Source organism: Micromonospora sp. NPDC051141 (assembly GCF_044455765.1).
In the GTDB taxonomy this organism is placed as follows: Bacteria; Actinomycetota; Actinomycetes; order Mycobacteriales; family Micromonosporaceae; genus Micromonospora.
Window position 1 is genome coordinate 568,164 of record NZ_JBITFD010000001.1, and the last position, 53,591, is coordinate 621,754.

General features: G+C 73.9%; 63 protein-coding genes (2 of these 63 cut by a window edge). 31 read left to right on the top strand and 32 right to left on the bottom strand.

The features are described 5' to 3' along the window. The 3 genes in view from ACIA6B_RS02010 to ACIA6B_RS02020 are tightly spaced (at most 41 nt apart) and all read left to right on the top strand, a layout consistent with a single transcriptional unit that may run on beyond the window. Positions 1 to 145, top strand: the final stretch of a protein-coding gene (locus ACIA6B_RS02010) for a histidine kinase (RefSeq protein WP_396770010.1). 1,097 nt of this gene lie to the left of the window's left edge; only the last 145 of its 1,242 coding nucleotides appear in the window; its start codon lies off the left edge, out of view; the stop codon is at positions 143 to 145. 41 nt (positions 146 to 186) lie between these two features. After that, positions 187 to 783, top strand: a complete 597-nt coding sequence (locus ACIA6B_RS02015; protein ID WP_396770217.1) for a LuxR C-terminal-related transcriptional regulator — start codon at positions 187 to 189, stop codon at positions 781 to 783. Between the two features lie 8 nt (positions 784 to 791). Beyond that, positions 792 to 1,481 (top strand): hypothetical protein, encoded by a 690-nt coding sequence (locus ACIA6B_RS02020; RefSeq protein ID WP_396770012.1) that lies wholly within the window; start codon positions 792 to 794, stop codon positions 1,479 to 1,481. Between the two features lie 12 nt (positions 1,482 to 1,493). Here ACIA6B_RS02020 and ACIA6B_RS02025 read toward each other — a convergent pair whose 3' ends face one another. From ACIA6B_RS02025 to ACIA6B_RS02040, 4 genes are all read right to left on the bottom strand, one after another. Beyond that, positions 1,494 to 2,507, bottom strand: a complete 1,014-nt coding sequence (locus tag ACIA6B_RS02025; protein ID WP_396770014.1) for a LacI family DNA-binding transcriptional regulator — start codon at positions 2,505 to 2,507, stop codon at positions 1,494 to 1,496. After that, positions 2,504 to 4,924, bottom strand: a complete 2,421-nt coding sequence (locus ACIA6B_RS02030; RefSeq protein WP_396770016.1) for a beta-glucosidase — start codon at positions 4,922 to 4,924, stop codon at positions 2,504 to 2,506. The genes ACIA6B_RS02025 and ACIA6B_RS02030 overlap by 4 nt, the downstream gene beginning before the upstream one ends. A 237-nt stretch (positions 4,925 to 5,161) precedes the next feature. After that, positions 5,162 to 6,397, bottom strand: a complete 1,236-nt coding sequence (locus ACIA6B_RS02035; protein WP_396770018.1) for an ROK family protein — start codon at positions 6,395 to 6,397, stop codon at positions 5,162 to 5,164. Positions 6,398 to 6,477: 80 nt separating this feature from the next. Continuing rightward, complete coding sequence (locus tag ACIA6B_RS02040) at positions 6,478 to 8,811, bottom strand: TIM-barrel domain-containing protein (RefSeq protein WP_396770020.1); 2,334 nt, start codon at positions 8,809 to 8,811, stop codon at positions 6,478 to 6,480. 114 nt (positions 8,812 to 8,925) lie between these two features. Here ACIA6B_RS02040 and ACIA6B_RS02045 point away from each other — a divergent pair, with 114 nt between their 5' ends. Continuing rightward, a complete protein-coding gene (locus ACIA6B_RS02045) occupies positions 8,926 to 10,932 on the top strand; it encodes a beta-galactosidase (protein WP_396770024.1) in 2,007 nt (668 codons plus the stop codon). Between the two features lie 50 nt (positions 10,933 to 10,982). Further along, positions 10,983 to 11,531 carry a GNAT family N-acetyltransferase gene (locus ACIA6B_RS02050; RefSeq protein WP_396770026.1) on the top strand — a complete coding sequence of 183 codons (549 nt, stop codon included), beginning with the start codon at positions 10,983 to 10,985 and terminating at the stop codon, positions 11,529 to 11,531. Positions 11,532 to 11,535: 4 nt separating this feature from the next. On the opposite strand, the gene ACIA6B_RS02055 is transcribed toward ACIA6B_RS02050, so the two are convergent. After that, positions 11,536 to 11,931: a DUF1232 domain-containing protein gene (locus ACIA6B_RS02055; protein ID WP_357301856.1), complete on the bottom strand. Its 396-nt coding sequence runs from the start codon at positions 11,929 to 11,931 to the stop codon at positions 11,536 to 11,538. Positions 11,932 to 12,043: 112 nt separating this feature from the next. Between ACIA6B_RS02055 and ACIA6B_RS02060 the strand changes: the two genes are divergently transcribed. Then, positions 12,044 to 12,520 (top strand): DUF1992 domain-containing protein, encoded by a 477-nt coding sequence (locus ACIA6B_RS02060; RefSeq protein ID WP_396770027.1) that lies wholly within the window; start codon positions 12,044 to 12,046, stop codon positions 12,518 to 12,520. Between the two features lie 30 nt (positions 12,521 to 12,550). Here the strand turns inward: ACIA6B_RS02060 and ACIA6B_RS02065 are convergent, their stop codons facing one another. After that, positions 12,551 to 13,165 (bottom strand): TetR/AcrR family transcriptional regulator, encoded by a 615-nt coding sequence (locus ACIA6B_RS02065; RefSeq protein WP_396770029.1) that lies wholly within the window; start codon positions 13,163 to 13,165, stop codon positions 12,551 to 12,553. A gap of 62 nt (positions 13,166 to 13,227) precedes the next feature. Between ACIA6B_RS02065 and ACIA6B_RS02070 the strand changes: the two genes are divergently transcribed. Continuing rightward, complete coding sequence (locus ACIA6B_RS02070) at positions 13,228 to 14,109, top strand: NAD(P)H-binding protein (RefSeq protein ID WP_396770031.1); 882 nt, start codon at positions 13,228 to 13,230, stop codon at positions 14,107 to 14,109. An 11-nt stretch (positions 14,110 to 14,120) separates the two neighbouring features. Here ACIA6B_RS02070 and ACIA6B_RS02075 read toward each other — a convergent pair whose 3' ends face one another. From ACIA6B_RS02075 to ACIA6B_RS02085, 3 genes are read right to left on the bottom strand one after another with little or no spacing between them, the layout of a single operon-like run. Next, positions 14,121 to 14,687 (bottom strand): hypothetical protein, encoded by a 567-nt coding sequence (locus ACIA6B_RS02075; RefSeq protein ID WP_396770033.1) that lies wholly within the window; start codon positions 14,685 to 14,687, stop codon positions 14,121 to 14,123. Between the two features lie 32 nt (positions 14,688 to 14,719). Then, positions 14,720 to 15,499: a class I SAM-dependent methyltransferase gene (locus ACIA6B_RS02080; RefSeq protein ID WP_396770035.1), complete on the bottom strand. Its 780-nt coding sequence runs from the start codon at positions 15,497 to 15,499 to the stop codon at positions 14,720 to 14,722. Positions 15,500 to 15,521: 22 nt separating this feature from the next. Beyond that, positions 15,522 to 15,941 (bottom strand): nuclear transport factor 2 family protein, encoded by a 420-nt coding sequence (locus ACIA6B_RS02085; RefSeq protein WP_396770037.1) that lies wholly within the window; start codon positions 15,939 to 15,941, stop codon positions 15,522 to 15,524. Positions 15,942 to 16,271: 330 nt separating this feature from the next. On the opposite strand from ACIA6B_RS02085, the gene ACIA6B_RS02090 reads away from it, so the two are divergent. Continuing rightward, entirely contained in the window at positions 16,272 to 17,312 is a 1,041-nt protein-coding gene (locus ACIA6B_RS02090) for a trypsin-like serine peptidase (protein ID WP_396770039.1), read from the top strand. Between the two features lie 255 nt (positions 17,313 to 17,567). Next, positions 17,568 to 17,966 carry an NUDIX domain-containing protein gene (locus ACIA6B_RS02095; protein WP_396770041.1) on the top strand — a complete coding sequence of 133 codons (399 nt, stop codon included), beginning with the start codon at positions 17,568 to 17,570 and terminating at the stop codon, positions 17,964 to 17,966. A 15-nt stretch (positions 17,967 to 17,981) separates the two neighbouring features. On the opposite strand, the gene ACIA6B_RS02100 is transcribed toward ACIA6B_RS02095, so the two are convergent. The 4 genes from ACIA6B_RS02100 to ACIA6B_RS02115 form a co-directional block, all read right to left on the bottom strand. Next, positions 17,982 to 18,440, bottom strand: a complete 459-nt coding sequence (locus ACIA6B_RS02100; protein WP_396770043.1) for an HNH endonuclease — start codon at positions 18,438 to 18,440, stop codon at positions 17,982 to 17,984. Positions 18,441 to 18,536: 96 nt separating this feature from the next. After that, positions 18,537 to 18,845, bottom strand: a complete 309-nt coding sequence (locus tag ACIA6B_RS02105) for a hypothetical protein (protein ID WP_396770045.1) — start codon at positions 18,843 to 18,845, stop codon at positions 18,537 to 18,539. Between the two features lie 39 nt (positions 18,846 to 18,884). Beyond that, positions 18,885 to 20,345, bottom strand: a complete 1,461-nt coding sequence (locus ACIA6B_RS02110) for a hypothetical protein (RefSeq protein ID WP_396770047.1) — start codon at positions 20,343 to 20,345, stop codon at positions 18,885 to 18,887. Positions 20,346 to 20,418: 73 nt separating this feature from the next. After that, the gene (locus tag ACIA6B_RS02115) at positions 20,419 to 21,237 is read right to left on the bottom strand and encodes a TIGR04222 domain-containing membrane protein (protein WP_396770049.1); all 819 of its coding nucleotides are present in this window, start codon (positions 21,235 to 21,237) and stop codon (positions 20,419 to 20,421) included. A gap of 88 nt (positions 21,238 to 21,325) precedes the next feature. On the opposite strand from ACIA6B_RS02115, the gene ACIA6B_RS02120 reads away from it, so the two are divergent. From ACIA6B_RS02120 to ACIA6B_RS02135, 4 genes are all read left to right on the top strand, one after another. Then, positions 21,326 to 21,814: a GNAT family N-acetyltransferase gene (locus ACIA6B_RS02120; RefSeq protein WP_396770051.1), complete on the top strand. Its 489-nt coding sequence runs from the start codon at positions 21,326 to 21,328 to the stop codon at positions 21,812 to 21,814. 77 nt (positions 21,815 to 21,891) lie between these two features. After that, a complete protein-coding gene (locus tag ACIA6B_RS02125; RefSeq protein WP_396770053.1) occupies positions 21,892 to 22,458 on the top strand; it encodes a cysteine hydrolase family protein in 567 nt (188 codons plus the stop codon). Between the two features lie 161 nt (positions 22,459 to 22,619). Beyond that, complete coding sequence (locus tag ACIA6B_RS02130; RefSeq protein WP_396770055.1) at positions 22,620 to 23,144, top strand: DUF2087 domain-containing protein; 525 nt, start codon at positions 22,620 to 22,622, stop codon at positions 23,142 to 23,144. Between the two features lie 138 nt (positions 23,145 to 23,282). After that, positions 23,283 to 23,717, top strand: coding sequence for an Hsp20/alpha crystallin family protein (locus ACIA6B_RS02135; protein ID WP_396770057.1), 435 nt, complete (start codon positions 23,283 to 23,285; stop codon positions 23,715 to 23,717). A gap of 7 nt (positions 23,718 to 23,724) precedes the next feature. Here ACIA6B_RS02135 and ACIA6B_RS02140 read toward each other — a convergent pair whose 3' ends face one another. Further along, entirely contained in the window at positions 23,725 to 24,747 is a 1,023-nt protein-coding gene (locus tag ACIA6B_RS02140; RefSeq protein ID WP_396770059.1) for a helix-turn-helix transcriptional regulator, read from the bottom strand. 82 nt (positions 24,748 to 24,829) lie between these two features. Here ACIA6B_RS02140 and ACIA6B_RS02145 point away from each other — a divergent pair, with 82 nt between their 5' ends. Then, a complete protein-coding gene (locus ACIA6B_RS02145; RefSeq protein ID WP_396770061.1) occupies positions 24,830 to 25,816 on the top strand; it encodes a tyrosine-type recombinase/integrase in 987 nt (328 codons plus the stop codon). Positions 25,817 to 25,845: 29 nt separating this feature from the next. Further along, on the top strand, positions 25,846 to 26,691 hold the full coding sequence (locus ACIA6B_RS02150; RefSeq protein WP_396770063.1) for an LLM class flavin-dependent oxidoreductase: 846 nt from the start codon (positions 25,846 to 25,848) through the stop codon (positions 26,689 to 26,691). Positions 26,692 to 26,698: 7 nt separating this feature from the next. Here ACIA6B_RS02150 and ACIA6B_RS02155 read toward each other — a convergent pair whose 3' ends face one another. Further along, positions 26,699 to 27,073 carry a VOC family protein gene (locus tag ACIA6B_RS02155; RefSeq protein ID WP_396770065.1) on the bottom strand — a complete coding sequence of 125 codons (375 nt, stop codon included), beginning with the start codon at positions 27,071 to 27,073 and terminating at the stop codon, positions 26,699 to 26,701. Between the two features lie 168 nt (positions 27,074 to 27,241). On the opposite strand from ACIA6B_RS02155, the gene ACIA6B_RS02160 reads away from it, so the two are divergent. Next, positions 27,242 to 27,700, top strand: coding sequence for a hypothetical protein (locus tag ACIA6B_RS02160; RefSeq protein WP_396770067.1), 459 nt, complete (start codon positions 27,242 to 27,244; stop codon positions 27,698 to 27,700). Between the two features lie 3 nt (positions 27,701 to 27,703). On the opposite strand, the gene ACIA6B_RS02165 is transcribed toward ACIA6B_RS02160, so the two are convergent. From ACIA6B_RS02165 to ACIA6B_RS02175, 3 genes are all read right to left on the bottom strand, one after another. Continuing rightward, positions 27,704 to 28,423: a thymidine kinase gene (locus ACIA6B_RS02165; RefSeq protein WP_396770069.1), complete on the bottom strand. Its 720-nt coding sequence runs from the start codon at positions 28,421 to 28,423 to the stop codon at positions 27,704 to 27,706. 62 nt (positions 28,424 to 28,485) lie between these two features. Continuing rightward, complete coding sequence (locus ACIA6B_RS02170; RefSeq protein ID WP_396770071.1) at positions 28,486 to 29,877, bottom strand: MFS transporter; 1,392 nt, start codon at positions 29,875 to 29,877, stop codon at positions 28,486 to 28,488. An 18-nt stretch (positions 29,878 to 29,895) separates the two neighbouring features. After that, positions 29,896 to 30,663, bottom strand: a complete 768-nt coding sequence (locus tag ACIA6B_RS02175; RefSeq protein WP_396770073.1) for a glycerophosphodiester phosphodiesterase — start codon at positions 30,661 to 30,663, stop codon at positions 29,896 to 29,898. An 88-nt stretch (positions 30,664 to 30,751) separates the two neighbouring features. On the opposite strand from ACIA6B_RS02175, the gene ACIA6B_RS02180 reads away from it, so the two are divergent. Beyond that, positions 30,752 to 31,201 carry a helix-turn-helix domain-containing protein gene (locus ACIA6B_RS02180; RefSeq protein WP_396770075.1) on the top strand — a complete coding sequence of 150 codons (450 nt, stop codon included), beginning with the start codon at positions 30,752 to 30,754 and terminating at the stop codon, positions 31,199 to 31,201. Continuing rightward, positions 31,194 to 31,562, top strand: coding sequence for a DUF4180 domain-containing protein (locus ACIA6B_RS02185; RefSeq protein WP_396770077.1), 369 nt, complete (start codon positions 31,194 to 31,196; stop codon positions 31,560 to 31,562). The genes ACIA6B_RS02180 and ACIA6B_RS02185 overlap by 8 nt, the downstream gene beginning before the upstream one ends. Positions 31,563 to 31,658: 96 nt before the next feature. Here ACIA6B_RS02185 and ACIA6B_RS02190 read toward each other — a convergent pair whose 3' ends face one another. Both ACIA6B_RS02190 and ACIA6B_RS02195 read right to left on the bottom strand, forming a co-directional pair. After that, positions 31,659 to 32,501, bottom strand: coding sequence for an SDR family NAD(P)-dependent oxidoreductase (locus ACIA6B_RS02190; protein ID WP_396770079.1), 843 nt, complete (start codon positions 32,499 to 32,501; stop codon positions 31,659 to 31,661). Positions 32,502 to 32,543: 42 nt separating this feature from the next. Next, a complete protein-coding gene (locus tag ACIA6B_RS02195; RefSeq protein WP_396770081.1) occupies positions 32,544 to 33,314 on the bottom strand; it encodes a lysophospholipid acyltransferase family protein in 771 nt (256 codons plus the stop codon). 148 nt (positions 33,315 to 33,462) lie between these two features. On the opposite strand from ACIA6B_RS02195, the gene ACIA6B_RS02200 reads away from it, so the two are divergent. Further along, positions 33,463 to 34,875, top strand: coding sequence for a cytochrome ubiquinol oxidase subunit I (locus ACIA6B_RS02200; protein WP_396770083.1), 1,413 nt, complete (start codon positions 33,463 to 33,465; stop codon positions 34,873 to 34,875). A 15-nt stretch (positions 34,876 to 34,890) separates the two neighbouring features. Beyond that, a complete protein-coding gene (cydB, locus tag ACIA6B_RS02205) occupies positions 34,891 to 35,889 on the top strand; it encodes a cytochrome d ubiquinol oxidase subunit II (protein ID WP_396770085.1) in 999 nt (332 codons plus the stop codon). A 77-nt stretch (positions 35,890 to 35,966) separates the two neighbouring features. On the opposite strand, the gene ACIA6B_RS02210 is transcribed toward cydB, so the two are convergent. From ACIA6B_RS02210 to ACIA6B_RS02220, 3 genes are all read right to left on the bottom strand, one after another. After that, positions 35,967 to 36,656, bottom strand: coding sequence for a hypothetical protein (locus ACIA6B_RS02210; RefSeq protein WP_396770219.1), 690 nt, complete (start codon positions 36,654 to 36,656; stop codon positions 35,967 to 35,969). Positions 36,657 to 36,723: 67 nt separating this feature from the next. Then, positions 36,724 to 37,182: a peroxiredoxin gene (locus ACIA6B_RS02215; protein WP_281941255.1), complete on the bottom strand. Its 459-nt coding sequence runs from the start codon at positions 37,180 to 37,182 to the stop codon at positions 36,724 to 36,726. Positions 37,183 to 37,262: 80 nt separating this feature from the next. Then, a complete protein-coding gene (locus tag ACIA6B_RS02220) occupies positions 37,263 to 37,412 on the bottom strand; it encodes a hypothetical protein (RefSeq protein WP_396770088.1) in 150 nt (49 codons plus the stop codon). A gap of 75 nt (positions 37,413 to 37,487) precedes the next feature. On the opposite strand from ACIA6B_RS02220, the gene ACIA6B_RS02225 reads away from it, so the two are divergent. After that, complete coding sequence (locus ACIA6B_RS02225) at positions 37,488 to 38,216, top strand: SDR family oxidoreductase (protein WP_396770090.1); 729 nt, start codon at positions 37,488 to 37,490, stop codon at positions 38,214 to 38,216. Between the two features lie 44 nt (positions 38,217 to 38,260). Here ACIA6B_RS02225 and ACIA6B_RS02230 read toward each other — a convergent pair whose 3' ends face one another. Continuing rightward, positions 38,261 to 38,386 carry a hypothetical protein gene (locus tag ACIA6B_RS02230; RefSeq protein ID WP_396770092.1) on the bottom strand — a complete coding sequence of 42 codons (126 nt, stop codon included), beginning with the start codon at positions 38,384 to 38,386 and terminating at the stop codon, positions 38,261 to 38,263. Further along, positions 38,383 to 39,801, bottom strand: coding sequence for an OFA family MFS transporter (locus ACIA6B_RS02235; RefSeq protein WP_281941264.1), 1,419 nt, complete (start codon positions 39,799 to 39,801; stop codon positions 38,383 to 38,385). Before ACIA6B_RS02235 ends, ACIA6B_RS02230 begins: the two co-directional genes overlap by 4 nt. Before the next feature lie 178 nt (positions 39,802 to 39,979). Between ACIA6B_RS02235 and pdxY the strand changes: the two genes are divergently transcribed. The 4 genes from pdxY (at position 39,980) to ACIA6B_RS02255 (ending at position 44,203) form a co-directional block, all read left to right on the top strand. After that, positions 39,980 to 40,831, top strand: coding sequence for a pyridoxal kinase PdxY (gene pdxY, locus ACIA6B_RS02240; protein WP_396770094.1), 852 nt, complete (start codon positions 39,980 to 39,982; stop codon positions 40,829 to 40,831). 32 nt (positions 40,832 to 40,863) lie between these two features. After that, positions 40,864 to 41,325 carry a helix-turn-helix transcriptional regulator gene (locus ACIA6B_RS02245; RefSeq protein ID WP_396770096.1) on the top strand — a complete coding sequence of 154 codons (462 nt, stop codon included), beginning with the start codon at positions 40,864 to 40,866 and terminating at the stop codon, positions 41,323 to 41,325. A 19-nt stretch (positions 41,326 to 41,344) separates the two neighbouring features. Continuing rightward, positions 41,345 to 41,758, top strand: coding sequence for a VOC family protein (locus ACIA6B_RS02250; RefSeq protein WP_396770098.1), 414 nt, complete (start codon positions 41,345 to 41,347; stop codon positions 41,756 to 41,758). An 84-nt stretch (positions 41,759 to 41,842) separates the two neighbouring features. After that, entirely contained in the window at positions 41,843 to 44,203 is a 2,361-nt protein-coding gene (locus ACIA6B_RS02255; RefSeq protein ID WP_396770100.1) for an excinuclease ABC subunit UvrA, read from the top strand. Between the two features lie 104 nt (positions 44,204 to 44,307). Here ACIA6B_RS02255 and ACIA6B_RS02260 read toward each other — a convergent pair whose 3' ends face one another. Further along, positions 44,308 to 44,676: a phosphotransferase gene (locus tag ACIA6B_RS02260; RefSeq protein WP_396770102.1), complete on the bottom strand. Its 369-nt coding sequence runs from the start codon at positions 44,674 to 44,676 to the stop codon at positions 44,308 to 44,310. Next, complete coding sequence (locus tag ACIA6B_RS02265) at positions 44,594 to 45,172, bottom strand: phosphotransferase (RefSeq protein WP_396770104.1); 579 nt, start codon at positions 45,170 to 45,172, stop codon at positions 44,594 to 44,596. The genes ACIA6B_RS02260 and ACIA6B_RS02265 overlap by 83 nt, the downstream gene beginning before the upstream one ends. A gap of 98 nt (positions 45,173 to 45,270) precedes the next feature. On the opposite strand from ACIA6B_RS02265, the gene ACIA6B_RS02270 reads away from it, so the two are divergent. Beyond that, positions 45,271 to 46,266, top strand: coding sequence for a tyrosine-type recombinase/integrase (locus ACIA6B_RS02270; protein WP_396770106.1), 996 nt, complete (start codon positions 45,271 to 45,273; stop codon positions 46,264 to 46,266). Here ACIA6B_RS02270 and ACIA6B_RS02275 read toward each other — a convergent pair. Together ACIA6B_RS02275 and ACIA6B_RS02280 are read right to left on the bottom strand one after the other, a co-directional pair. Continuing rightward, positions 46,263 to 47,129: an SDR family NAD(P)-dependent oxidoreductase gene (locus tag ACIA6B_RS02275; protein ID WP_396770108.1), complete on the bottom strand. Its 867-nt coding sequence runs from the start codon at positions 47,127 to 47,129 to the stop codon at positions 46,263 to 46,265. The genes ACIA6B_RS02270 and ACIA6B_RS02275 overlap by 4 nt on opposite strands. Beyond that, positions 47,126 to 47,494, bottom strand: a complete 369-nt coding sequence (locus tag ACIA6B_RS02280) for a nuclear transport factor 2 family protein (protein ID WP_396770110.1) — start codon at positions 47,492 to 47,494, stop codon at positions 47,126 to 47,128. The genes ACIA6B_RS02275 and ACIA6B_RS02280 overlap by 4 nt, the downstream gene beginning before the upstream one ends. 79 nt (positions 47,495 to 47,573) lie before the next feature. On the opposite strand from ACIA6B_RS02280, the gene ACIA6B_RS02285 reads away from it, so the two are divergent. The 3 genes from ACIA6B_RS02285 (at position 47,574) to ACIA6B_RS02295 (ending at position 50,434) form a co-directional block, all read left to right on the top strand. Beyond that, positions 47,574 to 48,386 (top strand): MerR family transcriptional regulator, encoded by an 813-nt coding sequence (locus ACIA6B_RS02285; RefSeq protein WP_396770112.1) that lies wholly within the window; start codon positions 47,574 to 47,576, stop codon positions 48,384 to 48,386. Between the two features lie 39 nt (positions 48,387 to 48,425). After that, complete coding sequence (locus tag ACIA6B_RS02290; RefSeq protein WP_396770114.1) at positions 48,426 to 49,451, top strand: hypothetical protein; 1,026 nt, start codon at positions 48,426 to 48,428, stop codon at positions 49,449 to 49,451. 92 nt (positions 49,452 to 49,543) lie between these two features. After that, entirely contained in the window at positions 49,544 to 50,434 is an 891-nt protein-coding gene (locus tag ACIA6B_RS02295) for a bifunctional 5,10-methylenetetrahydrofolate dehydrogenase/5,10-methenyltetrahydrofolate cyclohydrolase (RefSeq protein WP_396770116.1), read from the top strand. A gap of 3 nt (positions 50,435 to 50,437) precedes the next feature. Here ACIA6B_RS02295 and ACIA6B_RS02300 read toward each other — a convergent pair whose 3' ends face one another. After that, the gene (locus ACIA6B_RS02300) at positions 50,438 to 51,217 is read right to left on the bottom strand and encodes an endonuclease/exonuclease/phosphatase family protein (protein WP_396770118.1); all 780 of its coding nucleotides are present in this window, start codon (positions 51,215 to 51,217) and stop codon (positions 50,438 to 50,440) included. A 174-nt stretch (positions 51,218 to 51,391) separates the two neighbouring features. On the opposite strand from ACIA6B_RS02300, the gene ACIA6B_RS02305 reads away from it, so the two are divergent. Together ACIA6B_RS02305 and ACIA6B_RS02310 are read left to right on the top strand one after the other, a co-directional pair. Then, entirely contained in the window at positions 51,392 to 52,168 is a 777-nt protein-coding gene (locus ACIA6B_RS02305; protein WP_396770120.1) for a sulfite exporter TauE/SafE family protein, read from the top strand. Beyond that, a complete protein-coding gene (locus tag ACIA6B_RS02310; RefSeq protein ID WP_396770122.1) occupies positions 52,168 to 52,944 on the top strand; it encodes a GNAT family N-acetyltransferase in 777 nt (258 codons plus the stop codon). The genes ACIA6B_RS02305 and ACIA6B_RS02310 overlap by 1 nt, the downstream gene beginning before the upstream one ends. Before the next feature lie 15 nt (positions 52,945 to 52,959). Here ACIA6B_RS02310 and def read toward each other — a convergent pair whose 3' ends face one another. Next, the gene (def, locus tag ACIA6B_RS02315; protein WP_396770124.1) at positions 52,960 to 53,469 is read right to left on the bottom strand and encodes a peptide deformylase; all 510 of its coding nucleotides are present in this window, start codon (positions 53,467 to 53,469) and stop codon (positions 52,960 to 52,962) included. A 10-nt stretch (positions 53,470 to 53,479) separates the two neighbouring features. Continuing rightward, positions 53,480 to 53,591 carry the end of a MarR family winged helix-turn-helix transcriptional regulator gene (locus ACIA6B_RS02320; RefSeq protein ID WP_396770126.1) on the bottom strand. It continues 398 nt past the right edge of the window, so 112 of the gene's 510 nt are visible here — the last part of the coding sequence; its start codon lies off the right edge, out of view; it ends in the stop codon at positions 53,480 to 53,482.

Genomic DNA, 53,591 nt, shown 5'->3' on the forward strand with positions numbered 1-53,591 from the left:
GGGCGGCGGCGGCGCCGACCCCGGACGCGGGTCCGGGCTGACCGGGCTCGCCGACCGGGCCGCCGCGGCCGGCGGCCGGCTGCTGATGTCGAGCCCGCCCGGCGGCCCGACGGTCCTGCGGGTGGAGCTGCCGTGCGCGTCGTGATCGCGGAGGACTCGGTGCTGCTGCGGGAGGGGCTGAGCGCGATGCTGCCCCGGTTCGGCATCGAGGTCGCCGCCGCGGTCGGGGACGCCCCCGCGCTGCTGGCCGCCGTCCACGCGCACCGCCCGGACCTCGTCGTCACCGACGTCCGGATGCCGCCGAACCACACCGACGAGGGGTTACGGGCCGCCGTCTCGCTGCGCGCCGAGGACCCCCGGCTCCCGGTGGTCGCCCTCAGCCAGTACGTGCAGCACAGCTACGCCGGGGAACTGCTCGCCTCGGGTTCCGGCCGGTCCATCGGCTACCTGCTCAAGGACCGCATCGGCGACGTGGCCGAGTTCGCCGGGCACCTGCGCCGGGTGGCCGACGGCGCCACCGTGATCGACCCCGAGGTCGTCCGGCAACTGATGCAACGCCGCCGCGACCCGCTCAGACAGCTCACGGCCCGCGAACGCGAGGTCCTCAGCCTGATCGCGCAGGGGCACTCGAACGCGGCCACCGCCCGGATCCTGTCCCTGACCGAGGCCGGTGTCGCCAAGCACATCGGCAACCTCCTCACCAAGCTGAACCTGCCGCTCAACGACGACACCAACCGGCGGGTCCTCGCCGTGCTCGCCTACCTGCGCAGCCGATCCGACTAGGAGTTCCCTTGCCCACCCCCGCCGCCCGGCGTCGCGACGTCGGGCTCCGCGCCATGGCCGTCGTCCTGGCCGCCGCGTTCTTCCTCGCCCCGCTCGCGCTGGGCCCCGACCGGCTCGACGACGTCCCGCGCGCCCTGCTCGCCTACTGGTCCGCGGGCGGCACGGACTTCCCGCCCGAGCTCCGGCACGCCGTCGACCACCAGTTCCGGTACCACCTGATCCGGGTGCTGATCGCGGTGCCGCTGCTCGCGGTGCTGGTGGCGCTGGCCTACCGGGCCCGACGGTTCCGGCTGCCGCTCGGGGCGCTCGCGCTCGCCGCGGCGGTGCTGCTGATCGCCGACGTCCAGGGGGCCGTGTCGCCGTTCGGCACGCTCCTGCCGCATCTGGCGGCCGGCCCCGCCGACACCCGGCTGGTCGTGCTGGCCCAGGTCCGCGACCAGCTCGACCACGGCCCGGTGTCGCCCGCGCTGGGCGTGATGCTCGACGAGTACGTGCGCTGGCACGTGGTGAAGGGCACGCTGGTCGGCCTGCTGGCCGCCGCCCTGACCGGCCTCGCGGTGCGGTCGTGGCGGCCACGCCGGTGGCTCAGCCTGCTGCTGGCCGTGCTGGCCGTGGCCGCGCTGGTGGTCGTGGCGGCCAACGTGTCCACGGTGGTGAACCCCGGCCCGCCGTTGCTGCTCCTGCTGGAGGGCGGCTGACCAGGGGCGGGCTCAGGGGCTGGTGTCGCGCACGGTCAGCGTCGGTTCCAGCAGCGTCACCTCCGGCACCGGCTCGTCACCCAGCCGCCGCATCAGCAGCGTCACCGCCTGCCGGCCCACCTCCTCGGCCGGCACCGGCACGCAGGTCAACCCGGCCGGCTCGGCCAGCTCGTCGGGGCAGATCGCGACCACCGCGACGTCCTGCGGCACCCGCCGGCCCAGCGTCGGCAGCGCGGCCAGCACCGGCCCGACCGCCGACTCGTTCTGCACCACCAGGCCGGTGACGTCGGGGTGGTCGGCGAGCAACGCCGCCAGGTCCCGGCGCACCGCCGCCGGGCCCTCCTCACAGGGCCGGGTCACCGCGTCGACGCCGAGCCGCCCGGCCGCGGCCGTCACGCCGGCCCGGGTCCGGTGGGCGAAGCCGGTGCCCCGGTCGTAGACGGCGGCCGGGGCGCCGAGCAGCGCGATCCGCCGGTGCCCTGCGGCGGCCAGGTGCTCCACGCACAGCTCCCCGGCCCGCCGGAAGTCCAGGTCCACGCAGGCCAGGCCGGTGCTGTCGGCCGGGTGCCCGATCAGCACGCCGGGCAACGCCAGCTCCCGCAGCAACGGCACCCGGGAGTCCTCCAGCTCCACGTCCATCAGCAGCACGCCGTCGACGAGCGCGCTGCCGGCGATGCGGTGCAGCCCGGCCGGCCCCTCGTCGGCGGTGACCAGCAACACGTCGTGGTCGTGGCGGCGGGCGGTGGTGACCACCGCGGTGGCGAACCGCATCACCACCGGCACCTGCATGCCGGTACGCAGCGGCAGCACCAACGCGATCACGTTGGCCTTGCGGCTGGCCAGGGCACGCGCCCCGGCGTTCGGGTGGTAGCCCAGCGCGCGGACGCTGGCCAGCACCCGCCCCCGGGTGGCCGCCGAGATGGTCCGCTTGCCGCTGAGCACGTACGACACGGTGCTCGCCGCCACCCCGGCGTGGCGGGCCACGTCGGCGATGGTGACCTGCTCGCCCGCGGCGCGGCCGCTCACCGGGCCGTCCCGCAACGCTCCGCCGCCGACGTGGCCGCCCCGTCCGCGCCGTGCACGGCGAGCGCGCCCACCAGCCGGATGTCCCGGGCCGAGCGGCCCACCAGCAGCGAGTGGGTGGCGTCCTCCACCACCATGGCCCCGCGGTTCTCGTCCCACCAGGCCAGCTCGGCGGTACGCAGCCGCAGCGTCACCCGGGCCGCGCACCCCGGCTCCAGGGTGACCCGGGCGAAGTCGCGGAGCTGCCGCAGCGGCTGTTTGACCCGGGAGCGTCGCTGCCGGGTGTAGAGCTGCACCACCTCGGTGCCCGGGCGGCGGCCCGTGTTGGTGACCTCGACGCTCACCTGCACCTCCTCGTCGGTGTGCGCCGTGGCGGTGCTCAACCGGAGGTCAGCGTAGTCGAACTCGGCGTAGCTGAGCCCGTGGCCGAACGGGTACAGCGGTTCGCCCCGGTGGTAGAGGTAGGTGGCGTCGGCGCCGATCACGTCGTAGTCGAGCAGGTCGGGCAGTTCGGCGGTGTCGGCGTACCAGGTCTGGGTCAGCCGCCCGCCCGGGTCGGCGTCGCCGAGCAGCACGTCGGCCAGCCCGTGGCCGTGCTCCTGACCGCCGTGGGCGCTCCACAGCACCGCCGGCAGGTGCTGCCGGGCCCAGCCCACCGCGTACGGGTAGCTGCTGGTCAGCACCAGCACGGTACGCGGGTTCGCGGCGTGCACGGCGCGCAGCAGGTCGAGCTGGCCGGTCGGCAGGTCCAGGTCGACCCGGTCCTCGGTCTCGCGGCCGTTGACCATCGGGTGGTTGCCGAGCACCACCACCGCCACGTCGGCGGCGGCGGCCAGCGCGGCGGCCTCGGCCGCGCCGTCGACGCGCAGCTCCACGGTGAACGCGGCGGGTTCGCCGACCGCGACGCTCAGCCGGCCGGCCGGGTCGACGCCGACGTCCCGGCCGGTGGCGAGGTGGTGCAGCAGCACGGCGCCGTCGGGCCGGTGCCGTGGGCGGAACGTCTCGCGGACCACCCAGCCGCCGGGGCCGGGACGGTCGTCGACGAGCGCGCCGGTGTCGTCCGCGCCGACGTACCGGCCGTGGTGGGCCGCGCGCAGCGCCACCACGCCCTGCCCCCAGTCGACCACGTCGAACTCGGTGGGCGCCGCGTCGGCGAGCGTCAGCGGCCCGCCGTCGACGCACCGGACGGCCCGGTCACCGAGCCGCAGCGTGATCCGGTCGACGCCCGGGTGGGTGGTGACCTCGGGCAGCCGCCCGAGCAGCCCCTCGAACGCGCTGACCGCGTACGGCAGGGTGCCGCTGTACCAGTCGGTGAGCACCGTGTCGGCGAGCGGGCCGAGCACCGCGACCCGCCGGTCGGGCGCGAGCGGGAGCAGCCCGTCGTTGGACAGCAGCACGACCGACTGGCGGGCCGACTCGCGGGCCAGTTCCCGGTGCGCCGGGCAGTTCACCACGTCGGCCGGCACGTCGCCGTACGGGTCGTGGCCGGGCGGGTCCAGGTCGCCCAGGCGCAGCCGGACCGACAGGATCCGCCGGACCGCGCGGTCCACGTCGGACTCGGCGACCAGCCCGCGCGCCAGCGCCTCGGTGAGCCGGTCCACGGTGGGTCGGGGGTCGTCGTCGTCCTCGGTGAAGCTGTCCACGCCGGCGCGCAGCGCGGCGGCGAAGCCGGCCACGTGGTCGGGCAGGTACTTCTGCATGCCGGCGATGTTCCCGACCGCGCCGGCGTCACCGACCACCATCACCTCGTCGTCGGCCCAGCCGCGCAGCTCGCCGTCGAGGAGCGGGCTCAGGTGCGCCGGCACGCCGTCGACCAGGTTGTACGACGCCATCACGGCGACCGCCGCGCCGGCGGCCAGTGGCGCGCGGAAGGCCGGCAGCTCGTACTCGTGCAGCACGCGTGGCGGCAGGTCGTTGGAGGTGAGCGCCCGGTCGGTCTCGTTGTTGTAGCCGAGGAAGTGCTTGAGCGTCGGCGCGGTCCGTAGCCGGGTGGGGTGCGCGCCGCGCAGCCCGGACGCGTAGGCGGTGGCGAGCCGGCCGGTGAGCCAGGGGTCCTCGGACCAGCCTTCCTCGTTGCGTCCCCACCGTGGGTCGCGCAGCGGGTTGACCACCGGCGCCCACACGTTGAGGCCGACCCGGTTCGGGTCGGCGCGGTGCTTGGCTCGGACCTCGTCGCCGACGGCGGCGCCGACGGCGGCGATCAGGTCCGGGTTCCAGCTCGCGGCCAGGCCGAGCGCCTGCGGGAAGACGGTGGCCTCGCCGAGCCAGGCGACGCCGTGCAACGCCTCCGTGCCGGTGCGGAACCCGGGCAGGCCGAGCCGGGGGACGGGCGCCTGCCACTGGTGCAGCAGGCCGAGCTTCTCCGCGACGGTGAGGCGGGCGAGCAGGTCGTCGACGCGGTGGGGGACGGGGTCGGTCATGGCGGGCGCCTCCGGTGGGCGTGCGGGTCACACTCCCGGTGATCGAAGCGCTTCGATTGCCGGGTGGTGAGGACGGCGGCACGCACGCAAAAAAAGGGGTGGGGTGGTCGGCCGGCGGGTCGGCCCGGAGCTGCGGTGAAGCGCTTCGACAACCGCCGGAAAACAGGCCGCCCACGGATTGCCCGGTCCGGAAGCGGCGCTACCGAGGTTGGCATCCGGGGCCGGTGCGGTCAAGGGTCAGACGGCGGGTAGTTGCCCGGCCTCCACGGTGGCCAGTGCGGCGGTGGCGCCGCCCAACGCGCTGACGGCGGAACCGAGCGTGCTGGCCTCCAGCCGGACCCCGGCCGGCGGTGCGAGCGCGCGGGCGGCGAGTTCGGTGCGGGCGGCCGGCAGCAGCCACGGCGCGAGCGTCGCCAGGTGGCCGCCCACCAGGACCACCTCCGGGTCGAGCAGGTCGACCAGGACGGACACCGCGCAGCCGAGGTGCCGGCCGATCTCGGTGAGCCCGGTGCGCACCGGCTCGTCGCCGGCGCGGGCGAGCGCCTGGATCCGGTCGATCTCCGGCAGGTAGTCGGTGACCGGCGCGTCCGGCGCGGCGTCGGGCAGCAGGCGGCGCACCACGGCGTCCACGCCGGCCAGCGACGCGAGGCAGCCCCGGCGCCCGCACCGGCACGCCGGCGCGCCGGGTGTGCGAGGCCCGTCGGTCAGGACCGGCAGGTGGCCGATCTCGCCGGCGAAGCCCCGGCCGCCGCGCAGCAGCCGGCCGCCGCTGACCAGGCCGGCGCCGACCGTCAGGCCGCCGGTGAGGTGGATCAGGTCGGCGGTGCCGGCGTACGGGCCGTGCCGCAGCTCCGCCGAGACGGCGAGGTTGGCGTCGGTGTCCACGCCGATCGGGAAACCCGGGTCGCGCAGCGCGCGGCGCAGCTCGGCGGCGAGCGGCACGCCGCGCCAGCCCAACGCGGGGGCCAGCGGGACAGCGCCGTCGGCGTCCACCAGGCCGGGCACGCCCACGGTGAGGCCGAGCACCGAGCGCCCGGCGCCGGTGACCCGGGTGACCGCCCGTCGGGTGAGCGCGGCGAGCGCGCGTACCGTCTCCTCGGGGCCGGCGGGCGCGGCGGCGAAGGCGCGTCGCCAGGTGAGCAGCCGCTCGCCGCTCAGGTCGGCGGCGACCACGACCAGTTCGTCGGCGCCGATCTGCAGGCCGAGCCCGACGTGGCGGGCGCCGTCGAGCACGAGCATGGTGGCCGGGCGGCCCACCCGGTTCTCGGTCAGCCCGGTCTCGCGCAGCAGCCCGTGCTCGATCAGCTCGCTGACCAGGCTGGAGACGGTCGCCTTGTTGAGGCCGGTGCGGGCGGCGACGTCGGCGCGGGAGCAGGGCGCGTGCCGCCGCACGTGCCCCAGCACCACGGCCCGGTTGGCGACCCGCACGTCGCCGAGGTCGGCCGTCTGGACCGACCGGTCGATGCTGATCACGTGCTGTCCGCCTCCTGCGCCGCGGTCCGTCGGGTTCGGCCAAAGCTTAAACTAAATCGGCACGGTGCCCACCGGGCGGCTCAGCCGCCGAACCACGGCGCGAACGGGGTCACCGGGATCGGCTCGCCGTCGAGCACGACCCGGCGCGGCGCGTCCGCGCCGACCACGCTGACGCGGCGCACGTCCAACGGCCCGTCCACCCGTACCCGCAGCGTGTCGCCGTCACGGACGGCGGTGACCGTGCTGTCGCCGTCGTCGTCGCGGACCACCGTCACGCCGTCGGTCCCGCCCCACGACACCAGCGTGACGTCGCGGAACGGCCCCTCGGCCACGGTGGGCGCGGGCGCCACCGTCGGGACCAGCGCGCCGCGCCGCACGTACAGCGGCAGCCGGTCCAGCGGCGCCCGCACCCGCAGGTGCCGGCCGCCGGGGTGGTGCCGGCCGGTCGACGCGTCCAGCCAGTCGTCGCCGGCGGGCAGGTAGACGGCGCGTTCCCCGCCCGGGTCGAGCACCGGCGCCACCAGCAGGTCGACGCCGAGTCGGTACTGCAGGTCGGTGGTCCAGGCGGTCGGGTCGTCCGGGGTGTCGACGAGCAACGCCCGCAGCATCGGGCTGCCGGTGCGGGCCGCGTCCACCGCCGCCGACCACAGGTACGGCAACAGCCGGTAGCGCAGCCGCAGCGCCGCCACCGCGTACCGTTCCGCCTCCGGCGGGAAGTCCCACGGCAGCCGGCTGGTGGTGCCGTGCAGCCGGACCAGCGGCGACAGCGCGCCGAACTGCGTCCAGCGCACGTACAGGTCGGGCTCCGGCGTGCCGTGGAAGCCGCCGGTGTCGTGGCTCCAGAACGGCACCCCGGACAGCCCGTGGGACAGCCCGCCGCGCAGCGTGCTGGCCATGCCGGGCCAGGTGGCGTTGACGTCGCCGCTCCACTGCGCGCTGTGCCGCTGCCCGCCCAGGTACGACGAGCGCGCCCACACCGTGCGGTGCCCGGCGACCTCCTCGGTGACGTCGGCGACCACGTCGTTGAACAGCAGCGCGTACACGTTGTGCAACTCGACGCCGGTCATCCCGTTGTGCGCCACCGCGTCGGCGGGCACCCCCTCGGCGAAGTCGGTCTTGAACACCGCGACGCCCTGGGCCAGCAGCGGTCGCAGCAGGCCCTGGAACCAGCGCACCGCCGCCGGGTTGGTCAGGTCCATGATGGCGCACACCGGGTAGCTGCCGTGCCAGGTGTCCGCGACGTACGTGTCGCCGTCGGGGCGGCGCAGGAAGTAGCCGGCGGCCTCGGCCTCGGCGTACAGCGGACTGTCGGTCATCAGGTAGGGGTTCATCCACAGGCACACCCGGAAGCCGGCCTCGGTGAGATCCTTGAGCAGGCCGGCGGGGTCGGGGAACGCCTGCTCGTCCCAACGCAGGTCGGACCAGCGGCCGGCGACCTGCCAGTAGCAGTCCAGGTGCAGCACGTCGCACGGGACGTCCCGCTCGCGGATGAGCCGGGCCCGCTCGCGCACCCGCTGCTCGCTGTCGGGGAAGAACCCGGAGGAGATCCAGGCCCCGAACGCCCAGCGCGGCGGCAGGTACGGCCGGCCGGTCAGCGCGTCGAGCCGGTCCAGGATCTCCGCCGGTGTCGGGCCGGCCAGCACGTAGTAGTCGAGCAGGTCGTCCGGGACGAGGAACTGCACGCTGCTGTGGGTGCTGGCGCAGACGTCGAACTGCACCGGCAGGCCGCTGTCGACGAGCACGCCGTAGCCGCGGTCGGACAGGTAGAACGGCACGTTCTTGTGCGACCGGTCGGACTCGCCGCCGAACGCGTCGAAGTTCCACATCAACGGGCGCTGGCCGCGCTTGTCCAGCGGGGTGAACTTCTCGCCGAAGCCGACGAACCGTTCGTCGCCGGGCGCGACGAAGCTCTCGTGCCAGGCGACCGGGTCGCCGTCGAGGGTGGAGCGTCCGAGCGGCAGCGTGCGCCGCCGGCCGCTGATGTCCCGGGTGCCGCCGTCGGCGGCCACCAGCAGCCGGCCGCCGGCGTCGAGGAAGCGCAGCCCCCACGGGTCGAGGCGGATCTCGGCGCGCACGCCGCCGGCGTCCACCCGGGCGTACGCGTCGTCGACGGTGACCTCGGCCGGGTGCGGCACGGGGCGGGTCAGCGTCAGCGCCCGGGCGGAGCGGCTGCGCACCGAGAGGTCGTCGGTGAGCCGTACCCGGATGATCCCGTCCCCGGCGGCCTCGACGCGCGCGACGAGCGTGCGGCCGGAGGAGCAGGTGGCGGTGAGCGTGACACCGTGCGCATCGACCGCGGTCACCTCGGCCCGCAGCACGTCGTCGGCGCCCTCCTCGCCCGGGGCGCGCACCGGCAGGTCGGGTGGGTCGGCCACGAACGTCTCGTACGGGACCAGGGGCGGGCGGTAGGGCATGGGCGTCTCCTCGCGGCGACACGGGCGGCCCCGCAAGTTTCTTGGGAACCACAACTAACTGTCAATGATCTGTCGCATTGACTTTCGTCCTCACCTCTTCCTACTTTGACGGGGGTGACAACTAAAGCGTTGTGGAGCGACGGTCGGCTGAGCTACGGCGGAGACTGGAACCCGGAGCAGTGGCCACCGGCGGTGTGGTCGCAGGACGTCGCCCTGATGCGCACGGCCGGAGTCAACCTGGTCACCGTGGGCGTATTCGCCTGGTCCCGGCTGGAACCCACCCCCGGCCGGTACACCCTCGACTGGCTGGACGAGGTGCTGGACCTGCTGCACGCCGCCGGCATCCGGGCCGCCCTGGCCACCCCCACCGCCTCCCCGCCACCCTGGTTCACCTCGCGCCACCCGGACGCGATGCCGGTCACCGCCGACGGCGTCCGCCTGCACCACGGCAGCCGGGACACCTACTGCGCCGCCGCCCCCGCCTACCGCGCCGCGGCCCGGACCATCGCCGAGGTGCTGGCCACCCGGTACGCCCAGCACCCGGCGCTGGCGCTGTGGCACGTGCACAACGAGTACGGCGCCACCTGCCACTGCGACCACGCCGAGACGGCGTTCCGCCGCTGGCTCACCGGCCGGTACGCCGACCTCGACGCGCTCAACGACGCGTGGGTGACCAGCTTCTGGGGACAGCACTACACCGACTGGGCGCAGGTCGGCGTGCCCCGCGCCACCCAGTACCTGGCCAACCCCGGCCAACTGCTCGACTTCCGCCGCTTCTGGTCGGACACGCTGCTGTCCGCGTACACCGAGCAGCGGGACGTCCTGCGGGCGGCGAACCCGGCGGTGCCGGTCACCACCAACTACGTGCTCGGCGACTGGGTGCCGGTCGACCACGCCCGCTGGGCGCGCGAGGTGGACCTGGTGGCCGTCGACCACTACCCGGACCGCATCGACGGCGGCGCGGAGGAGCAGACCGCCTTCACCGCCGACCTGGCCCGCGGCTGGGCCCGCCACGGCGCCGGCCGCCCCGCGCCGTGGTTGCTGATGGAGAGCGCACCCAACCAGATCCACGTCACCGGGCGGATGCACACCAAGGAACCGGGCCGGATGACCCGGCACAGCCTGGCGCACGTCGCCCGCGGCTCGGCCGGGACGATGTTCTTCCAGTGGCGCGCCCCGGCCGGCGGCGCCGAACGGTTCCACTCCGCCGTGGTGTCGCACGCCGGCGCGGACACCCGGGTGTTCCGGGAGGCCACCGACCTCGGCGCCACGCTCGGCCGGCTCGCCGGCGCCGCGACGGGGCAGGTGGAGGCGCGCGTGGCGATCGCCCACGACGCCGCCAGCGGCTGGGCGCTGCGCCACCCGGGGATGCCCCGCGACGGCCTCGACCACCCGGGCGAGGTGGCCGCCGCGCACCGGGTGCTGTGGCACGCCGGCCTCACCGCCGACCTGGTGACGCCCGGCGACCCGCTCGACGGCCACCGGCTGCTCGTGCTGCCCGCGCTCTACCTGGCCGCCGACGCCACCGTCGACTGGGTACGCCGCCACGTCCACGCCGGCGGGCACCTGCTGGTCACCTGGCTCAGCGGCGTCGCCGACGAACACGCCCGCGTCCGCCTCGGCGGCTACCCGGGCGCCTACCGCGACCTGCTCGGCGTGCGGGTGGAGGAGTTCCACCCGCTCGCCGACGACGAACGGGTGCCGCTGACCAGCGGCGGGTACGGCCGGATCTGGTCGGAGACCGTGCACCTGGCCGGGGCGGAGCAGGTCACCGCGTACATCGGTGGGGTGCTGGACGGCCGCCCGGCGATCACCCGGCACCGGGTCGGCGCGGCCCGCACCTGGTACGTCTCCACCCGGCCCGACGACGACACGTACCGCCGGCTGCTCGTCGAGGCGGCCCGGCTCGCCGGCGTCACCCCGAGCTGCCCGGCGCCGCCCGGCGTCGAGGCGGTCCGCCGCCGCGACGGCGACCAGAGCTGGCTGTTCCTGCTCAACCACACCGACCGCCCGCAGCGGGTGCCGGCGGCCGGGCACGAGCTGCTCACCGGCGAGCCGGTCGACGACCACGTGACCGTCGGGCCCGGCGGCGTGGCGGTGCTGCGCGAACCACCGCGCTGACCCGCGTGCCGGCCTCGCGTTCACCCCCGGTGACGCGCGACACTCGGACGATGTCCGTCGTGTTGTCCGCCGCCGCCACCCCGACCGCGCCCGGCCTGCTGCTGCGCCCGTGGCGCGACGGCGACGCCGACGCGCTGCTGGAGGCCTACCGGGACCCGGTGCTGCGCGCCTGGACCCGTCTTCCGGTGACCACCCGCGCCGAGGCGCGGGCGTTCCTGCGCCGGGCCCGGCAGGGCTGGGCCGCCGGGCGCCGGTTCAGCTTCGCGGTGCTGGAGGACACCCCGTCGGGGCAGCGGCTGGTGGCCTGCGTGGTGCTCAAGGAGGTCCAGCCCGGGCGGCCGGCCGCCGAGGTCGGCTACTGGACCGCGGCCCCGGCCCGTGGCCGGGGCGTCGCGCCGCGGGCCGTCGACGCGGTCACCGGCTGGGCGTTCGCCCGCTTCGCCGCCGCCGGCCTGACCCACCTGGAACTGCTGCACCAGGTCGACAACCCGGCCTCCTGCCGGGTCGCGGAGAAGAGCGGGTACGCCTTCGTCGAGGTGCTGCCGGCCCGCCCGCCGTTTCCCCGCGACGGCCACCGGCACGTACGTCGGCTGCCCTGAGCCGTCACCGCGCGGCCGGGCCGAGCAGGCGCAGCAACAGGCGCGGCTCGCCCGGCCACGCGTCGAGCAGCACCTGCCGGGGCACCTGCCGCCCGGCGTAGCGCAACGCGAGCGCCACCACGACGATGTCGTCCAGCGGACCGATCACCGGCAGGAACTCCGGGATCAGGTCGATCGGGCTGGCCAGCCACACCCCGGCGACGACGATCGCGATCCGGGCCCGGCGCGGCACGCGCGGGTCGCGGCGCAGCCGCCGCACCGTGGTCAGACAGTCGGGCACGAACGCGGCCAGGTCACGCAACAGGCCGGGGGGCAGCCGCCGCGCCGCCAGCACCAGCACAGCCCAGCTCGCGACCAGGCATCCGGTCGCCACGCCGAGGCCGATCAGCCAGTCACGCACGTCGCCGCTCCTTTCGTCGGCGGAACACTACGCGCCGGGAACACTTCCGCGTGCGGCGACGCTGACCATGGTCGGAAACCGGCGGATACGGTGGGAGCGGGAGGTGACGGCGGTGACGACAGGCTGGGAGGCCGCGGTCGAGGCGCAGATCCGCTCGGCGCAGGAACGCGGCGAGTTCGACAACCTGCCGGGGGCCGGCAAACCGATCCCGGGCCGCGACCAGCCCTACGACGAGGGCTGGTGGATCCGCAGCTTCATGGAGCGGGAACAGATCCCGTCCGACCTGATGCTGCCCACCCCGCTGCAACTGCGCCGGCGCGTCGAACAACTTCCCGCCGAGCTGCGCGACCTGCCCACCGAGGACGCGGTCCGGTCGTACGTGGCGGCGCTCAACGCTGAGGTGGTGGCCTGGCTGCGTGCCCCGACCGGCCCTCGGGTGGTGGTCCGCCCGGTCAACGTCGACGAGGCGGTACGGCGGTGGCGGGCCGACCGGCAGCAGCGTGTCGTGCCCGCGACGCCGGTCGAGCCGGCGTCGCCCGCCCCGCCCGTGGCCCGCGCCCGCCGCCGGTGGCGTTGGTGGCGTCGCTGAGCCCGGCCGCGGGTCGCGCCGCGAAGCGCGTCAGGAGTCGCCCGCCGCCCGGCCCAGTCGGGCGAAGGCGCGGTCCGCGTCGACGACCGCCTCCGGGTGGACCTCGTGCGCCGTCCGCCCGTCGGCGATCTTCTGCCAGTTGTTGCGCGCCAACACGCGGTGCACGGCGATCACCTGGGCGGCCAGCAGTCGGGCCCCGATGCCCGGGCCGAGGGCCGCCGCCAGCGCCTGCTCGTCGTCGAGCAGGTACCGCATGAGCCGTCCGGCCAGGCTCGGCGTGCTGAACACCAGCCGGTGGAACGCCACCACCTGGGGATGATCGTTGAGGCCGGTCACCGGCTCGAAGCGGTCGAGGCCGGCCCGGAAGTGCCGGTGCAGCGCCGTCATCGGCGCGACGTCGGGCCGGCGGTCGCGTACCACGCGTGCGGCCTCGCCGTTGTGGTCGGCGAACCGGTGCAGGATCAGGTCCTCCTTGGTCGCGAAGTAGCGGAACAGGGTCGGTTTCGACACCTCGGCCGTCGCCGCGATGTCGGACACCGAGACCTGCTCGAACCCGCGCGCCAGGAACAGCGCGATCGCGGCATCGGCGATCGCGCCCCGGGTCTGCGCCTTCTTGCGGGCCCGCAGCCCGCCCGGCTCACTCACCGCGTCAGGGTAACAAGAGTTACCCGGTTGCGTTTTTAACCCGGTGACGGTTCGATGGTGGCATGGAACGTACCGACGCGGTGCTCGTCACCGGGGCGACCGGCCGGATCGGGCGCGCCGTCATCGATCAACTGGTCGACGCGGGCGTGCCGGTCCGCGCCCTCGTCCGCCGCCCCGAGTCGGCGGCCACCCTGCCCACCACCGTCGAGGTCGTCACCGGTGACCTCACCGCGCCCGCATCGCTCGACGCGGCCCTGACCGCCGTGCGCACCGTCTTCCTGGTCTGGACCGCCCCGCCGCACACCGCGCCCGCCGTCGTCGACCGGCTGGCCGCCCACCCGCGACGGGTCGTCTACCTGTCCGCGCCGCACCGCACCCCGCACCCGTTCTTCCAACAACCGAACCCGATGGCGACGCTGCACGCCCGCATCGAGCAGCTCATCGCGGCGACCGGTCTCGACGCGACGATCGTCCGGCCGGGGATGTTCGCCTCCAACGCGCTGCACTGGTGGGCTCCGGCGATCCGTCGTGACGCTGTCGTGCGGTGGCCGTACGGCGCGGCCGAGACCGCCCCCGTCGACGACCGGGACGTCGCCGCGGTCGTCGCGCGGATCCTGTCCGAGAACGGGCACGCCGGCGGCGACTACGTCCTGACCGGCCCCGAGTCGCTCAGCCAGGCCGAACAGGTCGGCCTCATCGGCGCCGCGCTGGGCCGGCCGATCGCGTTCGAGGACCTGCCGCCCGACGAGTTCCGTCGCCAGGCCCCGGAGGCCGCGCGTCCCGCCGTGGACATGCTGCTGGCCGCGTGGCGGGCCACCCTGGGGCAGCCGGCGTACGTCACCACCACGGTGTCGGACCTGCTCGGCAGGCCGGCGCGTACGTTCCGTCAGTGGGCCGCCGACCACGTCACCGCGTTCACCGCAGCGGCCGATCCGGCGGGCTGAACCGGCGCTCCTCAGTCGAGCGCGGCCCGCCACGTCCACGACGTCCGGCGCGGCCGGTCGCCCAGCGGGGCCCGGCCGGTCAGCCAGAGCAGCACCGGCGCCGGCGCACCGGCGGGCGCGTCGGGGAACAGCCGTCGCACCACCGCGGCGCACAGCCCGGCCGGTGGCGACCAGGGCACGTCGAGACCGCCTGCCACGTCATGGGTGTGCAGCAGGATCTCCGCCACCGCCATCGCGGCGAAGCCGCCCGGATCGCAGGGCCCCCAGTGCCAGCCCCGGTCGTCCGGGTCGGCGGCGTCCACCAGCGCGGCGAGCATCCCCGCGGTGGCGGTCGCCACGGTCAGCACCAGCGCCGGTGGCGCGTCGGAGTGGACCCGCAGGTCGAACGGCAGGTAACCGTCGGTGGGGCGGCCGGCCACCTGACCGGCGTACCCGGCCACGTCGTGCGCGACGTGCGCGGCCGTGGTCCAGCAGGACCAGTCCAGGTCGCCCGCGCGTACCGTCCAGTCCCGGCCGGCGGCCGGCAGCAGCACGGCGGTCATCGCCGCGGCGGCGGCGCGGACGTCCGCGCCGGTCATGCCGGATTCGTGGGCGGGCCCCTCGTGCGCCATCACCGTCGCCGAACGCGCAGCACGCAGGTGAGCATCGGGAGCGTGAACTCGCCGTGCGCGGTCTCCGGCCGGCTGGCCAGGAACGCGCCGATGCGGTCGAGCGTGGCCCGCCGCTGCGGCGCCGGCATCACCAGCAGGCCCGCCCGGGTGGCGAGCGTCGCCGCCAGGGAGTCGGCGGTGCGGCGCTGCCCGTGCCGGAACGCGGCCTGCTCGGGCACGTCGAAGTGGGCCGGCGCGCCGTTTTTCGGCAGGTGCATCCGCGCCGTCTCGGCACGCCAACTGGCCGGGGTGTCGCGCGGGCCGATGGCCGCGCTGCCGCTGACCTCGGCCAGGCCGGCGACCCAGTCGACCTCGTCGTCCATGACGTTCCACAGGCCGGCCAGGACGCCGCCGGGGGCGAGGACCCGGGCGATCTCGGGGCCGGCGACCGCCATGTCGAACCAGTGCATGGCGTTGCCGGCCAGCACGGCGTCGACGGACGCGTCCGGCAGCGGGATCGCCTCGGCGCTGCCGGACAGCGCGGGCACACCTGGCAGCGCGCGGCGCAGTTCGGCCAGCATCGCCGGGTCCGGCTCGACGGCGGTGACGTCGGCGCCGACCGCGTGCAGGGTGGCGGTCAGTTTGCCGGTGCCGGCGCCGAGGTCGAGCACCCGCCGGCCGGGGGCACGCTCGATCGCCCACCGCACCGCGGCCTGCGCGTAGTCCGGGCGGTGTTCGGCATACGCGGTCGCCGCCGCGCCGAACGACGAGGAGTGCCGGCGCTGGTCGTCCTGCTCCACGGGGGTGCTCCTGTCGTCGGTGTCAGCGCCCGTCCGGGTCGCCGGCCAGCGCCGCCATCAGCGGCAGCGGGTTGATGTAGTCACGGTAGGACTCGATCCGGCCCTCCCGGACCCGGAAGACCGCGATCACGGTCTGCGTGAACGGCGCGCCGGTCGCGACCACGGTGCCGTGGGCCTCGTACTCGACGACGACCACCTCGGGATCGGTGCTCTCGTGCAGCACCATGTCGCGATGCTCGTCGACCGTGACCAGCGACCCGGCCGTCTCGGTCAGGTGCCGGCGGATCGCCGCGCGTCCCTGCACCCGGCCGGGCACGCCCGGTGGCCGGAACGGCCATTCGAGGTATCCGTCCGGGGCCATCAGGCCCACGAACGTCTCGACGTCCTGCTCGCGGCCGGCGCGCAGGATCCGCTCGACGACCTCGCGTGACAACGGCGCCATGCCGACCTCCCCTGGAGAACCGTCGGGATGGGACCACCGTAGGGAATCGGCGGCGTTCCCGCTGGCCCGCCGCGGCCGGGATCCGTCCGCGCTCCGACCACGTTGAGGGGAGCGGTGCGGTGTGCAGCGCTGAGCCGGTGCCGTCCAACCGTGTCCGATCCTGTCCAGCCGTGTCCACAATCGGCCCTCCCGAGCGGGCGCAGGGCTCAGGGTTTCGGTACGCAGGGCGCTGCGACAGGTGGCGTCCGCAACGGGAGGACCGCACAGATGAAGGTTTGGTCGACCGGATCACGACGGGCCCTTCGGGCCCTGGCGATCGCCACAATCGTCGTGCCCGTGCTGGTCGTCGGGCCGGGGGCCAGCGCGGCCGAACGCGACGCGGTAATCGACGCGCCCGGTGCCGCCGCCGGGATCACCGGCTTCACCCCGACGGTCACCGCGGACGCGACCCGGGCCGCTGAGGCGACGGCGGGACGCCGGCTGTCGCGCGACGCGGTGCTGGCCGCGTACTGGACGCCGGCGCGGATGCGCGCCGCGCGGCCGGTCGAGGAATCCGAGCAGTACCGGCGGGCCCTGGCGGTGCCGCAGGCCGGCCTCAAGTCTGCGCCCGCGCCGCGCGACAGCGGCCAGGAGCTGATCGTCCCGCCCGCCCGCGGCGCCGTCACCGCCGGCGGGATGGGAACCCAGGCGACCGACCCCAACCTGCCGAGCAGCCACCCGACCGCGTTCACGGCCGGCAAGGTCTTCTTCACCATGGACGGCAAGAACTACGTCTGCTCGGGCACGATCGTGAACACGGCCGCCGGCAACGAGGTGTGGACCGCCGGTCACTGCATCCACGGTGGTCGGGGTGGCACCCTGGCCTCGAACTGGACCTTCGTCCCGGCGTACAACGGCGATGCGGCGAACCCGCGTCCGCTCGGCACCTGGACCGCGACGGGGCTGTGGACCATGACGGCGTGGATCAACGACTCGAACTTCGCCGAGGACATGGCCGTGGCCGTCATGGGCACGCAGGGCGGCCAGCACATCAACCGGTACGGCTCGCAGGGTCTGTGGGTCAACGCCGGCGTGAACCATTTCATGAACGCGTTCGGCTACCCGGCGGAGGCGCCGTTCAACGGCCGCCGACTCAAGCAGTGCGCCGCGAACTCGGTGCAGGAGAACCCGGCGGTGTGGACGCAGACGATCAAGATCACCCCGTGCAACTTCACCGGCGGGGCGAGCGGCGGCTCGTGGCTGATCAACTACGACGGGCAGTGGGGTCTGGTCAACGGCATCAACAGCCGGGCTGACCGGGCGACCTGGGTGGCGTCACCGTACTTCGACGACACCGCGCTGGCGCTCTACAACTTCACGACGAACTTCTGACCGACCAACCCGAACACCGGGGCGATGCACAGCCGTCGCCCCGGTGTTCGGGTTGGCTGCCGTCGAGGAGCCGACCCCGAATCCACCTGACCGCGATTATCGGATTACCGGTTATGACATAACAAAAATCGGCCCGCTCAAAAGGGGCATATCGTCACTACATCATAATGACAGTTATTGTGTGTAAGGCTTCGGGCTGGTGTCATCGTCCGCGTACCGTCCGATCCGGACCGACGACACGGGGGAGCGACCACGGTGACCGTCATCGACAAGATCGCCTGGATCCGGCTGGCGCACGGCGCGATCCTCAGTTCGCGCTCACGCGGCAAGGACGTCCACTACCTGCCCGGCGGCAAGCGGGAGGCCGGCGAGACCGACCTCGACACGCTCGTCCGGGAGATCCGCGAGGAACTCAGCGTCACCATCGACCCGGACAGCGCCGAGTTCGTCGGCGCGTACGAGGCCCAGGCCCACGGGCATCCCGACGGCACCGTCGTGCGGATGCGCTGTTACACCGCCGACTACCGGGGCGCCCTGCGGCCGGCCCACGAGATCGAGGAGATCACCTGGCTCACCTACGCCGACCGGCACCGGGTCTCCCCGGTCGACCAGATCATCTTCGATCACCTGCACCGCGCGGGCCAGCTTCGCTGACGACCGGATCGCGGGTCAGGGTCGGTAACCGGCCCGGGCGGCGGCCACCTCGGCGGCGCGACGCTCGCGCCACCGCCGCTGGGCGTCGCTGTTGCAGTGCCGGCACACCTTCCGGAACCGACCGGTGCCCGGGTCGAGTTCCCGCTCGTGCCCGTTGCGGCAGGTCGGCTGCTGCCGCCGCTCCCGGCGGTTGTCGCCACGGCTGAGCTGACGCAGGTGCGTCGGCTCGATGCAGTCGAGCACGCCGCAGTCGTGCCGCACCTCCAGACCCGGCCGGTAGCCACCGACGAAGACCGCGTACGCGGCGACGTGCGCCCACGCCCGCCCGGCGACCTTCTGGTGCACCCCACGTCGGGTGCCGTAGCCGCGGACGACCAGGCAGCCGCCGGGCTGGCGGGTCGACCGCGCCAGCAGGTAGGCCCGCAGCGACTCCTCCGTGAAGTGCCGGGACAGTCCGGTCACCTGCGACAGCATCCGGCGAGCATAGGCCGGCGGCATCGTCGCGTGACCGCCCCACCGCGACGAGACGTGGAGCCGCCGCCGGACCGGCGGCGGCCCCGCCGTACGTGGTCAGCGTTGCGTGCGGTCGTCGATCTCGGCGCCGGACTCACCGGGCCGGGCGCCGATCGCCTCCTCGGCGGCCCGGCCGCCGGTGCTCTCGTCGCCCTGCCGCAGGGAGCTACGGGGCAGCCCGGCCAGGTGTGCCGGGTCCTCGATCGGCTGGTCCGGCCAGTCGTCCGAGGTGCCGTCGGCCAGGCCGGCCCGGCGCAACACCTCGACCAGGTCGTCGTGCGACAGGCGCTCGGCCTCCGGGATTCCGGCCCCGCGCGCCATGGACCGCAGCGTCTTCAGGTCTTCGCTCGCGAATGTCTCGGCCATACCGGAGCCTTCCCGGCGTCCAAGACAAGGAAACCCGCCTCAGGCCCGGGCCCCGCCGAGACCGAGGAGCACGGCCAGGCCGAGCGCGCTGCGCGGCGCGTACGGAATCCGCCACAGCCCGCCGTGTGCCGCCGCGTACGCTTCGTCCCGCCACGGGTGCTCCTGCGTCGGTCCGCCGCCGGTGCGCAGGTCGTGCACGAGCAGCGCGGCCATCAGCGTGTTGCTGGTGGCCGGCTCGAACACCTCGACACCGAAGCGGTGCGCGCCGGCGTACGCGGCGGCGAGCGCGCGGTTGCGCAGCACCGACCGGGTGCGGGTGGGCGGCGCGACGGTGAACGACACCGTGGTGCCGGCGTCGCGGGCCACCGCCGCGCGCCAGCGTTGCAGGCGTTTGGCCAGCGCGTAGTTCGGCCCCTGCTGGGGGACCAGGCTGTCGTTGACGCCCGGGTCCGCGCCGGGCGGGTAGTTGCGGCGCAGCAGCCGGCCGCCGGAGATCAGCCGCAGGGACCGGCGGGCCGGCCCGCGGGCGGCGTACCCGCGCTCGGCGTGGTCGACCGCGTCGCCGGGCACCGCGTACACGTCGGTGGGGGTGGCCAGGAACGCCAGCGCCGCGTCCGGGCGGTGCCGGGTCAGCTCGACGGTGAGCGCGTCGACGGCGGTGGCCACCCGCACGTTGGTGGCGCCGTCGGCGTAGACGTAGTTGCCGAGCACCAGCCGGCCGTCGATGCCGGCCAGCCAGCGGGCGGCCTGCGGCAGCCGGTGCAGCAGGTCCGCGCCGGCGTTGGCGGCCAGCGCGGCGTCGTCGTCGCCGGCGCCGGCCGGCACCGGCAGGTGCAGGCGACCGCCGTGCCGGCGTGCGGTGCGCAGCACCCGGCGCCAGATCTCCGGGCGGGGCAGGTCGAGTGCGACCACGTCGCCGCCCCAGCGCAGCACCGACGGCAGCGGGCCCATCTCGGCGCCCGCGCCGAGCACCACGACGCGCTGGTCGCGCAGGTCCAGCCAGTCGGGGTTGGCGAGCACCGCGCCGACCGCCTCGGCGCAGCTCGGTTCGACCACACCGGCGTCCACCCAGGCGTCGAGGCGGCGACGCAGGTCGTCGCCGCGCAGGCGTTGCCCCCGGTACGGCACGGACAGCTCCCGCTCCACCGGCCCGTCGCCGGTGACCGTGGCGGTGCGCAGCGCCGGTTCCGGGCCGGTCGAGGTGAGCGCCGCGTCGAGCGCCACCTCGGGGCCGCCGCCGGGCGGCGCGTACCGCATGCGGGTGTGCAGCGCGGTGAGGCCGTCACGGGCGACGGTGAGCGCGGCGGCGCGCGAGAGCAGGCCGGCCTCGACCAGTCGGCGGAAGTGGGTGAGGTAGCCGCGCCGCCAGTCGGTCTCGTGCTCGGCGGAGCGGGCGCCGACCGGGTCGACGGCGCGTAGCGCGTCGGCGACCACGGCGCGGCCCAGCGCGGTCGTGCTGCGTCGGCCGTCGCCGGTCGCGGGGAACACCACTCCGTCCACCGCTCACCTCCCTGCCCTGCGGTCGTGGGGTCACTCTGCCGCATCGGTGACGGCGCCGCCCGTCGAGGGCCGCTCAGCGGCGGGCGGGGCGGCGTTCCGGTCGGGGGCGGCCCCGCTCCGGGTCGACGCCGACCTGCACGGCGAAGGCCGGGTCGACGGCGAGCAACGGTCGCGGACCGAACAGCGCCATGGCGGTGAGCAGCGCGTCGGTGTCCCGGCCCTGCCAGGTGGGACGGCGTTCGGGGTCGAGGTCGGCGTGCGCGCGGCGCAGTCGGCGCAGCAGACGCCGGGCGGCGGCGCCGGTCTCCGGCACCTCGGTCAGCCACCAGCCGCCCAGCGCGGTGGCCAGGCAGCAGAGCAGCAGCCCGGCGACCGAGGCGGGTCCACCGGCGGGGCGGCCCTCGACCGCGCTGTCCACCAGCCGGGTCACCCCGACGGCGGCGACCAGGAACAGCGGCAGCGTGCCCAGGGCGACCCGTCGGCGTTGGGCGCGGGTGAGCAGCCAGCCGTCGCGGACCAGCCGGCCGACCATCCGGCGCAGCGCCCGCGCGACGTCCGGGTCGGCCAGCACGGCGGCCCAGGTCTGCGGGCGGCGCAGCGCGGTGTGCAGGGCACGGACCAGGGCCGGCGGCCGGGCCGGTGGTGGACCGTCGGCGTGCAGGGTGGCGAGTTCGCCGACGGTCACCCCGCCGGCGCGGCGCAGCGCGGCCACGCCCACCTGGCAGGCCAGCAGCGCCCGGTCGGTGAGGTACGCCAACTCGACCCGGTCGGGTGTCGCGCCTCGGGCCCGGCGGCCGGTCAGCTCGCGTACCGCCACGGCGACCGCGACGGCCACGGCGACCGCGCCCAGGTAGTCGAGGAGGAAGATCGGTCCGCTGACACCCCAGAGCATGGCGACAAGTATGGCCGTACGGTGATCCGGCGCGGGGGCCGGTGGAAACCGGTGGCCGCGGGCGACGCCGCCGGCTAGCGTGCCGACGATGCGCATCCGGGACCACGTCGACGCCGACTGGGGCCAGGTCTGGCCGATCGTCGAGGGCGTCATCACCGCCGGGGACACGTTCGCCTACGACCCGGCCTGGTCGGCCCCGGTGGCACGCGAGGTGTGGGTGGAACGCCCGCCGGGGCGTACCTCGGTGGCGGTGGACGACGACGGCGTCGTGCTCGGCAGCGCCAAGATGGGCGCCAACCGGCCGGGCCCGGGTGCGCACGTGGCGACCGCGAGTTTCCTGGTGGCCGCGCACGCGCGGGGTCGGGGCGTGGGCCGGGCGCTGTGCGAGGAGGCGCTGGACTGGGCCCGTCGGGCCGGTTTCGCCGCGATGCAGTTCAACGCCGTGGTGGAGACGAACACCGTGGCGGTGCGGCTCTACCGGCGGCTCGGCTTCACGGTGGTCGGCACCGTGCCGCAGGCGTTCACCCATCCCACCCTGGGCCGGGTTGGCCTGCATGTCATGCACCGTTTCCTGTGACCGCCGCGCGGTGCGGCGAAAGTGTCGGGCTCCGTCGTTAGGGTGGCGGGGATCGCCGCCGTCGAAGGAGTCCCGCCATGGCCGCACTCGCCGACCGCCCGAACACCGCGTTGCTCGTCGTCGACGTGCAGAACGGGGTGGTGCGCGGCGCCCACGACCGGGACCGGGTGGTCGCGAACATCGCCGCCCTGGTCGAGCGGGCCCGCGCGGCCGGCGTCCCGGTGATCTGGGTGCAGCATCGCAGCGAGGAGCTGCCGACCGGCAGTGAGCAGTGGCGGATCGTGCCGGAGCTGGTGCGCCGCGACGACGAGCCGCTCGTGCACAAAACCTACGGCGACTCGTTCGAGGCCACCGACCTGGAGCAGGTGCTCGCCGCCGGGGGTGTCGGGCGGCTCGTCGTGACCGGCGCGCAGACCGACGCCTGTGTCCGTTCCACCCTGCACGGCGCGTTCACCCGCGGCTACGACGTCACCCTGGTCGCCGACGCCCACACCACCGAGGACCTGTCGGCCTACGGCGCGCCCCCGCCGGCGCAGGTGATCGCGCACACCAACCTCTACTGGGGCTTCCAGCGCGCGCCGGACCGCCACGCCAACACGGTCGACACCGCCGACGTCGACTTCACCGCCGCCGTCCCGGCCTGACCGGCAGCCCAGCCGGCCGGCTCCCGACCGGCAGCCGAGCCGGCCGGCTCCTGACCGGCAGCCGAGCCGCGGTGGCGCGGTCGGTCGGGGACCGCCCACCCCCGGCTGTGGTGGGGGAAAACGCGTGGCCGTGCCGGGTGGCTGCTGGCAGGCTGCCGGCCATGACCGCTCAAGCTCTCGCGGGGGCGCTCGCCGACGAGCGTCGCCGGGCCGTGTTCGCCGCGATCGTGCTCGGCGCCCGGGACGTCCCGTCCGTGGTGACGCGCACCGGCCTGCCGGCCCGCGACGTCGCCACCGCCGTGCGGCGGCTCACCGACGCCGGTGTGCTGACCGACGCCGATGGCCTGCGCGTCGACGGTGAACGGCTGCGCGAGTTCGCCCGGGCCGGGGCGTCGTCGCCGGCGCTCGCGCCGGCCGACCGGCGCGAGACGATCCTGCGCACGTTCCTGCGCGACGGCGCGCTGATCCGGTTGCCGGCGCAGCGCGGTCGCCGCCGGGTGCTGCTGGAGCACATCACCGAGCGCACCTTCGAGCCCGGGCGGCGCTACCCGGAGCGGATGGTGGACGAGGCGCTGCGTCCCTGGTGCGAGGGCGGTGCCGCGGACCACGTCACGCTGCGCCGCTATCTCGTCGACGACGTGCTGCTCACCCGCGAGCAGGGCGTCTACTGGCGGACCGGGCCGTGAGCGCCGGAGTGTCGTTTTCGGGGGAGCGGCCGGCGGAGGTTGACGACGGCGTGCCGCCGCGCTAAAACTGAAACCGGAAGTTGAGTCACTGAGACTCAAGTCGAGACCTTGGGCCAGGAGAACCGAGGAGGCAGGGCCATGTTGATGCGTACCGACCCGTTCCGTGAGATCGACCGGATCGCCGAGCAGTTCTTCGGCACCACGGCCCGGCCGGCCGTGATGCACCTGGACGCCTACCGCGACGGCGACCACTTCTACGCCGCCTTCGACCTGCCCGGCGTCGACCCGGACAGCATCGACTGCACCGTCGAGCGCAACGTGCTGACCGTCCGCGCCGAGCGGCGTCGCCCCACCGGCGAGAACATCGAGCTGGTCGCCGCCGAACGTCCGATGGGCACGTTCACCCGGCAGCTGTTCCTGGGCGACACGCTCGACACCGACCGGTTGGAGGCCGGCTACGACAACGGGGTGCTGACGCTGCGCATCCCGATCGCCGAGCGGGCCAAGCCGCGCCGGATCGCGGTCACCTCGACCGCGGAGAGCAACGGGCACCGGCAGCTCACCACCGTGTGAACGCGCGTCACGCCGACGCGGGGGAGACCGGCGCGCCGGCCGTCCCCGCGTCGGCGTCCGACGGGTAGAGCCGGGTCAGCGCGTGCGCCGTGGCGGTGAACCGGTCCCGCAGCTCGGCCGGGGCCAGCACCTCCACCTCGGCGCCGAGCTTGAGCAACTCGGCGTGGGCGTGCCGCGTCGACTCGATCGGCACGGTGGTCTCCCGCCAGCCGTCCGGGCCGGGTTCGCCGGCCGCCGCGCGGGCCGCCTGCGCCATCTCCGGCGGGAAGACGTAGGGCAGGAACTCCAACGCGGCGGCGCTGAGCCGGATGCGCGCCTCGCCGCGGTAGACGTCACGCTCGTACCGGGCGGTCCACTCCCGCCAGTAGGCGGGCAGGTCGAAGTCGTCCGGGCGCTGGTGCCGCTCGTCGGTGACCACCGCGTCGAGCACCGCGCCGACCCGGTAGGTGCGGACCTGCTCCTCGCACCGGGCCACCAGGTACCAACGGCCGGCCTTGAGCACCACGCCGAGCGGGGCGACCAGCCGGGTGACCTCCCGTGGGGCGCGCCAACGCCGGTAGCGCAGCCGGACCATCCGGTCCTGCCACACCGCGCCGGCCAGCGTGGCCAGGTGCGGGGTGGCTTCCGGGTGCCGGAACCAGCCGGGCGCGTCCAGGTGGAACCGGTGCCGCAACCGGCCGCTGCGGTCGGCGAGCTCCTCGGGCAGCGCGGCACGCACCTTCAGCTCGGCCGCGGCCACCGTGGTCGCCAGGCCCAGCTCCGCGGCGGGCCCGGGCAGGCCGGCGAGGAACAGCGCCTCGACCTCCGGCCCGGTCAGCCCGGTGAGCCGGGTGCGGTAGCCGGCCAGCAGCCGGTAGCCGCCGGCCGGGCCGCGGTCGGCGTACACCGGGACGCCGGCGGCGCCGAGCGACTCGACGTCGCGGTAGACGGTCCGCACCGACACCTCCAGGGCGTCGGCGAGTTCCTGGGCGGTCATCCGCCCCCGGGCCTGTAGGAGCAGCAGCAGGGAGACCAGCCGGCTGGCGCGCACCGCACGACGGTAACCCCTGCCGGCCATCCGGTCGCGGCGCGCCTCGTCGCGAAACGCGCCGCCGACTGAGAACCTTTCTCGCATGTTGCGTCCCGAGGTCCTGCCCCGCGCCCGTGTCGCCGTGTCCGGCGCCCCGGCCGACTTCACCGAGGCGTGGCTGCGCAACCGGCGACTGTCCGAGCACACCCGCGACGCGTACCGACGGGACGTGACCGGCTGGCTGCGCTGGTGCGCCGAGCGGGGCCTGGAGCCGCTGCGGGTCACCTTCCTCGACGTCAACGCGTACGGCCGGGACCTGGAGTCCACCCCGCGCGGACGCGACGGCCGCCCGCTGACCCCGGCCACCGTGGCGCGCCGGCTGTCCGCGCTGTCGAGCTGGTACGACTTCCTGGTCAAGCTGGGCGCGGTGCCGGCCAACCCGGTCGCCGCGGCCGACCGGCCCCGGGTCGACCGGGACCACTCCGCCACCGTCGGCCTCAGCCCGGACGAGGTCGACGCGCTGCTGGCCGCCGCCGATGCGGACACCGGCCCGACCGCCGCCCGCAACCGGGCCGCCCTCGCGCTCCTGGCCGACCTGGGCCTGCGGGTCGGCGAGCTGGTCTCGCTGGACCTGGCCGACCTGGGCGCGGAGCGCGGTCACCGCAGCGTCCGCTTCGTCGGCAAGGGCGGCAAGGTACGCCGTCGCGCGCTCACCCCCGGCACCGCGTACGCGCTGGACGCCTACCTGGCGGAGCGGGCCGCCGCCCAGGGCGTCACGGTGCCGCAGCTGACCGGCCCGCTGCTGGTCACCGCCACCGGCGGTCGACTGGACCGGCACGCCGTGTTCCGGCTGGTGCGTCGGCTGGCGCAGACCGCCGGGATCGCCGCCTGGGCGCGGTTGTCGCCGCACTCGCTGCGGCACGCGTTCGCCACCACGGCCCGCTCGGAGGGCGTGCCGCTGGAGGACGTGCAGGACGCGATGGGGCACGCCGACCCGCGGACCACCCGTCGCTACGACCGGGACCGGCACAACCTGGACCGCGACCCGGCGTACGCGATCTGGGCCGCCCGCGCCCGCCGGCGCGGCTGAGCGTCGGACCAGGGCCGTAGGGTGCCGGGATGCGACACGGCCTGGAGATCTCCTGCGGCGGCGCCTCGGTGACGGTCGGCGACCTGGTCGCGCTCGGTGAGTTGGCCGAGCGGTCCGGCTGGGACGGCGTCTTCCTGGAGGACTACCTCATCCACCACGCCGGTGACGACCCGCCGACCTGGGACCCGTGGCTGGTGCTGGCGGCGGTGGCCGGGCGCACCGAGCGGGTCCGGCTGGGCACCACGGTGACCGCGCTGCCCCGGCGGCGCCCGGCGAAGCTGGCCCGGGAGGTGCTCACCCTCGACCACCTCTCCGGCGGTCGGGCCGGCGTCGCGGTCGGTCTCGGCGATCCGGCCGACCGGGGGCTGGCCGCGTTCGGCGAGCCGACCGACGTCAGGACCCGCGCCGCGATGCTCGACGAGGGCCTGGACCTGCTGGTGGCGCTGCTCGGCGGTGATCGGGTCACCCATCGGGGTGGGCACTACCGCGCCGAGGGCGTGGCGCTGCGACCGGCGCCGGTGCAGTCGCCCCGGGTGCCGGTCTGGGTCGGCGGCAGCACCCAGGCCAAGGCGGTGCTGCGGCGGGCGGCCCGGGCCGACGGGATCGTGCCCTACAAGCTGACCGACACCGACGGCTGGTCCGACTTCACCGCCGACGAGGTGGCTGCCCTGGTCGCCGCGCTCCCGGCGACGCGCGCCGACGGTGCGCCGTTTGACGTGGCGGTCGGCGGCCGGCGGCGGCGGGCCGACGAGCGGGCCGAGCGCGCCTACCTGGCCGACCTGGCGGCGGCGGGCGCCACCTGGTGGTTGGAGTACGTGCCCGCCGGTGAACCCGCCGCGATGCGGGCCGCGGTCGCCCGCGGCCCGCTGCGCTGAGCCGGTCTCACTCCGGGCGGCGCGGGCAGAGGCAGAACGGTTGCCCGATCGGGTCGAGCAGCACGGTCCAGCGTCCGCCGCCGGGCTGGTGCTCCGGCCGGGTCGCGCCGGCCGCCACCAGGTCGCGCTCGGCGGCCGGCACGTCGTCGACGGTGAGGTCCAGGTGGTAGCGCTTGCCGCCGGCCGGGTCCGGCCAGGCCGGCGGCGCGTAGCCGGGCACCAGCCCGAACCCGATCGACGTGCCGCCGGAAGAGGTGATCATGGCGTACTCGGCCTCGCTGTGGGTGATCTCCCAGCCGAGGGCGTGGCCGTAGAACGCCGCGTGGGCGGCCGGGTCGGAACTGTCGAGGTTGACCATCGCGAGGTCGGCGTGCGTCGTCATGCCGGGGAGTCTGCCGCCGGTACCTGTCACCTCCTGTCAGGTACCGGCGACCGGCGCGGCACGCGTCGTCCCGGCCGCTCCGGGGGCGTACGCCGACGGCGCACGGATGCGCCGCCGGGCGGCGCAACCGGCTGCGCGCCGGTCGCCGGTTGCCTACCGTCGGTGGTGATGGGCAGTCAGCGGGTGTGGCACCGACCGGCCCGGCGTCGCCGGCCGATGCGCGCGGGTGTGCTGGTCGCCGGGCTCGGGCTGGGTACCTGCCTGATCGGGGTGGCCGGGCTGGCGGTGTGGAACGCGCAGGTGGTGCTCCAGTCCGACGGGCCGGTGCGGGAGACCGCGGACGGGTTCTTCCAGGACGTCGCCGCCGGCGACACCGACCGGGCGTACGGGCGGTTGTGCGCCGAGGCGCGCAGCCGGTGGAGCCAGGCCGGGTTCGGCAGTTGGGTGCGGACCCCGCCGCTGGTCAGCGGCTACGAGATCGTCGACGTGTCGGTGTCGACCCGGGCGGGTCGGCCACGCGGCACGGTGCTGGTGCGCCTGAACCGCGACGGCGGCGGCAGCGAGGAGCGGGAGCTGTCGGTGGTGCCGGAGGACGGCGGCTGGCGGGTGTGCGGGGACCCGTTCTGAGCCTCAGGCGCGGGGGCCCAGGTCGCCGGAGCGGTAGTGCCGCCGGCACAGCACCTGGTAGCGGACGTCGGCGGTGTCCACGGTGTCGCCGATGACGACCTGCGCGCCCTCGCGGACCACCCGGCCGTCGACCACCCGGGCGTTGAGCAGCCCTTCCCGGCCGCACCAGCACAGCACCTCGACCTGGATGCGGGCCACCTCGTCGGCCAACTCGAACAGACGTTGCGCGGCCGGGAACAGGCAGGAGCGGAAGTCGGTGGCCAGGCCGAAGGCGTAGACGTCGACGTCGAACTTGTCGACCAGCTCGGCCATCTGCTCGACGTGGGCCAGGTCGTAGAAGGACGCCTCGTCGCAGATCAGGTAGTCGACGCGTACCCCCTCGGCCCACGCGTCGCGGACCAGGTCGCGCAGGTCGAGTCCGTCGGTGACCTCGATGGCCTCGTGGGCCAGGCCGATGCGGGTGGTGACCTGCGGGCCCAGCGAGCGGTCGATGCGGGTGGTGACCAGGCCGCGGCGGCCCTGCCGGGCGTGGTTGTAGTTCATCTGCAACGCCATGGTGGACTTGCCGCAGTCCATCGGCCCCCAGAAGAACTTCAGCGCGGCGGCGTGCAGCGGCCGGCCGTCGACGCCCCGGGCGGCGGCGCAGCCGCCGGCTCGGTCGTCGCCGGGCCCCGGCAGGGGGCGGGCCAGGCAGGTCGGGGCGGCAGCGGCGTCGTCGGTCACGTCGGGGCAGCCTAGCCGATCGACGCCGCCGCATACCGGCCGAGATGATCGACCGGGCGCGCTCAGAGCACCCGGGGCGGGGTGTTGCCGGCGGCGACGATGGCCCGGCGCATCGGCACGGCGGCCAGCAGCGCGAAGCCGACCACGAAGAAGATCAGCAGCGACACCAGGCCCACCCGGTAGGAGGAGGTGAGCTGGAACACCAGGCCGAACGCGAGCGGGCCGAGCCAGCTGGTGCCCTTGTCGCTGATCTCGTAGAAGCCGTAGTACTCGCCTTCCTTGCCGGCGGGGATGAGCTGGCTGAACAGCGATCGGCTCAGCGCCTGGCTGCCGCCGAGCACCAGCCCGATGCAGCCGCCGAGGATCATGAACGGCACCGGCGCCTCGGCGGGCAGCCGGAACGCGGCGATGATCACGCCGGTCCAGAGCACCAGCGACAGCAGCACGGTCTTCCAGGCGCCGATGCGGCGGGCGAGCGCGCCGAGGGCGAGCGCGCCGCCGAAGGCGAGGAACTGCACCAGCAGGATGGTCACGATCAGGGTGCTCTGCTCCAGCCGCAGCTCCTCGGTGCCGTACTGGCTGGCGAGGGTGATGACGGTCTGGATGCCGTCGTTGAACACCAGGAACGCGAGCAGGAAGAACAGCGTCAGCGGGTACGCCTTGACCTCGCGCAGCGTACGGCCGAGTTGCCGGAACCCGTCGGTGAGCACGTTGCCGCCGCCGAGCGGCACCGCGACCGGTGGGCGTTCGCGCAGCCAGCGCAGCGGCAGCAGGGTGAACGCGGCCCACCACACGCCGGCCGAGACGATCGACCAGCGGGCCAGGTCGAGGGTGCGCTGGGCGTTGCCCTCCTCGCTGAGCGCGGTGACGGCGACCAGGTTGAGCGCGAGCAGCAGCCCGCCGCCGAGGTAGCCGATGGCCCAGCCGCGGCTGGAGATGGCGTCGCGGTCGTCCGGGCCGCCGAGCTGCGGCAGGAACGAGTTGTAGACGACCACGGCGGCGCCGAAGGAGATGTTCGCGACGAGGAACAGCGCGCCGCCGAGCAGGTACCGCTCGCCGGTGACGAACGCGAACGCGATGGTCGCGCCGGCGCCGGTGAACGCGGCGGCGGCCAGCAGCCGCTTCTTGTGCGCCGACCGGTCGGCGATCGCGCCGACGACGGGCAGCACGAACACGGTGAGGAAGACCGACAGCGAGATCAGGTACGGGTAGTAGGAGCCGGCGGCGACGCGGATGCCCAGCGGGTGCACCACGCCGTCGCAGCGGTCGGCGCCCAGCTCGCAGCCGGCGGCCAGCTCGGTGACGGTGGTCAGGAACGGCCCGAGGAAGACCGTGATGACGGTGGTCTGGAACGCGGAGTTGGCCCAGTCGTAGAGGTACCAGCCGGTGCGTTCGCGGCGGGTGCTGCCCGGGGGTGTGGGCTCGGCGACGGCGGGGGTGACCGTTTCGGCCATCGGGGCGGTCCTCGGGGTTCAGGCGGCCCAGTGGCCGCGGCTGCGGTAGACGTCGCGGAGCACGCCGACGTGATCGGTCATGATGCCATCCACTCCAAGATCAAGTAACTGGTGCATCCGGGCGGGTTCGTCGATCGTCCAGACGTGCACCTGCAGGCCGATGCGGTGGCAGTAGGCGAGGAACCGCCGGTCGACCACCGGGACTCCGCCGTAGGAGACCGGGACCTGGGCGGCGGCCACGGACGGCGGCAGGCGCAGCGGCCGGCCGTGCAGGGAGGCCATCCGCAGCCGGGCCACGCCGCGCATGCCGAGGCTGGTGGCGACCGTCGGGCCGGCCAGGGCGCGCAGCCGGGTCAGCCGGGCGTCGCTGAACGAGGCGAGCAGCACCCGGTCGCCGGCGCCGGCCCGCACCACCGCCTCGACGGTCGGCGCCACCGCGCCGTCGGCCTTGACGTCGACGTTGAACCGGACCTGCGGCCACGCGCCGAGCACGTCGTCGAGGCGGGGCACCAGGGCGGCGCCGCCGACGCGTACCGAGGCGAGGTCGGCGAAGCGCAGGTCGGCGATGCGCCCGGCCTCGCCGGTGACGCGGCGCAGCGTCGGGTCGTGGAAGACCACCGGCACGCCGTCGGCGGTGGCGTGCACGTCGGTCTCCACGTACCGGTAGCCCAGCGCGACCGCGCGGGCGAACGCGGCGGCGGTGTTCTCGTCGCCGTCGGCCGCGCCGCCGCGGTGGGCGAAGGCCAGCGGCGCGGGCGCGTCGAGGTAGCCGTGACGGGGCTGCACGCCGGCAGTATGCCGGGCCGAGACGGCCGCCGGGTGTCCGGCCGGTGAAATTCCCTATCGTTACCTGTGGCCGCTAGAATAGGGTGCGATGAGTAACGACATGTACTCGGTGGAGCAGGTCGCGGCGCGGCTCGGGCTGCACGTGCGCACGGTCCGCGGCTACATCCGCGCCGGCCGGCTGCCCGCGACGCGGATCGGCAAGCAGTATCGGATCGCCCGCGCCGACCTCGACGCGTTCACCGGCCGGCCCGCGCGACCGGCCGGCCCGGCGGCGGAGGTGTCCAGCATCGTGGCCCTCGACGGCGTCGACCGGGCCGCCGCCGACCGGCTCGCCACGCTGGTGCTGGCCGGCGTCACCACCCACCCCGACCCGGACCGTCCGCTGCGCGTGCAGACGGTCCACGACGAGGAACGGCACCACATGAAGATCATCATCCTGGGCGACCTCGGCGACACCGCCGAGCTGCTGCGCCTGCTCGACGCGGTGCTCGACGGCGACAACGGCCTGCTCGCCGGGAAGGAGGCCGACCGTGGCTGACGAGCTGCGCGAGCGCGCCGGCGTCACGGTGCTGGTCTGCGACCCGGCCGGCCCGCCCATCGTCACCGAGGCCGACGCGTTGGAGCTGATCGGCGCGGCGTTCGCCGGCGCCACGGTGGTGGCGGTGCCCGCCGCCCGGCTCGACCCGAGCTTCTTCACGCTGGGCACCCGCTTCGCCGGGGAGGTCATGCAGAAGTTCGTCAACTACCGGCTGCGCCTCGTGGTGGTCGGGGACATCTCCGCGCACCTGGCCGCCAGCGGCGCGCTACGCGCCCTGGTGGCCGAGTCCAACCGGCACGACCAGGTGTGGTTCGTGCCGGACCTGGCCGCCCTGGACGCGCGCCTCGCCGCCGTCCCGTAACCCCCCACGCGATCTTGCACGTTCGGCCCTCGTTCGAGGCGGTTGTGCCCGATATCCCCGGGCAGCAAGTGCAAGATCGCGGGGGTGGGGGCGGGGTCAGCGCAGCCAGCCTGCGGTCAGGGCGGTCACGGCCAGGCCGTCGGTGTCGGCGAGTTTGACGGCGACGAACTGGCGGGCGGCGGGGGAGGTCTGCACGCGGGGCGCGGGTTCCGGGTCGGTCAGTGTCGCCACCACCGCCGCGGCGGCCTCGGCCGGCGACTGCGCGGCGGCGAACGCGGCGGCGCTGCGACCGAGGTACGCCCGCAGCGCCGGCCCGTACGGCCCGGCGGCGGCCACCGCGGTGTCCGCGTCGATGCCGACGTTGGCGACGAACTCGCTGGCCACCGCGCCGGGCTCGACCACGCAGACGCTCACCCCGACGGTGGCCGCCACCGGCGCCAGGGACTCCATGAACCCCTCGACGGCGAACTTCGCCGCGCAGTACGCCTCGTTGAACGGCTGCCCGACCACCCCGCCGACGCTGGTCACGGTGATCAGCCGGCCGCTCGCGGCGCGCAGGTGCGGCAGCGCGGCACGGGTGACGTGCAGGACGCCGAAGAAGTTGACCTCCAGCACCGTCCGGACGTCGTCGACGGTCTCCCGCTCCAGCGTGCCCACGTGGCCGGCGCCGGCGTTGTTGACCACCGCGTCGAGCCGGCCGTGCCGGGCCACCACGTCGGCCACGCAGGCGGTCACCGAGGACTCGTCGACCACGTCGAGCCGGCGTACCTCCAGCAGGTCGCCGACCCCGGCGGCGTCGGCGGCGGCGCGCAGCGGGCCGGCCCGCCCGGGGTCGCGCAGCGTGGCGACGGTGCGCCAGCCGGCGCGGGCCGCGCCCACGGCGGTGGCCAGGCCGATGCCGGTGGACGTGCCGGTGATCAGCACGACGGGAGCGTTCACGTCTGCCACGGTCTCACCCCACGCCGGTGCCACGCGGGCGATTCAGCTGGCCCGGTGCCGGCGGTGCGCGCGGCTCGCATCGACCGGCCGGCCGGGGTCGACGTGGCGGGGCCCGTCGGGTTCGTGCGGGCGCAGCGGGACCAGGTCGTCGGTGATCGCGTCGATGATCCGGTCGGTGGCGCGGCGGGCCGCGCCGGGCGCGCCCGGATCCAGGTCGGCCAGGGCCACCGGGGCGCCGAAGTGCACCCGGATGACCGGGCGGCGGGCGAGCGCCCGGGCCAGGCCGCCCAGCATTCCCTTGGGCGCCCGGTACGGCAGGACCTCGTGCGAGCCCCACTGGGCGACCGGGACGACGGCGGCGCCGCTGGCGAACGCGAGGCGGGCCGCGCCGGTCTTGCCGCGTTCGGGCCACATGCCGGGGGCCAGCCCGATGCGTCCCTCCGGGTAGACCAGCACCACCGACCCGCCGGCGACCGCCTCGGCGGCGATCTCCAGCGACCGGTGCACGGCGGTGGTGCCGCGGTCGACGCGGATGTGCCCGGCGTGGCGCATCAGCGGCCCGAGCACCGGGGCCCGGAACAGCCCGCCGGTGGCCATGATCCGGGGGGCGACGCGCCGGACCCGGCAGGCGGCGGCGAGCACCACCGGGTCGAACGGACTGATGTGGTTGGCGGCCAGGATCAGCGGCCCGCGGCGCAGCGCCTCCGGCACGTCGCCGGTGACCTCCAGGCGGCCGACCAGCGCGACGGCGGCCCGGGCGAGCGTCTGCGCGCCGCGCCACAGCAACGGCGCGCGCCAGGGGGAGGTGTCCATCAGTGCTGGATGGTCGCACGGCCGCGCCGGTGGAGGTGATCAGGGTCATTGGTCCCGGGTCGGTTCGGGCCCTCCGACTCTGAAAAGTTTTCTACGACACCGAGTAGTATTTACTACGTCTCGTAGTAAGAAGGCTGGGGGTTCTCAGGTGGACGCGTTGGACGTCGCCCGCTGGCAGTTCGGTGTCACCACCGTCTACCACTTCCTGTTCGTGCCGCTGACCATCGGCCTGTCCGTGCTGGTCGCCATCCTGCAGACCATGTGGCACCGCACCGGCAACGAGCGGTACCTCAAACTCACCAAGTTCTACGGCAAGCTGTTCCTCATCAACTTCGCCATGGGCGTCGTCACCGGCATCGTGCAGGAGTTCCAGTTCGGCATGAACTGGAGCGACTACTCCCGCTTCGTCGGCGACATCTTCGGCGCGCCGCTGGCCATCGAGGCCCTGGTCGCGTTCTTCCTCGAATCCACGTTCATCGGCCTGTGGATCTTCGGCTGGGACCGGCTGCCCAAACGCCTGCACCTGGCCGCGATCTGGGCCGCCGCGATCGGCACCAACCTCTCCGCCTACTTCATCCTCGCCGCGAACTCGTTCATGCAGAACCCGGTCGGGTTCCGCATCAACCCCGACAGCGGACGCGCCGAACTGACCGACTTCATCGCCGTGCTCACCAACAAGGTCGCGCTGGTCACCTTCCCCCACACCCTCGCCGGCTCGTTCCTGGTCGCCGGATCCCTCGTGGTCACCGTCGGGCTGTGGCACGTGATGCGCAACCGCGGCAGCGCCGACACCGGCGCCTACCGCTTCGCCACGAAGTTCGGCTCCTGGGTGGTCCTGGTCTCCGCCACCCTCGTCGTGCTCACCGGCGACATCCAAGGCAAGATCATGACCGAGGTGCAGCCGATGAAGATGGCCGCCGCCGAGGGCCTCTACACCACCGAGAGCCCCGCCTCGTTCTCCGTGCTCACCGTCGGCAGCCTCGACGGCAGCCGCGAGGTCTTCGCCCTCAAGATCCCCTACCTGCTGTCGTTCCTCGGCACCGGCGACCCGAACGGCACCGTGCAGGGCATCAACGACCTCCAGGCCCAGTACGCCAGCCAGTACGGCCCCGGCAACTACGCCCCGATCATCCCGGTCACCTACTGGAGCTTCCGCTTCATGATCGGCTTCGGCCTGGCCGCCGCCGCCATCGCGCTGCTGGTGCTCTGGAGCCAGCGCAAGGGCCGCACCCCCACCAGCCGCTGGCTGCTGCGCGCCGGCCTGGTCATGCCGGTCCTGCCGCTGCTGGCCAACTCCTTCGGCTGGATCTTCACCGAGATGGGCCGCCAACCCTGGATCGTGTTCGGCGAGATGCTCACCCGCAACGGCGTGTCCCGCAGCGTCTCCCTGACCGAGGTGCTCACCTCCTTCACCGCCTTCACCCTCATCTACGCCACCCTCGCGGTGATCGAGTTCAAGCTGCTGGTCCGCTACGCCCGCGCCGGCGTCCCCGACGTCACCCCGCCCCCCGCCGACGACGACACCGACGACGCGCAGCGCCCCCTCGCGTTCGCCTACTGACCGAAAGAGCCCACCGTGGAACTGACCACCGTCTGGTTTCTCCTCGTGGCCGTGCTGTTCACCGGCTACTTCATCCTCGAAGGCTTCGACTTCGGCGTCGGCATGCTGCTGCCCGTGCTCGGCCGCGACGACCGGCAACGCCGCGTCCTGATCAACACCATCGGCCCCGTCTGGGACGGCAACGAGGTCTGGCTGATCACCGCCGGCGGCGCCATGTTCGCCGCGTTCCCCGAGTGGTACGCCACCCTGTTCTCCGGCTTCTACCTGCCGCTGCTGCTCATCCTGCTCGCCCTCATCGCCCGCGGCGTCGCCTTCGAATACCGGCACAAGCGCCCCGAGGCGTCCTGGAAACGCCGCTGGGACCGGGCCATCTTCGCAGGCTCCGCGATCCCGGCCGTGCTGTGGGGCGTCGCGTTCGCCAACATCTTCCGCGGCGTCCCCCTCGACGCCGACCACGAGTACGTCGGCGGGCTGCTCGACCTGCTGCACCCGTACGCGCTGCTCGGCGGCCTCACCACGCTCGGCCTGTTCGCCACCCACGGCGCGGTGTTCCTCGCGCTCAAGACCACCGGCGACATCCGCGAGCGCGCCGGCACGCTCGCGGTCCGCCTCGGCGCCGGCACCGCCCTGGCCGCCGTGGCGTTCCTCGGCTGGTCGCTGACCATCCGCGCCAACGCCGCCGCCGTCGTGCTCGCCGCCGGCGCCGCCCTCGCCCTGCTCGGCGGCCTCGCCGCGGCAAGGGTACGCCGCGAGGGCTGGGCGTTCACCGGCACCGCGCTGGCCATCGCCCTGGCCGTGGCGACCCTGTTCGCCGCGCTGTTCCCGAACGTCCTGCCGTCCACGCTCGACCCGGCCGGCACGCTCACCGCCACCAACGCCGCGTCCACCCCGTACACCCTGAAGATCATGACGTGGGTGGCGGTGGTGTTCACTCCGATCGTGCTCGCCTACCAAGGTTGGACCTACTGGGTGTTCCGCCGCCGAATCGGGGTACAGAACATTCCGCAACACTGATGGACCTGCGGGCGCAGGGGTGGCGCGGGGCCGGTGCGAGGGGGTCGCACCGGCCCCGCGGGGTGTCCGGGGCCCGCTCAGCGGGCCTCGCGCAACTCCGCCAGCCGCGCCTCGATCTCCGCCAGCTCCGCGCGCAGCTTCTCCGCCTGCTGTTCCGCCTCGGCCCGCTCCGCGCCCAGGATCTGCTCCACCGCCTCCTGCACCCCCGGCACGTCCACCAACGCCACCATCCGCAGCGCCTCCGCCGGCTTCACCACGTACGGCCTGGCCAGGGCCTTCGCGCCCTGCTGCGCGGCCACCGTCCACTCGCCCTCGGCGTACGCCAGCGTCACCGTCAGCCCCGCCGGCGTCTTCGGCTTCGCCGCCTTCACCGCCCGCTTCGCCGGCTTCGGCTCCGCCTGCTGCTCCACCTTCGGCTCCTCCCGACGCGGCGCGGGCACCCGCGGCGTGTCCAACACGAACTCCGGCGCCGCCGGCGCGGCCGGCGCGGCCACCTCCGGCTCGGGCTTCGGCTCGGCGGCCGGCCGCCGCCCGGAGCCCTTCGGCGCGACCGCCACGTCGGCGGGGGAGAAGGGCAACTCGTCGCGGCCGAAACGCACCACCACGAACTCCTCGGACCGCGCGGGGTCGGTCAGCTCCACCACCTGCCCGAGCTGCCCGGCCATCTGCCCGGCCGCCTCGGTGAACACCACCCGCGGCTTCCGGCCCGCCGCCAACGACTCACGGATCTGCTGTACCTCGTCAGTGGACAACCCCTGGACCGCCATCACGCCCTCTTCCGTACACCTGTTTGATTGCCGCCCTTGATACCAGGCCGGCACGACAGCCCGACGGTCAACCCCCGAGCGCCCGCAACGCCGCGTCGGCGTGCGCGTTCATGCTCACCTCGCTGTGCACCACCGCCAGCACCCGCCGGTCCGGGCCGATCACGAACGTCATCCGCCGGGTGCTCAACGCGCCCAGCGGCAACCGCCGCCGCACCCCGAACGCCGCCGCCACCGCCCCGTCGACGTCGGACAGCAGCGGATAGTCGAAACCGTGCCGGCGGGCGAACTCCGCCTGCCGCTCCACCGGGTCCCGGCTGATCCCCACCCGCGACGCGCCCACCGCCGCGAACTCCGCCGCCAGGTCCCGGAAATGACAGCTCTCCGCCGTGCACCCCCGCGTCATCGCCGCCGGGTAGAAGAACACCACCACCGGCCCGGCGGCCAGGAACTCCGACAGCCGCCGCGGCGCGCCCGTCTGGTCCGGCAGCGTGAAATCCTCGACCAGGTCACCGACACCCACACCCACCACGTACCTCCCGAGCTCGCCGTCGATGCGGTGAGCCTAGGCCCGCCAGACGCCCGCCACCTCCTCGGCCACCGCGCTCGTCAGCGCCAAAACACCACCACCCGCCGCGCCCCGGCGTCCAGATCCGCGTTCACCGGCGACACACCCCGCCCGGCCAGCCCGGCCAGCAGCCCCAACTCCCAGGCCACCCCGGTCACCCCACCGCCGCCCAGCACCAACGCCCGCCCCATGTGACAGTCCTCTCCGTCGCCGCCGGTGCCGCCCACGGTAACGTCGCCCCCACCAGCGGGGCAGGGGAGGACGCATTGACCTCGATCACCATCGTCACCGGCGGTGGACGCGGCATCGGCGCGGCCACCGCCCGCCGGCTCGCCGCCGCCGGCCACGACCTGGTCATCGGCTACCGCGCCGACCACGACGCCGCCGCGACCGTCGCCGCCGACGTGCGCGCCGCCGGCCGACGCGCCGTCACCGTCGCCGCCGACACCACCGACCCCGACGCGGTACGCCGCCTCTTCGCCGCCGCCGACCAACTCGGCCCGCTCACCGGCCTGGTCAACAACGCCGGCGTCACCAGCCCCATCGGCCCCTTCACCGACCTGCGCGCCGAGGACCTGCGCGACGTCGTCGACGTCAACCTGATCGGCTACGTCCTCTGCGCCCAGCAGGCCGCCCGCCGGATGAGCGCCGGCGGCGCCATCGTCAACGTGTCCTCCGCCGCCGCCACCCTCGGCAGCCCCGGCGAGTACATCCACTACGCCGCCGTCAAGGCCGCCACCGACACCCTCACTGTCGGCCTGGCCAAGGAACTCGCCCCGCGCGGCATCCGCGTCAACGCGGTCGCCCCGGGCATCATCCGCACCGACATCCACGCCCGCTCCGGCGAACCGGACCGCCCCGAGCGCGCCGCCGGCCGCATCCCGCTGGGCCGCGCCGGCGAACCCGACGAGGTGGCCGGCGCGATCGCCCACCTGCTCGGCCCCGACGCCTCGTACACCACCGGCGCGGTCCTGCGCGTCGCCGGCGGCCTCTGACCGGCGCGGCGACCCGGGGTTATGCCCCGGGCCGCCGCCACGCGTCAGTGCGTGAACAACTTCGCCGCCGTGATCAGCGTCTGCACCACGCCGTAGCCCAACAGCACGACCACCACCAGCCACGACACCACCAGACGGACCCGCTGCCCGCCACCGCTGCGCTCGTTCACGACCCGCTCCGCTCCGCCGTCACCGGCTGCCCGTCCACCATCTCGTCCCGGCCCGACGCCGGCTCGTGGAACCGCCGCGGCACCGGCCGGATCAGCAGGTTCGCCACCAGCCCCACCGCCAGCACCCCGACCATCGTGAACAACGCCGGCCGGTACGCCGACGCGGTCAACGAACCCGGCTCGCCCTGCGCGTCCAGGAACGCGTTGACGATCAACGGGCCGGCCACCCCCGCCGCCGACCACGCGGTCAACAGCCGACCGTGGATCGCGCCCACCTCGAACGTGCCGAACAGATCCCGCAGATACGCCGGCGCGGTCGCGAACCCGCCACCGTAGAACGACAGGATCACGCAGGCCAACAGCACGAACAACGCCGTCGCGCTCTGCCCGACCAGCGCCAGCACCAGGTACAGCACCAGGCCCACACCCAGATACACCACGTAGATCGGCTTACGACCGATCACGTCCGACGTCGACGACCAGACGAACCGGCCCGCCATGTTGAACAGCGACAGCAACCCGACGAACCCGCCGGCCGCCGCCACCGACACCGCCGACGTGCCGTTGTCCCGGAAGAAGTCCTGGATCATCGGACTGGCCTGCTCCAGGATGCCGATGCCCGCCGTCACGTTGCAGAACAGCACCACCCACAGCAGCCAGAACGAGCGCGTTCGCACCGCGTTCGCCGCCGACACGTTCGCGGTGGTCACCATCGGCTTCGCCGCCACCTTCGCCGGATCGAACCCGGCCGGCCGCCAGTCCGCCGCCGGCACCCGCACGTTGAACACCCCGAACATCATGATCACGAAGTAGCCGACGCCGAGCGTGACGAACAACCACACCAACGCCGACCCCGACGCCGTCGACCCGCTGTTCGACGGGTCGTACCCCGGGTCGAACAACGACAACAACTGCCGGGACAGGGGAGAGGCCACCATCGCCCCACCACCGAACCCCATGATCGCCAGCCCGGTCGCCAGACCCGGCCGGTCCGGGAACCACTTGATCAACGTGGAGACGGGGGAGATGTACCCGATCCCCAACCCGATCCCGCCCAGCACCCCGTACCCCAGGTACAGCAGCCACAACTGCGACGTCGCGATGCCCAGCGCGCCCACCAGGAACCCCGCCGCCCAGAAGCACGCCGAGACGAACATCGCCTTCCGCGGCCCGTTCGCCTCCACCCAGGTACCGGCCACCGCGGCCGACAACCCCAACATCACGATCGCGATGCTGAAGATCACCCCGATCGCAGTCTGCCCCGAGTCGAAGTGCGCGATCAGGGAGTTCTTGTACACGCTCGTCGCGTAGACCTGCCCGATGCAGAGATGGATCGCCAGCGCCGCCGGCGGGATCAGCCACCGGCTGTACCCCGGCGGCGCGACGGTGTGCCGACGATCGAGTGCGGAAAGCATCAGTGCTTCCTCCGTCCAGATGGCGAGAACCCCTCGCTTCATGCCCCCCGCGCATGCAGTGCCCAAACCCGCCACGCGCCCGACGGTCGAAACCCGGAGCCGAACGGTCGACCGTACCCGCACCCGTCGCCCGACGACCACCCAGCGTGACCCCCCACGAAGTGCGAGGATGAGCCCCGTGAAGATCCTCTCCATCCAGTCCTCGGTCGCCTACGGCCACGTCGGCAACTCCGCCGCCGTGTTCCCGCTGCAACGCCTACGCCACGAGGTCTGGCCGGTGCTGACCGTGCACTTCTCCAACCACACCGGCTACGGCGCCTGGCGCGGCCCCCTGCTCGCCCCCACCGACGTCGCCGACGTCATCACCGGCATCGCCGAGCGCGGCGTGCTCGGCACCGCCGACGCCGTCCTCTCCGGCTACCAGGGCGACCCCGCCGTCGGCGCCGTCATCCTCGACGCCGTCGCCCAGGTCAAGGCCGCCAACCCGGCCGCCCTCTACTGCTGCGACCCGGTCATGGGCGACGTCGGCCGCGGCATGTTCGTCCGCCCCGGCATCCCCGAATACCTGCGCGACACCGTCGTGCCCCGCGCCGACATCGTCACCCCCAACCAGTTCGAGCTGGAGTTCCTCGCCGGCCGCCGCACCGACACCCTCGACGACCTGCTCACCGCCGTCGACGCCGTCCGCGCCACCGGCCCCGAGCACGTCCTGGTCACCAGCGTCCTGCACGGCGACCTGCCCACCGACCACCTCGACGTCGTCGCCGTCTCCACCGACGGCGCCTGGGCCGTCACCACCCCACTGCTGCCGATCAGCCCCAACGGCGGCGGCGACGTCACCGCCGCCCTCTACCTGGCCCACCTCGCCACCACCGGATCACCCGCGACCGCGCTGGAACGCACCACCAACTCCATCTACGCGGTCCTCGACGCCACCCTCGCCGCCGGCACCCGCGAACTCCAACTCGTCGCCGCCCAGGACGCCATCGCCGACCCACCCACCCGGTTCACCGCCCGCCGACTGCGCTGAACACCTGGACGCCCCCGCCCCGGCCAGCGAAAATGCCAAACGTGCCCACCCACCACCCGGCCACCGACGACCCCGCCTTTGCCCACCGCCTACGCGACCTCGCCCGTCTGCGCCGCATCCGCGACCGCATCGACCGCGAACACGCCCAACCCCTCGACGTCGAAGCCCTCGCCCGCGGCGAACACATGTCCGCCGGCCACCTCAGCCGCCAGTTCCGCCAGACCTACGGCGAAACCCCGTACTCCTACCTCATGACCCGCCGCATCGAACGCGCCATGGCCCTGCTGCGCCGCGGCGACCTCAGCGTCACCGACGTCTGCTTCGCCGTCGGCTGCCAGTCCCTGGGCACCTTCAGCACCCGCTTCACCGAACTCGTCGGCGAACCCCCCAGCGCCTACCGCGCCCGCCATGCCCCCGGCACCGCCGAACCACCCCCGTGCCTCACCAAACACGCCACCCGACCGATCAGGAATCGAGAAGCTCCCGCCACCTGACCGAACTAGCGTGACCACCATGACCGTCACGATCCACTACGCCTTCCTGCCCCACACCGACGCCGACGCCGCCCTCGCCTTCTACCGCGACACCCTCGGCTTCGACCTGCGCAACGACGTCGGCCAGGGCAACACCATGCGCTGGCTCACCGTCGGCCCACCCGGACAACCCGAGACCGGCATCGTCCTGCACCCGCCGGCCGTCGACCCCGGCATCACCGACAACGAACGCCGCACCATCTACGAACTCATCGCCAAGGGCACCTACGGCGCGCTCACCCTCGCCACCGACGACCTCGACACGCTCTTCGACCGCCTCCAGGCCAGCGGCGCCGACGTCGTCCAGGAACCCACCGAGCAGCCCTACGGCGTCCGCGACTGCGCCTTCCGCGACCCCACCGGCAACCTCATCCGCATCAACCAGCGACGCTGACCCGGCCCGGCGAGACGTACCGTACTATGTACGCCAGCCGGCGCGCCGGCTGGCCCCGACACCGCACCAACCGGACGGAGACCCATGCCCCAGGCCCACGCCGACAGCCACGACGTCATCCGCGTCCACGGCGCCCGCGAGAACAACCTCCGCAACGTCGACGTCGAGTTGCCCAAACGCCGCCTCACCGTCTTCACCGGCGTCTCCGGCTCCGGCAAGAGCAGCCTGGTCTTCGGCACCATCGCCGCCGAATCCCAACGCCTCATCAACGAGACCTACAGCGCCTTCGTCCAAGGCTTCATGCCCACCCTGTCCCGCCCCGACGTCGACATCCTCGAAGGCCTCACCACCGCCATCATCGTCGACCAGGAACGCATGGGCACCGACCCCCGCTCCACCGTCGGCACCGCCACCGACGCCAACGCCATGCTCCGCATCCTCTTCAGCCGCCTCGGCCACCCCCACATCGGCCCACCCAACGCCTACTCCTTCAACGTCCCCTCCGTCCGCGCCACCGGCGCCATCACCGTCGACCGCGGCCCCGGCAAGACCCAGACCAAGAAGGGCACCTTCCACCGCCTCGGCGGCATGTGCCCCCGCTGCGAAGGCCGCGGCAGCGTCACCGACTTCGACCTCACCGTCCTCTACGACGCCGACCGCACCCTCAACGAGGGCGCCATCACCATCCCCGGCTACAGCATGGACGGCTGGTACGGCCGCATCTTCCGCGCCAGCGGCATGTTCGACCCCGACAAACCCCTGCGCGACTACACCGACCGCGAACGCCACGACCTGCTCCACAAGGAACCCACCAAAATCAAGGTCGACGGCATCAACGTCACCTACACCGGCCTCATCCCCGCCATGCAGAAGTCGATGCTCGCCAAGGACGTCGACGCCATGCAGCCCCACATCCGCGCCTTCGTCGAACGCGCCGTCACGTTCACCACCTGCCCCGACTGCGACGGCACCCGCCTGGCCCCCGAAGCCCGCTCCTCGAAGATCAACGGCATCTCCATCGCCGACGCCTGCGCCATGCAGATCAGCGACCTCGCCACCTGGGTCCGCGACCTGCACGAACCCTCCGTCGCCCCGCTGCTCACCGCACTGGGAGACACCCTCGACTCCTTCGTCGAGATCGGCCTCGGCTACCTCAGCCTCAACCGCCCCGCCGGCACCCTCTCCGGCGGCGAGGCCCAACGCACCAAGATGATCCGCCACCTCGGCTCATCCCTCACCGACGTCACCTACGTCTTCGACGAACCCACCATCGGCCTGCACCCGCACGACATCGCCCGAATGAACGACCTCCTGCTCCGCCTGCGCGACAAGGGCAACACCGTCCTGGTCGTCGAACACAAACCGGAAACCATCGCCATCGCCGACCACGTCGTCGACCTCGGCCCCGGCGCCGGCACCGACGGCGGCACCATCTGCTACGAAGGCACCGTCGCCGGCCTGCGCGCCAGCGACACCGTCACCGGCCGCCACCTCGACGACCGGGCCACCCTCAAGGACACCACCCGTACCCCCTCCGGCGCCCTGCCCATCCGCGGCGCCGCCACCCACAACCTGCGCGACGTCGACGTCGACATCCCCCTCGGCGTCCTGGTCGTCGTCACCGGCGTCGCCGGCTCCGGCAAGAGCAGCCTCATCCACGGCTCCCTGGCCGGGCGCGACGACGTCGTCAGCATCGACCAGACCGCCATCCGCGGCTCCCGCCGCAGCAACCCGGCCACCTACACCGGCCTGCTCGACCCCATCCGCAAGGCCTTCGCCAAGGCCAACGGCGTCAAACCCGCCCTGTTCAGCGCCAACTCCGAAGGCGCCTGCCCCACCTGCAACGGCGCCGGCGTCATCTACACCGACCTCGGCATGATGGCCGGCGTCGCCAGCACCTGCGAGGACTGCGAAGGCAAACGCTTCCAGGCCGCCGTGCTCGACTACCACCTCGGCGGTCGCGACATCAGCGAGGTCCTCGCCATGCCGGTCAACGAGGCCGAGAAGTTCTTCGGCGCCGGCGACGCCCATATCCCGGCCGCGCACGCCATCCTCGACCGGCTCGCCGACGTCGGGCTCGGCTACCTCACGCTCGGTCAGCCGCTGACCACGCTGTCCGGAGGGGAGCGGCAACGGATCAAGCTGGCCACCCGGATGGGGGACAGGGGCGGCGTCTACGTCCTCGACGAACCGACCACCGGCCTGCACCTGGCCGACGTCGCCCAACTGCTCGGCCTGCTCGACCGGCTGGTCGAATCCGGCAAGTCGGTCATCGTCATCGAACACCACCAGGCGGTCATGGCGCACGCCGACTGGATCATCGACCTCGGCCCGGGCGCCGGCCACGACGGCGGTCGCATCGTCTTCGAGGGCACCCCGGCCGACCTGGTGACCAAGCGGTCCACCCGCACCGGCGAACACCTCGCCGCCTACGTCGGGGCCTGACCCGCGAAACCCGGGGCGGCGGTGCCCGGCACCGGCACCGCCGCCCCGACCAACCAGTTCGATAATCTACATTATGTCAAGTAAGGCGGAGTCGGGGTCCCCCGTCACTCCGCCACCGGGTCCGCCAACACCGCCGCCAACACCCGCGACGGCTCCGCGACCGGCCCCGACGCCATCGTGACGAGCGCCTTCCACAACGCCCAGCCCCGGGCCCGCCGCCACGCGTCCACCGGCAACCCGACCGCATCCCGGAACGCCGCGCGCTCGGCGCCGACGCACCACGTCCAGGCCGGCACCAGATCGCAGGCCGGATCACCCACCCCGCACTGCCCGAAGTCGATCAGCGCGGCCAGCCGGCCGCGGGCGACCAGCACATTCCCGGCCGAGACGTCACCGTGGAACCACACCGGCGCCGCCGGCCAAGCGGATGTCACCGCGTCCGCCCACACCGCCCGCGCGGCGACCACGTCCACCCCGCCGCCCAGCGCCCGCCAGGGCCCGCTCCACCTCGTCGCCGTAGACGCTCGGATGGCAGCCCCGGAACGCCGAGTGCCGGCCGGCGACCGGTCCGCCCGCCGTCGGCGCCTCCCGCAGCGCGGCCAGCAGGCCGCCGAGGTCCCGGGCCACGGCGACGCGGTCGAGGCCGTCGGCGGCCGCCAGCGTGTCGCCGGGCAGCCACCGCCGCACCGACCAGGGGTACGGGTATCCGGCGCCGGGCGCCCCGGTGGCGACCGGTTCGGGTACGGGTAGCGGCAGATGGTGGGCCAGGACGGGCAGCCAGCGGTCCTCCTTGTCGACGCCGGGCACGTAGCCCTCGGCGCTCGGCAGTCGGGCCAGCAGGTGCTCGCCGAGGCGGAACGTCCGGTTGTCCCACCCCTGCCGCGCGACGGCGGTGACCGGCAGGTGCGCCCACTGCGGGAACTGCGCGGCGACCAGGGCGCGGACGAGCGCGGCGTCGATCTCCACCATGCGGTCCAGTCTGCGGTGCGCGGCAATCGCTTTTCGTCGGTGCGCTCCCCCGTAGTGGCGGCCTGGCGGGAACGCGAGAATCGTGCATAATATCCCTTATGCATGACAAAGCGGACGAAACGGTTGGGGTGTTGATCGAGGAGTTCCTGACCGCCCGGGCCACCCGCAAGCCCTCACCCCACACGCTGGCGGCGTACCGGCGGGACCTCACCGGCGTCGCCGCGCTGGAGGTGGCGGACGGTGACGGCACTCCCCTCCCCCTGGGCCGGCTGCCGGTCGGGCGCCTGTCCCCCCGGCTGATGCGCGCGGCGTTCGCCCGGTTCGCCGCTCCCCGCGCCGCCGCGTCGGTCCACCGCGCCTGGTCCACCTGGAACAGTTTCTTCACGTTCCTGGTGGCCGACGGGGTGGTGGCCGGGAACCCGATGCCCGCGGTCGGGCGACCCCGCACGCCGCTCCCCCGGCCCAAGCCGTTACGGGGCGAGGACACCCCGGAGGAGCTGCTGGCGGCGGTGGCGCGGGCCGAGGGCCGGCAGCGTGACCCGTGGCCGGAGCGGGACGTGGCGGTGCTGGCGTTGGCGCTGTGCGCCGGCCTGCGTCTGTCGGAGCTGCTGGCGCTACGGGTGTCGTCGGTCGCCGGTCGCGAGGGCGAGCGGCGGGTGGACGTGGCCGGCAAGGGCGGTCGGCCGCGTACGGTGCCGATCGAGGTGGGCGTGGACCGGGTGGTGGGTGGTTACCTGGACAGCCGGCGGCGGCGGTTCGGGGCGCGCAGTGTGCGTCCGGACGGGTCGCTGCTGGTGGACCGGCAGGGTGAGCCGTTGCGTCGGGGTGGCCTGCAGTATCTGGTGGAGTCGTGTTTCCGGCGGGCGGGCATCGGTGACCGGGTGCCGCGTGGGGCGCGGTTGCACGCATTGCGGCACACGTTCGCGACGCGGTTGGCCGAGGACGGGGCGAGCGCGGCGGAGATCATGCGGTTGCTGGGGCACGCGTCGTTGGCGTCGTCGCAGACGTACATCGAGGTGACGGCGGGTCAGCAGCGGGCGGCGGTGGCGGCCAATCGTACGAACCGGGCGTTGTCCGGGTTGTCGGGTCTCTAGCGTGGCTCGGGCGGGAAGTCGGCGCCGCGGGTGAGGGTTTCGTTGGCGCGGATGTCGGCCAGGGTGTGTTCGAGGGTAGCGGTGACGCCGTCGAACGCGGCGCTGCCGAGGACCAGTCGGCGCGGTGGCGGGTCCTGGCGCATCGCCTCGATGACGGCGTGGGCGCCGCGCCGCGGGTCGCCGGGTTGCGTGCCGTGCTGGTCGATCATGGCGGCGCGGACCTGTTCGAGCATCGGCCGGTAGTCGCCGATGCTCTCGTGGATCGGTTGGTCGGCGAATCCGGCGTAGGCGTGGGTGCGGAAGGCTCCGGGTTCGACGGTCAGTACGCGGATGCCGAGTCCGGCCACCTCGTCGCGCAGCGTGTCGGTGATTCCTTCGATCGCGTGCTTGGCGGCGCTGTAGTAGCCGAATCCGGCCACGGCGCGCAGTCCGGCCGCCGAGGACATGGTGACGATCCAGCCGGAGCGGCGGGCGCGCATGCCCGGCAGTACGGCACGGGTGACGGTCAGGACGGCGAAGAAGTTCAGCTCGAACAGGTCCCGTACGGCGGAGTCGGCCATGCCCTCCACGGATCCGTACCGGCCGCGGCCGGCGTTGTTGACCAGCACGTCGATTCCGCCGAAGCGTTCCTCGGCCGCCGCCACCGCGGCGCGTACCTGCTCGGGGTCGGTCACGTCCAGCGGCAGGACGAGGACCCGGTCCCGGTGGGTGTGTGCCCAGTCGTGGAGCGCTTCGGTGCGGCGGGCGGTCAGGACCACCCGGTCGCCGGTTTCGAGGGCGGCTTCGGCGTAGGCCATCCCGAATCCGCCGGGGGTGCCGCCGGTGATGAACCAGGTTCTCGCCGTCGGGGTGGGGGTGGTCACGGCTCGATCACCAGTCGGGCGATCAGTCCGTCGCGGAGGGTGAAGCGGAAGTGCAGGTCGGCGGTGCCGCCGGGGAAGTTGCCGGCCAGGTGGTGCATGGCGTCGTAGTGCTGGTCGTCGAGTTTGGCGGCGGCGGTGAGTTCGGTGGTGTAGGTGTATTCGCCGGTCGATCGGGACAGCCAGGCCCGGATCTGTTCGGGTCCGTGGTGGGTGCGGCCCTCGTCGGTCACCGTGGCGTGGGGCGCGCACAGCGCGATGGCCGTGTCGATGTCCCGTGTCTGGTGCGCGGTGAGGTACCGGGTGATTGTTTCGGGTAGTTCTCCCGGCTCGATGGCTTTCGCCTGACTCCAGTTGATTTCGGTCATGCGGTCATTATTGGGCTTCCCGTCGGGAGAGGGGCAAGCGATGGAGTCTCCCCTGCGGGGAGGGTGCAGAGTGGGTGGCATGCGCAGGGGCATGACGATCGGGGAGTTCGCGACGGTCACCCACCTGAGTGTGCGGACGTTGCGGCGTTACCACGAGGCGGGGCTGCTGGAGCCGCAGACGGTGGATCCGTTCACCGGTTATCGCTACTACGGGACCGAGCAGATCCCGGCGGCGCAGGTGATCCACCGGCTGCGGGAGTTGGACGTGCCGTTGGCCGAGGTGAAGGCGATCCTGGCGACGGACGACCCCGATCGGCGTTCCGCCTTGGTCGCGGCGCACCTGCGGCGGTTGGAGGAGGCGTTGGAGCGTACCCGTGGGGCGGTTGCGGCGCTGCGCCGACTGCTGGGGCCGGAGGATCGTGATCTGGCGGTCGAGGTGCGGTCGGTGTCCGGGTGCGGCGTCGCCGCGGTGCGGGGACGCGTCGAGTTGGCGAGGGCCGGGGCCTGGTACGACGGGGCGATGGCGGAGTTGGACGCGGCGTATCCGGTGGGTGAGCGGGTCGGGCCGCCGGGCGGCGAGTACGCCAACGAGTTGTTCACCGGGGGCGTCGGCGAGGTGGTGGTGTATCGGCCGGTTCGTCGTCCGCGTCCGTCGGGGCGGATCGAGGTCGTCGAGTTGCCGGCGGCCGAGTTCGCGGTTGCCGTGCATCGTGGGCCGCACGATGACATCGACGTGACTTATGGGCGCCTGGGCGCGTGGGTGGTCGGGCACGCGCTGGCCGTCGACGGGCCGGTCCGGGAGACGTACCTGGTGGGGCCGCGCGACACCGAGGTGTCGGCGCGGTGGCGTACGGAGATCGGTTGGCCGGTCTTCCGTCTCTCCGCCGCTTGACCCGGCCGGGGCGGGTGTGGCGGTGGCAGGATTGGTCGGATGCGGGTGGATGCGGCGCGGGCGGTGGCGGTCGACTGGGTGCGGGAGCGGATGCGGGCGGATCCGTCGGTCGAGGGGGCGCTGTTCAGTGGCTCGACGGTGGGGTTGCCGGGTGACGCGGAGTTGCCGGTGTGGTCGGACGTGGACGTGCTGCTGGTGCGGGACTCCCCCGGCGTGAAGGTGGGCAAGTTCGTCCATCGGGGGGTGTTGTTGGAGGTCAGTTCGGTCACCTGGGCGCAGGTGGGTGAGCCGGAGGACGTGCTGGGGTCGTGGGTGTTCGCGCCGATGTTCCGTACCGATGCGGTGATCGCGGATCCGTCGGGGCGGTTGGCGGCGGTGCGGCGGCGGGTGGCGGTGGGGTACGCGGATCCGGTGTGGGTGCGGCGGCGGTGCGCGGGGGTGCGGCGGCGGATCGAGGACGGGTTGCGGGGGTTGGACGCCGGGGCGCCGTTCGCGGAGCAGGTGTTGGCGTGGGTGTTCCCGACGTCGCTGGTGGCGGTGTGGCCGGCGGTGGCGGGGTTGGTGGATCCGACGGTGCGGCGGCGGTTCGTGCGGGCGTCGGAGGTGTTGACGCGGTTCGGGTTCGGCGCGTGGTATCCGGAGTTGTTGGCGGCGGTGGATGGGGGCGGGGTGGGCGCGGCGCGGGTGCGGGAGCATCTGGCCGGGTTGGCGGTGGTGTTCGACGAGGTGGCGGGGCTGCCGCGGGAGGGGTTCGCGTTCGGGGCGGATCTGGCGGTGGCGGGGCGGCCGGTGGTGTTCGACGGTGGGTTGGCGTTGGTGGCGGCGGGGCGGCACCGGGAGGCGATGTTCTGGGTGGTGGTGACGTGGGCGCGGTGTCTGGTGGTGTTGGGTGCGGTGGCGCCGGAGCGGGAGCGGGCGTTGCGGTCGGGGTTGGTGGCGGTGTTGGCGGATCTTCGGGTGGTGTCGGCGGCGGATCGGCGGCGGCGGGCGGATGCGGTGTTGGCGTCGTTGCCGGGGTGGCAGTCGGTGGTGGATGCGATCGTGGCGCGCGCTGTGGCAGGGTGAGGGGGACGCGACTGGCGGCACGGGGATGGGTGAACCATCGGGGAGCTCGTCGTGGGGGTCGACCGCCTGGGCCTCCGCGGGCGAGGTGTCGCATGTCTTCTTCTTCGGTGGTTGCGGGTTCGTCGGCGCGGTTGTTGCCGGGTGGGCCGGTGGCGGAGCGGGTGTTGGGCGAGGTGGCCGCGTCGGTGGCGGAGCTGCGTGCGGTGGGGGTGACGCCGGCGTTGGCGACGGTGCTGGTGGGTGACGACGACGCGAGCGCGGGTTACATCCGGATCAAGCAGCGGCAGGCGGCGGCGTTGGGGTTCGCGTCGCCGCACGTGCGTCTGCCGGCGTCGGCGTCGCAGGCGGATCTGCATGCGGTGTTGGCGGATTTCAACGCCGATTCGGCGGTGCACGGGGTGTTGGTGCAGCATCCGGTTCCGGGGGGTCTGGACTACGACCGGGCCCTCGCCGTGGTGGATCCGGACAAGGACGTCGACGGTATGCACCCGGTGAACATGGGTCGGTTGGCGTTGGGGTTGCCGGGGCCGTTGCCGTGTACGCCGGCGGGGATCGAGGCGTTGTTGGCGTTCCACCGGGTGCCGGTGTCGGGCCGGGAGGTGGTGGTGCTGGGTCGGGGTGCGACGTTGGGTCGGCCGTTGGCGATGTTGTTGGCGCAGAAGCGGCCGACGGCGAACGCGGCGGTGACGGTGGTGCACACGGGGGTGGCGGACTGGCCTCGGTACACGCGGCGGGCGGAGATTCTGGTGGCGGCGGCGGGGGTGCCGGGGATCGTGCGGCCGGAGCATGTGCGTCCGGGTGCGGTGGTGGTCGGTGGTGGGGTGCGGTACGAGGGGCGGCGGTTGTTGCCGGATGTGGACGAGTCGTGTGCGCGGGTGGCGGGTGCGATCACGCCGCGGGTGGGTGGGGTGGGTCCGACGACGGTGGCGATGTTGTTCCGCAACGCGGTGCGCGCGGCCCGGCGGCAGACCGGCGTGGGGTGAGGGTCAGCCGAGGTCGACGATGAGAGGGCGGTGGTCGGAGATGGTGGAGGGTGGGGTGTCGACGGCGGTGACGGGCGGGAGCCGGTCGAGGTGGTGGGGGTCGGCGAGGATGTGGTCGAGTTGGACGCGGGGTTGTCCGGCCGGGTAGGTGGGGAGTCGGCCCAGGGGGCGCCAGCGTGACAGCGCGGCGGCGGGGCCGGCGGGAAGGTTGAGGTCGCCGAGCAGGATGCGCGGGGCGGGCAGCGCGCGCAGGGCGCGCACGACGCGGCGTAGTTGCCACATGTTCCAGCCGGGGACGAAGGACAGGTGGGTGGCGGCGACGGTGAGTGGGCCGTGGGGGGTGTCGAGGAGGGCGGCGAGGACGACGCGGGGTTCGTCGCGGAGCAGGACGAGTCCGCCGCGGGGGCCGGGGATGTAGATGGGTGAGCGGACGGGTGCGGCGGGTAGGCGGGTGATCTGCCAGGAGCGGACGGGGTGGCGGCTGATGAGGCCGACGCCGTAGAGGGGTTCGCCGTGGCCGTCGTCGTCGTGGGTGAGGGGGCGGAAGTGTTCGCCGGGGGTGCCGACGACGGCGGCGGCGAAGCGGTGGTGGTCGGCGTGCAGGGCGCGGGCGGCGTGGGCGGTGAGGTCGAGTTTGCCGCTGCGGGTCTGGTCGCGGTCGACTTCCTGGAGGGCGAGCACGTCGGCGTCGAGGGCGGTGACGGCGGCGGCGAGTCGGTCGGGGTCGACGAGGCCGTCGGTGAGGGAGCGGCCGTGCAGCAGGTTGAAGGTGGCCAGGCGCACCTGCACACCCTACGTGGTGGTGGCAGGCTGGTCGGATGGTGAAGCTGTTGTGTTGTTCGGTGCTGGTGTTCGTGGCGGTGGCGTCGGTCGGGTTGTGGGTGCGGCGTCGTCGGGGGCGGTGAGGCTGGCCACAGGGGTGCTCGCGGGTGGTGGTGGGGTGGGCAGAATGCGGCCGTGGATGCCGGGTCGTTGGTGACGTTGCTGGCCGCTGCCGCGTTGGCCGGGTGGGTGGACGCGGTGGTGGGTGGTGGCGGGTTGCTGTTGTTGCCGGCGTTGTTGTTGGCGGCGCCGGGGGTGCCGGTGGCGACGGCGTTGGGGACGAACAAGTTGGCGGCGATCTTCGGGACGTCGACGGCGGCGGTGACGTATGCGCGGCGGACGAGGCTGGACTGGGCGGTGGCGGGTCCGGCGGCGGGGTTGGCGGTGGTGATGTCGGGGTTGGGTGCGGCGTTGGCGGGGGCGGTGCCGGCGGGGGCGTACCGGCCGGTGGTGTTGGTGGTGTTGGTGTTGGTGGCGGTGTTCGTGCTGACCCGGCCGCGGTTGGGGGTGGTGGCGTCGCCGTCGCGGCGGACCCGGCGGCGGGTGGTGGTGGCGGTGGCGGTGGCGGGGTTGGGGGTGGCGTTGTACGACGGGTTGATCGGTCCGGGTACGGGCACGTTCCTGGTGTTGGTGTTCACGGCGTTGGTGGGTGCGGATTTCGTGCACGCGTCGGCGATGGCGAAGGTGGTGAACGCGGGTACGAATCTGGGGGCGCTTGTGGTGTTCGGGGTGACGGGGCACGTGTGGTGGTTGTTGGGGGCGGCGATGGCGGTGTGCAATGTGGCCGGGGCGGTGGTGGGCGCGCGGATGGCGTTGCGGCGGGGTGCGGGGTTCGTGCGGGTGGTGTTGTTGGTGGTGGTGTTGGCGTTGGTGGCGCGGTTGGGTTACGACCAGTGGGTGGCGGTGCGGTGATGGTGGTGCGGGCGGAGCACGACCGGGCGGTGTTGGCGGGGTTGTTGGGTCGGGATCCGGTTTTGCACGCCTACCAGTTGGGTGATCTGGACGATTTTTTCTGGCCGTACACGTCGTGGTTCCGCTCGGGTGACGAGGTGGTGTTGCTGTACCACGGGGTGGAGTTGCCGACGTTGTTGGCGTTCGCGGCGCCGGATCGGGTGGCGGCGTTGTCGGGGTTGGTGGCGGCGGCGGCGCCGGTGTTGCCGGCGCGGTTGTGGGCGCACCTGTCCCCCGGTCTGGAGGCGACGGTGGCGCGGTGGTACGCGGTGTCGGACGCGGCGGCGCATGTGCGGATGGCGTTGACGGATCCGGGGCGGTTGGCGGCGGCGCCGGCGGTGGGTGAGCCGTTGGGGCGGGCGGATCTGCCGTTGTTGCGGGAGTTGTACGCGGTGGCGTATCCGGGGAACTGGTTCGACGCGCGGATGGTGGACACCGGTCAGTACGTGGGGGTGCGTGCGGGTGGTCGGTTGGTGGCGGTGGCGGGGGTGCACGTGTTCTCGCCGCGGTGGGGGGTGGCGGCGGTGGGGAACGTGACGACGCATCCGGATGTGCGGGGGCGTGGGCTGGGGGCGGGTGTGGTGGCGGCGTTGTGTGCGCGGCTGCGGGCGTCGGTGGATCATGTGACGTTGAACGTGCGGGTGGACAACGTGGCGGCGGTGCGGTTGTACGAGCGGTTGGGTTTCACCCGGGTGGCCGGGTTCACCGAGTGCGCGTTGACCCGGTTGCCCGGCTGACGGGTGTGCGGGGTGTCAGCGGTCTCGGCTGGGTGAGTCGAAGCGGCCGGCGCGGATCTCCCGCAGCGCGCGGCGGCGGGTGTCGCCGCGCAGGGTGTCGACGTAGAGGCGACCGCGCAGGTGGTCGGTTTCGTGTTGCAGGGCGCGGGCGAGGAAGCCGCTGCCGGTGATGGTGAGGGGTTCGCCGTGCTGGTCGTAGCCGTGGGCGGTGGCGTGCAGCGCGCGGGGGGTCGGGAAGTAGAGGCCGGGGATGGACAGGCAGCCCTCGTCGTCGTCCTGGAGTTCCTCGGACAGTTCCAGGGTGGGGTTGACGAGGTGGCCGCGGTGGCCGTCGGCGTCGTAGACGAAGACCTGGGTGTTGACGCCGATCTGGGGGGCGGCGACGCCGGCGCGGCCGGGGGCGCCGAGCAGGGTGTCCATCAGGTCTGCGACGAGGGCGCGGAGTTCGGCGTCGAAGGTGGTGACCGGTTCGCTGGGTGTGCGCAGGACGGGGTCGCCGATGATCCGGATCGGGCGCATAGTCATGCCCGGAAGGCTATCCGTTGCTTACCGGTGTGGGGGGCCCACCCGCCGGTGGGAGCAGGCCGGTGTCGGCGATGCGGTCGCGTAGTGGGCGGTGGCGCAGGGCGGTGAGCACGGCGTACAGC

Excerpts from the sequence above, each read along its gene's own strand:
- ACIA6B_RS02015 (WP_396770217.1), top strand. The coding sequence starts at position 187 with ATGCTGCCCCGGTTCGGCATCGAGGTCGCCGCCGCGGTCGGGGACGCC.
- ACIA6B_RS02030 (WP_396770016.1), bottom strand. The coding sequence starts at position 4,924 with ATGACCGACCCCGTCCCCCACCGCGTCGACGACCTGCTCGCCCGCCTC.
- ACIA6B_RS02040 (WP_396770020.1), bottom strand. The coding sequence starts at position 8,811 with ATGCCCTACCGCCCGCCCCTGGTCCCGTACGAGACGTTCGTGGCCGAC.
- ACIA6B_RS02050 (WP_396770026.1), top strand. The coding sequence starts at position 10,983 with ATGTCCGTCGTGTTGTCCGCCGCCGCCACCCCGACCGCGCCCGGCCTG.
- ACIA6B_RS02070 (WP_396770031.1), top strand. The coding sequence starts at position 13,228 with ATGGAACGTACCGACGCGGTGCTCGTCACCGGGGCGACCGGCCGGATC.
- ACIA6B_RS02075 (WP_396770033.1), bottom strand. The coding sequence starts at position 14,687 with ATGACCGGCGCGGACGTCCGCGCCGCCGCCGCGGCGATGACCGCCGTG.
- ACIA6B_RS02085 (WP_396770037.1), bottom strand. The coding sequence starts at position 15,941 with ATGGCGCCGTTGTCACGCGAGGTCGTCGAGCGGATCCTGCGCGCCGGC.
- ACIA6B_RS02100 (WP_396770043.1), bottom strand. The coding sequence starts at position 18,440 with ATGCTGTCGCAGGTGACCGGACTGTCCCGGCACTTCACGGAGGAGTCG.
- ACIA6B_RS02105 (WP_396770045.1), bottom strand. The coding sequence starts at position 18,845 with ATGGCCGAGACATTCGCGAGCGAAGACCTGAAGACGCTGCGGTCCATG.
- ACIA6B_RS02115 (WP_396770049.1), bottom strand. The coding sequence starts at position 21,237 with ATGCTCTGGGGTGTCAGCGGACCGATCTTCCTCCTCGACTACCTGGGC.
- ACIA6B_RS02120 (WP_396770051.1), top strand. The coding sequence starts at position 21,326 with ATGCGCATCCGGGACCACGTCGACGCCGACTGGGGCCAGGTCTGGCCG.
- ACIA6B_RS02125 (WP_396770053.1), top strand. The coding sequence starts at position 21,892 with ATGGCCGCACTCGCCGACCGCCCGAACACCGCGTTGCTCGTCGTCGAC.
- ACIA6B_RS02130 (WP_396770055.1), top strand. The coding sequence starts at position 22,620 with ATGACCGCTCAAGCTCTCGCGGGGGCGCTCGCCGACGAGCGTCGCCGG.
- ACIA6B_RS02135 (WP_396770057.1), top strand. The coding sequence starts at position 23,283 with ATGTTGATGCGTACCGACCCGTTCCGTGAGATCGACCGGATCGCCGAG.
- ACIA6B_RS02145 (WP_396770061.1), top strand. The coding sequence starts at position 24,830 with ATGTTGCGTCCCGAGGTCCTGCCCCGCGCCCGTGTCGCCGTGTCCGGC.
- ACIA6B_RS02150 (WP_396770063.1), top strand. The coding sequence starts at position 25,846 with ATGCGACACGGCCTGGAGATCTCCTGCGGCGGCGCCTCGGTGACGGTC.
- ACIA6B_RS02155 (WP_396770065.1), bottom strand. The coding sequence starts at position 27,073 with ATGACGACGCACGCCGACCTCGCGATGGTCAACCTCGACAGTTCCGAC.
- ACIA6B_RS02160 (WP_396770067.1), top strand. The coding sequence starts at position 27,242 with ATGGGCAGTCAGCGGGTGTGGCACCGACCGGCCCGGCGTCGCCGGCCG.
- ACIA6B_RS02170 (WP_396770071.1), bottom strand. The coding sequence starts at position 29,877 with ATGGCCGAAACGGTCACCCCCGCCGTCGCCGAGCCCACACCCCCGGGC.
- ACIA6B_RS02180 (WP_396770075.1), top strand. The coding sequence starts at position 30,752 with ATGAGTAACGACATGTACTCGGTGGAGCAGGTCGCGGCGCGGCTCGGG.
- ACIA6B_RS02195 (WP_396770081.1), bottom strand. The coding sequence starts at position 33,314 with ATGGACACCTCCCCCTGGCGCGCGCCGTTGCTGTGGCGCGGCGCGCAG.
- ACIA6B_RS02210 (WP_396770219.1), bottom strand. The coding sequence starts at position 36,656 with ATGGCGGTCCAGGGGTTGTCCACTGACGAGGTACAGCAGATCCGTGAG.
- ACIA6B_RS02220 (WP_396770088.1), bottom strand. The coding sequence starts at position 37,412 with ATGGGGCGGGCGTTGGTGCTGGGCGGCGGTGGGGTGACCGGGGTGGCC.
- ACIA6B_RS02235 (WP_281941264.1), bottom strand. The coding sequence starts at position 39,801 with ATGCTTTCCGCACTCGATCGTCGGCACACCGTCGCGCCGCCGGGGTAC.
- ACIA6B_RS02245 (WP_396770096.1), top strand. The coding sequence starts at position 40,864 with ATGCCAAACGTGCCCACCCACCACCCGGCCACCGACGACCCCGCCTTT.
- ACIA6B_RS02250 (WP_396770098.1), top strand. The coding sequence starts at position 41,345 with ATGACCGTCACGATCCACTACGCCTTCCTGCCCCACACCGACGCCGAC.
- ACIA6B_RS02255 (WP_396770100.1), top strand. The coding sequence starts at position 41,843 with ATGCCCCAGGCCCACGCCGACAGCCACGACGTCATCCGCGTCCACGGC.
- ACIA6B_RS02265 (WP_396770104.1), bottom strand. The coding sequence starts at position 45,172 with ATGGTGGAGATCGACGCCGCGCTCGTCCGCGCCCTGGTCGCCGCGCAG.
- ACIA6B_RS02270 (WP_396770106.1), top strand. The coding sequence starts at position 45,271 with ATGCATGACAAAGCGGACGAAACGGTTGGGGTGTTGATCGAGGAGTTC.
- ACIA6B_RS02280 (WP_396770110.1), bottom strand. The coding sequence starts at position 47,494 with ATGACCGAAATCAACTGGAGTCAGGCGAAAGCCATCGAGCCGGGAGAA.
- ACIA6B_RS02285 (WP_396770112.1), top strand. The coding sequence starts at position 47,574 with ATGCGCAGGGGCATGACGATCGGGGAGTTCGCGACGGTCACCCACCTG.
- ACIA6B_RS02290 (WP_396770114.1), top strand. The coding sequence starts at position 48,426 with ATGCGGGTGGATGCGGCGCGGGCGGTGGCGGTCGACTGGGTGCGGGAG.
- ACIA6B_RS02295 (WP_396770116.1), top strand. The coding sequence starts at position 49,544 with ATGTCTTCTTCTTCGGTGGTTGCGGGTTCGTCGGCGCGGTTGTTGCCG.
- ACIA6B_RS02310 (WP_396770122.1), top strand. The coding sequence starts at position 52,168 with ATGGTGGTGCGGGCGGAGCACGACCGGGCGGTGTTGGCGGGGTTGTTG.
- def (WP_396770124.1), bottom strand. The coding sequence starts at position 53,469 with ATGACTATGCGCCCGATCCGGATCATCGGCGACCCCGTCCTGCGCACA.